This is a genomic window from Shigella sp. FJ200513 (assembly GCF_040495915.1).
Lineage (GTDB): Bacteria > Pseudomonadota > Gammaproteobacteria > Enterobacterales > Enterobacteriaceae > ECMA0423.
This window is the reverse complement of the sequence record NZ_JBDYCV010000010.1, coordinates 1-57,671: the sequence shown is the minus strand read 5'-3', so window position 1 is coordinate 57,671 and position 57,671 is coordinate 1. Positions and strand designations below refer to the sequence as shown.

The window sequence follows — 57,671 nt, the reverse complement described above, 5'->3', positions numbered from 1 at the left end:
ACCCGTCCTGGCGAATTTACCGTGCAGGCCAACAGCATTGAGATGATCCGCCGTCCGTTTGATTTCCCGGACAGTAAAGAAGGGCAGGTGCGTGCGCGTCTGACCTTTGATGGTGATCATCTGGCGACCATCGTCAATATGGAGAACAACCGTCAGTTCGGTTTCTTCCGTCTTGATCCGCGTCTGATCACCATGATCTCCTCGCCAAACGGTGAGCAGCGTTTGTTTGTGCCGCGCAGTGGTTTCCCTGATTTGCTGGTGGATACTTTGCTGGCGACAGAAGACCGTCATTTTTACGAGCATGATGGAATCAGTCTCTACTCCATTGGGCGTGCGGTGCTGGCAAACCTGACCGCAGGTCGCACGGTGCAGGGTGCGAGTACGCTGACGCAACAGCTGGTGAAAAACCTGTTCCTCTCCAGCGAGCGTTCTTACTGGCGTAAAGCGAACGAAGCTTACATGGCGCTGATCATGGACGCGCGTTACAGCAAAGACCGTATTCTTGAGCTGTATATGAACGAGGTGTATCTCGGTCAGAGCGGCGACAACGAAATCCGCGGCTTCCCGCTGGCAAGCTTGTATTACTTTGGTCGCCCGGTAGAAGAGCTAAGCCTCGACCAGCAGGCGCTGTTAGTCGGTATGGTGAAAGGGGCGTCCATCTACAACCCGTGGCGTAACCCGAAACTGGCGCTGGAGCGACGTAATCTGGTGCTGCGTCTGCTGCAACAGCAACAGATTATTGATCAAGAACTCTATGACATGTTGAGTGCCCGTCCGCTGGGGGTTCAGCCGCGTGGTGGGGTGATCTCTCCTCAGCCAGCCTTTATGCAGCTGGTGCGTCAGGAGTTGCAGGCAAAACTGGGCGATAAGGTAAAAGATCTCTCCGGCGTGAAGATCTTCACTACCTTTGACTCGGTGGCCCAGGACGCGGCAGAAAAAGCCGCCGTGGAAGGCATTCCGGCACTGAAGAAACAGCGTAAGTTGAGCGATCTTGAAACTGCGATTGTGGTCGTCGACCGCTTTAGTGGTGAAGTTCGTGCGATGGTCGGAGGTTCTGAGCCGCAGTTTGCGGGCTACAACCGTGCGATGCAGGCGCGTCGTTCGATTGGTTCCCTTGCAAAACCAGCGACTTATCTGACGGCTTTAAGCCAGCCGAAAATCTATCGCCTGAACACGTGGATTGCCGATGCGCCAATCGCGCTGCGTCAGCCGAATGGCCAGGTCTGGTCACCGCAGAACGATGACCGTCGTTATAGCGAAAGCGGCAGAGTGATGCTGGTGGATGCGTTGACACGTTCGATGAACGTGCCGACGGTAAATCTGGGGATGGCGCTGGGGCTGCCTGCGGTTACGGAGACCTGGATCAAACTGGGCGTACCGAAAGATCAGTTGCATCCGGTTCCGGCAATGCTGCTGGGGGCGTTGAACTTAACGCCAATCGAAGTGGCGCAGGCATTCCAGACCATCGCCAGCGGTGGTAACCGTGCACCGCTTTCTGCACTGCGTTCGGTAATCGCGGAAGATGGTAAGGTGCTGTATCAGAGCTTCCCGCAGGCAGAACGCGCTGTTCCGGCGCAGGCGGCGTATCTGACACTATGGACCATGCAGCAGGTGGTACAACGTGGTACGGGTCGTCAGCTTGGGGCGAAATACCCGAACCTGCATCTGGCAGGGAAAACAGGGACTACCAACAATAACGTAGATACCTGGTTTGCAGGCATTGACGGCAGCACGGTGACCATCACCTGGGTAGGCCGTGATAACAACCAGCCGACCAAACTGTATGGAGCCAGCGGGGCAATGTCGATTTATCAGCGTTATCTGGCTAACCAGACGCCAACGCCGCTGAATCTTGTTCCGCCAGAAGATATTGCAGATATGGGCGTGGACTACGACGGCAACTTTGTTTGCAGCGGTGGCATGCGTGTCTTGCCGGTCTGGACCAGCGATCCGCAATCGCTGTGCCAGCAGAGCGAGATGCAGCAGCAGCCGTCAGGCAATCCGTTTGATCAGTCTTCTCAGCCGCAGCAACAGCCGCAACAGCAACCTGCTCAGCAAGAGCAGAAAGACAGCGACGGTGTAGCCGGTTGGATCAAGGATATGTTTGGTAGTAATTAACATCTAAGCGTGAAATACCGGATGGCGAGTTGCCATCCGGTAAAATAACATCCCATCTAAGATATTAACCCTTTCTTTTCATCTGGTTGTTTATTAACCCTTCAGGAACGCTCAGATTGCGTACCGCTTGCGAACCCGCCAGCGTTTCGAATATTATCTTATCTTTATAATAATCATTCTCGTTTACGTTATTATTCACTTTACATCAGAGATATACCAATGGCGCGTTCCAAAACTGCTCAGCCAAAACACTCACTGCGTAAAATCGCAGTTGTAGTAGCCACAGCGGTTAGCGGCATGTCTGTTTATGCACAGGCAGCGGTTGAACCGAAAGAAGACACTATCACCGTTACCGCTGCACCTGCGCCGCAAGAAAGCGCATGGGGGCCTGCTGCAACTATTGCGGCGCGGCAGTCAGCTACCGGCACTAAAACCGATACGCCGATTCAAAAAGTGCCACAGTCTATTTCTGTTGTGACCGCCGAAGAGATGGCGCTGCATCAGCCGAAGTCGGTAAAAGAAGCGCTTAGCTACACGCCGGGTGTCTCTGTTGGTACGCGTGGCGCATCCAACACCTATGACCACCTGATCATTCGCGGTTTTGCGGCAGAAGGCCAAAGCCAAAATAACTATCTGAATGGCCTGAAGTTGCAGGGCAACTTCTATAACGATGCGGTCATTGACCCGTATATGCTGGAACGCGCTGAAATTATGCGTGGCCCGGTTTCCGTGCTTTACGGTAAAAGCAGTCCTGGCGGTCTGTTGAATATGGTCAGCAAGCGTCCGACCACCGAACCGCTGAAAGAAGTTCAGTTTAAAGCCGGTACTGACAGCCTGTTCCAGACTGGTTTTGACTTTAGCGATGCGTTGGATGATGACGGTGTTTACTCTTATCGCCTGACCGGTCTTGCGCGTTCTGCCAATGCCCAGCAGAAAGGGTCAGAAGAGCAGCGTTATGCTATTGCACCGGCGTTCACCTGGCGTCCGGATGATAAAACCAATTTCACCTTCCTTTCTTACTTCCAGAACGAGCCGGAAACCGGTTATTACGGCTGGTTGCCGAAAGAGGGAACCGTTGAGCCGCTGCCGAACGGTAAGCGTCTGCCGACAGACTTTAATGAAGGGGCGAAGAACAACACCTATTCTCGTAATGAGAAGATGGTCGGCTACAGCTTCGATCACGAATTTAACGACACCTTTACTGTGCGTCAGAACCTGCGCTTTGCTGAAAACAAAACCTCGCAAAACAGCGTTTATGGTTACGGCGTCTGCTCCGATCCGGCGAATGCTTACAGCAAACAGTGTGCGGCATTAGCGCCAGCGGATAAAGGCCATTATCTGGCACGTAAATACGTCGTTGATGATGAGAAGCTGCAAAACTTCTCCGTTGATACCCAGTTGCAGAGCAAGTTTGCCACTGGCGATATCGACCACACCCTGCTGACCGGTGTCGACTTTATGCGTATGCGTAATGACATCAACGCCTGGTTTGGTTACGACGACTCTGTGCCACTGTTCAATCTGTACAATCCGGTGAATCCCGATTTCGACTTCAATGCCAAAGATCCGGCAAACTCCGGCCCTTACCGCATTCTGAATAAACAGAAACAAACGGGCGTTTATGTTCAGGATCAGGCGCAGTGGGATAAAGTGCTGGTCACCCTAGGCGGTCGTTATGACTGGGCAGATCAAGAATCTCTTAACCGCGTTGCTGGGACGACCGATAAACGTGATGACAAACAGTTTACCTGGCGTGGTGGTGTTAACTACCTGTTTGATAATGGTGTAACACCTTACTTCAGCTATAGCGAATCGTTTGAACCTTCTTCGCAAGTTGGGAAGGATGGTAATATTTTCGCACCGTCTAAAGGTAAGCAGTATGAAGTCGGCGTGAAATATGTACCGGAAGATCGTCCGATTGTAGTTACTGGTGCCGTGTATAATCTCACTAAAACCAACAACCTGATGGCGGACCCTGAGGGTTCCTTCTTCTCGGTTGAAGGTGGCGAGATCCGCGCACGTGGCGTAGAAATCGAAGCGAAAGCGGCGCTGTCGGCGAGTGTTAACGTAGTCGGTTCTTATACTTACACCGATGCGGAATACACCACCGATACTACCTATAAAGGCAATACGCCTGCACAGGTGCCAAAACACATGGCTTCGCTGTGGGCTGACTATACCTTCTTTGACGGTCCGCTTTCAGGTCTGACGCTGGGCACCGGTGGTCGTTATACTGGCTCCAGCTATGGTGATCCGGCTAACTCCTTTAAAGTGGGAAGTTATACGGTCGTGGATGCGTTAGTGCGTTATGATCTGGCGCGAGTCGGCATGGCGGGCTCCAACGTGGCGCTGCATGTTAACAACCTGTTCGATCGTGAATACGTCGCCAGCTGCTTTAACACTTATGGCTGCTTCTGGGGCGCAGAACGTCAGGTCGTTGCAACCGCAACCTTTCGTTTCTAATTTCTCTTTTGGGGCACGGATTTCCGTGCCCATTTCACAAGTTGGCTGTTATGCAGGAATACACGAATCATTCCGATACCACTTTTGCACTGCGTAATATCTCCTTTCGTGTGCCCGGGCGCACGCTTTTGCATCCGCTGTCGTTAACCTTTCCTGCCGGGAAAGTGACCGGTCTGATTGGTCACAACGGTTCTGGTAAATCCACTCTGCTCAAAATGCTTGGTCGTCATCAGCCTCCGTCAGAAGGGGAGATTCTTCTTGATGCCCAGCCGCTGGAAAGCTGGAGCAGCAAAGCGTTTGCCCGCAAAGTGGCTTATTTGCCGCAGCAGCTTCCTCCGGCAGAAGGGATGACCGTGCGTGAACTGGTGGCGATTGGTCGTTACCCGTGGCATGGCGCGCTGGGGCGCTTTGGTGCGGCAGATCGCGAAAAGGTCGAGGAAGCTATCTCGCTGGTTGGCTTAAAACCGCTGGCGCATCGGCTGGTCGATAGTCTCTCTGGCGGCGAACGTCAGCGGGCGTGGATCGCCATGCTGGTGGCGCAGGATAGCCGTTGTCTGTTGCTCGACGAACCGACTTCAGCGCTGGATATCGCCCACCAGGTTGATGTGCTGGCGCTGGTGCACCGTTTAAGTCAGGAACGTGGCCTGACGGTCATTGCCGTGTTGCACGATATCAATATGGCGGCACGCTACTGTGATTATCTGGTCGCCCTGCGCAGTGGTGAAATGATTGCTCAGGGAACGCCTGCGGAAATTATGCGCGGCGAAACCCTCGAAATGATTTATGGCATCCCGATGGGTATTTTGCCGCATCCGGCGGGTGCTGCACCTGTGAGTTTTGTTTATTGATGAGCGGCTTACCTCTTATTTCGCGCCGTCGACTGTTAACGGCGATGGCGCTTTCTCCGTTGTTATGGCAGATGAATACCGCCCACGCGGCGGCTATTGACCCCAATCGTATTGTGGCGCTGGAGTGGTTGCCGGTGGAATTACTGCTGGCGCTCGGCATCGTGCCTTACGGCGTGGCGGATACCATCAACTATCGCCTGTGGGTCAGCGAACCACCATTGCCGGACTCAGTGATTGACGTCGGTTTGCGTACAGAACCTAACCTTGAACTGCTGACCGAAATGAAACCGTCGTTTATGGTCTGGTCGGCAGGATATGGCCCTTCATCAGAAATGCTGGCACGTATTGCGCCGGGTCGCGGATTTAACTTCAGTGACGGCAAACATCCGTTGGCGATGGCGCGTAAATCGCTGACGGAAATGGCAGATTTACTTAACCTGCAAAGCGCAGCGGAAACGCATTTAGCGCAATACGAAGACTTTATCCGCAGCATGAAACCCCGCTTTGTGAAGCGTGGTGCACGCCCGTTACTGCTGACGACGCTTATCGATCCGCGCCATATGCTGGTCTTCGGTCCAAACAGCTTGTTCCAGGAAATTCTCGATGAGTACGGCATCCCAAATGCCTGGCAAGGGGAAACCAACTTCTGGGGCAGTACCGCCGTCAGTATCGATCGTCTGGCAGCGTATAAAGACGTTGATGTGCTCTGTTTTGATCACGACAACAGCAAAGACATGGATGCGCTAATGGCAACCCCGCTGTGGCAGGCCATGCCGTTTGTCCGTACAGGGCGCTTTCAGCGCGTACCCGCAGTCTGGTTTTATGGTGCAACGCTTTCGGCAATGCACTTTGTGCGTGTTCTGGATAACGCCATCGGAGGTAAAGCGTGAGTAAACGAATTGCGCTTTTCCCGGCGTTATTGCTGGCGCTGTTAGTGATTGTCGCTACGGCGCTCACCTGGATGAACTTCTCACAGGCGCTGCCGCGCAGTCAGTGGGCGCAGGCCGCCTGGTCGCCGGATATTGACGTCATCGAGCAGATGATTTTTCACTACAGCTTGTTGCCGCGTCTGGCGATTTCGCTGCTGGTGGGCGCGGGCCTGGGGCTGGTGGGCGTGCTGTTTCAGCAAGTACTGCGTAACCCGCTGGCGGAACCGACGACGTTGGGCGTTGCAACAGGCGCGCAACTGGGGATTACCGTCACCACGCTCTGGGCGATCCCTAGCGCGATGGCGAGCCAGTTTGCTGCGCTGGCAGGGGCTTGCGTTGTTGGCTTAATTGTCTTTGGCGTCGCGTGGGGGAAACGGCTGTCGCCGGTAACGCTGATTTTCGCGGGGTTGGTAGTGAGCCTTTATTGCGGCGCAATCAATCAGTTACTGGTTATCTTCCATCATGACCAGTTGCAAAGCATGTTTCTGTGGAGCACTGGAACGCTGACGCAAACCGACTGGGGCGGTGTTGAGCGTTTATGGCCGCAGTTGCTGGGCGGTGTGATGCTGACGTTGCTGCTACTTCGTCCGTTAACCCTGATGGGGCTTGATGATGGCGTGGCGCGCAATCTCGGGCTGGCCTTGTCGCTTGCGCGTCTGGCGGCGCTGTCGCTGGCGATTGTCATCAGTGCGCTGCTGGTGAACGCTGTGGGGATTATCGGCTTTATCGGGTTGTTCGCGCCGCTGCTGGCAAAAATGCTGGGGGCGCGGCGTCTGCTGCCACGACTGATGCTGGCGTCGTTGATTGGTGCGCTGATCCTCTGGCTTTCCGATCAAATCATCCTCTGGCTGACTCGCGTGTGGATGGAAGTGTCCACCGGTTCGGTCACTGCGTTGATCGGTGCGCCGCTGCTACTGTGGCTGCTGCCGCGTTTACGCAGCATTAGCGCGCCGGATATGAAGGTTAACGATCGTGTCGCGACTGAACGCCAACATGTGCTGGCGTTTGCCCTCGCGGGCGGCGTGCTGTTGTTGATGGCTGTGGTGGTGGCGCTGTCGTTTGGTCGTGATGCGCACGGCTGGACGTGGGCGAGCGGGGCGTTGCTCGAGGATTTAATGCCCTGGCGCTGGCCGCGAATTATGGCGGCGCTGTTTGCGGGCGTCATGCTGGCGGTAGCGGGCTGTATTATTCAGCGACTGACCGGCAACCCGATGGCAAGCCCGGAAGTGCTGGGGATTAGCTCCGGCGCGGCGTTTGGTGTGGTGTTAATGCTGTTTCTGGTACCGGGTAATGCCTTTGGCTGGTTGTTACCCGCAGGCAGTCTCGGGGCGGCGGTGACGCTGTTGATCATTATGATCGCCGCCGGACGCGGTGGATTTTCCCCACACCGCATGTTACTGGCGGGGATGGCGTTAAGTACCGCGTTCACCATGCTTTTGATGATGTTGCAGGCAAGTGGTGACCCGCGAATGGCGCAAGTGCTGACCTGGATTTCCGGTTCGACCTACAACGCGACCGATGCTCAGGTCTGGCGCACCGGAATTGTGATGGTGATTTTGCTGGCGATTACTCCGCTGTGCCGCCGCTGGCTGACCATTTTACCGCTGGGTGGTGATACCGCGCGGGCGGTAGGGATGGCGCTGACGCCGACGCGAATTGCGCTGCTGCTGTTAGCGGCTTGCCTGACGGCGACCGCGACGATGACTATTGGACCGTTGAGTTTTGTTGGTTTAATGGCACCGCATATTGCGCGGATGATGGGCTTTCGACGGACGATGCCACACATCGTAATTTCGGCGCTGGTGGGTGGTTTACTGCTGGTGTTCGCTGACTGGTGTGGGCGGATGGTGCTGTTTCCATTCCAGATCCCGGCGGGGCTGCTGTCGACCTTTATCGGTGCGCCATATTTTATCTATTTGCTGAGAAAGCAGAGCCGTTAATAGAATGCCTCGCCCGGTGGGCGAGGCAAAATTATCACAACTTCGCGAACACCCGACGTGCAGCATCGATGGTGTTATTGATATCTTCCATGCTGTGCGCCACAGACATAAAGCCTGCTTCAAACGCTGACGGTGCCAGGTAAACACCTTCATCCAGCATCATATGGAAGAAACGCTTAAAACGCTCGACGTCACAGGCCATCACATCCTGATAGCACGTCACGGACTCGGCGTCGGTAAAGAAGATACCGAACATACCACCGACGTGGTTAACGACCAGCGGAATTCCCGCTTCTTCTGCCGCTTCCAGCAGACCTTCTGCCAGACGTGTTGTCAGCTCATCCAGCGTTTCGTGAATGCCCGGCTGCGCGACTTCATTCAGACAGGCGAAACCCGCTGCCATCGCAATCGGGTTACCGGAAAGCGTACCCGCCTGATAGACCGGACCTGTCGGGGCCAGCGCATCCATTACATCACGACGACCACCGAATGCGCCTACCGGCATTCCACCGCCGATGATTTTTCCGAGGCAGGTTAAATCTGGCACTACGGCGAAATAATCCTGTGCGCCAGCTAGCGCTACGCGGAAACCGGTCATCACTTCATCGATGATCAGCAACGCGCCAAATTCGTCGCACAGCGCACGCAGACCTGGCAGGAACTCTGGCAGCGGCGGAACACAGTTCATATTGCCTGCCACCGGCTCGACGATAATACAGGCAATCTCTTGCGGGTATTGCTCAAACGCGGCGCGTACAGAGGCCAGATCGTTATAAGTACAGGTTAAGGTATGTTTGGCGAAATCTGCCGGAACGCCCGGCGAGTTTGGCTGGCCTAACGTGAGTGCGCCAGAACCGGCTTTCACCAGCAGGCAGTCAGCGTGACCGTGGTAACAACCTTCAAATTTAATGATTTTGTCGCGACCGGTAAAACCACGGGCCAGGCGGATGGCGCTCATCGTCGCCTCGGTGCCGGAGTTCACCATGCGCACCATATCCATGGTCGGGACCAGTTCGGTCACCAGTTGCGCCATTTTCACTTCCATTTCGGTCGGTGCACCAAAGCTTAAACCACGCTCGGCGGCTTCAATCACGGCATTGCGGATCGCCGGATGGTTATGGCCCAGCACCATCGGCCCCCAGGAACCGACATAATCGATATAGGCTTTGCCATCAACATCGTACAGATAAGCGCCGTCCGCTTTTTCGATAAACAGTGGAGTGCCGCCCACGCCAGTAAAGGCGCGAACAGGGGAGTTCACACCGCCAGGGATCAGCTCGCGCGCTGCGCTGTAAAGATTTTCAGACTTACTCATGGAGGGTTCCTGATTCGTAGAAAAAGTGAATGGCTGCTATTCCATGTTATTCATAACAAGTTAAATACTCGTCAAACATCAGGCTGCTTGTACTGGTGCAATCCTGATTTCTTAGAGTATAAAAGTTTTGTGCATTTGAAACATTACGCTTTGCAAAGGATTTTCATGGAACGTGCGAGTAAAATGCCGTCATCTTATTTGTATGACCAATAAGTGATCATTGGATGAAAACTGATACTCCCTCTTTAGAAACACCGCAGGCCGCGCGCCTGCGACGCAGACAACTGATTCGCCAACTTCTTGAGCGCGATAAAACCCCGTTAGCCATTTTGTTTATGGCGGCAGTCGTCGGCACGCTTGTCGGGCTGGCTGCGGTTGCTTTTGACAAAGGTGTCGCCTGGTTGCAGAACCAACGTATGGGGGCGCTGGTACATACTGCTGATAATTATCCGCTACTGTTAACCGTCGCTTTTCTCTGTTCGGCGGTGCTGGCGATGTTCGGCTACTTTTTGGTGCGCAAATACGCGCCCGAAGCAGGGGGATCGGGGATCCCGGAAATTGAAGGGGCGCTGGAAGATCAACGTCCTGTTCGCTGGTGGCGTGTATTGCCGGTGAAATTCTTTGGCGGGCTGGGGACACTCGGCGGAGGCATGGGGCTAGGGCGCGAAGGACCAACCGTGCAGATCGGCGGCAATATCAGTCGCATGGTGCTTGATATTTTCCGCCTGAAAGGTGATGAAGCTCGCCATACGCTGCTGGCAACCGGTGCTGCTGCGGGGCTGGCTGCGGCCTTTAACGCGCCGCTGGCGGGTATTTTGTTTATTATCGAAGAGATGCGTCCGCAGTTTCGCTATACGTTAATTTCGATTAAAGCGGTATTTATTGGCGTCATTATGTCGACCATTATGTACCGGATTTTTAATCATGAAGTTGCGTTGATTGACGTCGGTAAACTTTCTGATGCGCCGCTTAATACGCTGTGGCTTTATCTGATCCTCGGTATTATTTTTGGCATTTTCGGCCCTATTTTTAATAAATGGGTGCTGGGGATGCAGGATTTGCTGCACCGTGTGCACGGCGGCAATATTACCAAATGGGTACTGATGGGGGGGGCGATTGGCGGTCTGTGTGGATTGCTGGGGTTTGTGGCACCAGCAACGTCGGGCGGCGGTTTTAACCTGATTCCTATCGCTACCGCGGGGAATTTCAGCATGGGAATGCTGGTGTTTATCTTCGTCGCTCGGGTCATTACCACCTTACTCTGCTTCTCTTCCGGCGCGCCGGGCGGTATTTTTGCCCCGATGCTGGCGCTGGGTACTGTGCTGGGAACCGCTTTCGGAATGGTTGCCGTTGAGCTGTTTCCGCAATATCACCTGGAGGCGGGGACGTTTGCTATTGCCGGAATGGGGGCATTACTGGCGGCATCTATTCGCGCGCCGTTAACGGGGATCATTCTGGTTCTGGAGATGACCGATAACTACCAGCTCATTTTGCCAATGATTATTACCGGTCTTGGCGCAACACTATTAGCGCAATTTACCGGCGGGAAACCTCTATACTCGGCGATTCTTGCGCGCACGCTGGCAAAACAGGAAGCTGAGCAACTGGCGCGAAGCAAGGCCGCATCAGCCAGCGAGAATACTTGAACGAAATACCAGGGTATTAGATAATGGCGATTATTATTGGGTTAGAATTTGCCCGATTGCCGATGTCGTTTGGAGCAAAATATGAGTGATGACGTAGCACTGCCGCTGGAGTTTACCGACGCAGCAGCCAACAAAGTTAAAAGCCTGATCGCTGACGAAGATAACCCGAATCTGAAATTACGCGTGTATATCACCGGTGGCGGTTGCAGCGGCTTCCAGTATGGTTTCACCTTTGATGATCAGGTGAACGAAGGCGATATGACCATCGAAAAACAGGGCGTTGGCCTGGTGGTTGATCCGATGAGCCTGCAATATCTGGTCGGCGGTTCCGTTGACTACACCGAAGGACTGGAAGGTTCTCGTTTCATCGTGACCAACCCGAACGCGAAAAGCACCTGCGGTTGCGGTTCTTCCTTTAGCATCTAATCTGTTGTTCATGTGCCGGATAAACTATCCGGCACATCTTCTCTCTTCAACGCCCATTCTCATCCAGCGCAAACGTCGGTAGCTTAAGATGCCAACGAATAGCCGCCAGCCGAATCAATAGCGTCACGACCATGCCCATCATACTGGCTGTTTCCAGTGGTACGGAAAATGTGTAATAAGCCGTAGCGTGGACAATACCGCCGATAATACAGGCAGTTGCGTAGATTTCTGTACGTAAAATCATGGGGATTTCGCGGACCAGTACATCACGAATGATCCCGCCGCCAACGCCAGTAATGACGCCCATACAAACCGCGATTAACGGACCGGCTTCCGCATTAAAGGCTTTATTCACGCTAATGCCGACAAACACCGCCAGACCAACGGCGTCCAGCACCGGCAACATCCATTTTGGTAAGCGTCTTGGCTGGCGCACCAGCACGATGGTCAGCATGCTGGTGACCATGGCAACGACCAGATCGGTGGGATCTTTCACCCAAAATACCGGGCCGTGATCCAGCGCCATGTCGCGAATTGTTCCGTCGCCTACTGCGGTAACCACGCCCAGTACCAGAACACCAAAAGGGTCCATACGCAATTTTCCGGCTAACAAAACGCCGTAGATGGCAAATACCGCTGTGCCGACTATATCCAGCCAATAGACGAGCATTGTTCAATCCCCACTGAGCACCTGAAAAGGTCAGGCACTAATCTACCTGTGAAAGCGCATTACAGAGCTGTTGTGCTGCGAGGATAATACGTGGGCTTGCACGTTCAAACCAGTCACTCGTGAGAGGAATAACGGGAATTTTGAGCTGTTCACCCCAGTATTGTTTGATTTTAGGAATTTGGTCCGGTCCGCCTGTAATGACAATAGCCTGTGGCGAGCGTGCTAACACCTGTTCGCGGCTAACTTGCGGCCAGGGAACCCGGCTGTCTTTAAAGATGTTTTCTCCGCCACAAACTTCGAGTACCTGGTTCTGAATCGACTCTTTTCCACTGGTAAATGGCGGATTAATGCCGAATTGCAGAAAAACACGTTTTTTAGGTTTATCAGCATATTGCGCTTTCAATTGCACGTACTGATCCAGCAGGGATTGCGCGGCTTGTTCGGCCTTGTCTGGTTGCGGACTCCAGGGGGCCAGTTGACGTAACGCATTGGCAATTTGTTCAATGCTTGTCGCATCGACCCACATCACTTTTATTCCCAGCGAAGCCAGCTGGTCAACCTGCCGCTCGGCATTACCTCCACGCCAGGCAATCACCAGATCGGGTTTCAGCGCGACAATGCGTTCCAGATTCATCCCCTGCCAGGTGGAAACCTGCTCAATCTTTTGCGCTTGTGGAGGATAGTCGGAATAGCTGCTGACCCCAACCGGCGTGATCCCGGCGGCAAAGGCAAGTTCAGTGTTGGCGGGAGAAAGCGTGATGACGCGCGGCGCGGCGTTGAGCCACAGTGGCGCGAGAAAAGACAGGGCGACCAGCGCCCTGAACAGTGATTTAGCCATGTGCCAGTTTCTGCACCAGTGACTCAACCATCAGGCTGGACTGTTTAGCGGCAACAGCCAGGAACTCATCGAAGCTAAGATGAGACTGTTGATCGGCCACGTCGGAGATGGCGCGTACGACAACAAACGGGACGTTGAAATTGTGGCAGACATGGGCGATTGCCGTCGCTTCCATCTCTACAGCAATGGCCTGTGGGAAGTTGTGGCGGATTTTCGCCAGACCAACAGAACCGTTGATGAAAGCGTCGCCGCTAACAATCAGGCCACGTACAGCGTTAAGATTCAGTTCGGCAATGCAGGCCTCAGCGGCAGCGATCAGTTTATCGTCAGCTTTAAAGCCTGCCGGACAGCCTGGTAACTGACCGTATTCATAACCAAATGCCGTGACATCCGCGTCGTGATAACGCGCTTCGTCCGAGACAACGATATCGCCCACTTTCAGCGTTGGTGCCAGGCCACCGGCAGAACCGGTGTTAATAATCACATCTGGCTTGCAGTGTTCCAACAGCAGAGTGGCACCCAGCGCCGCAGCGACTTTACCGATGCCCGATTTCAGAAGCGCAACCTCGGTTCCATTCAGTTGGCCGGTATAGATTTCGCAACCGCCGAGACTGATAGTTTGACGGTTTTCGATTTTGTCACGCAGCAGCGTAACTTCTTCTTCCATTGCACCAATGATGCCGATTTTCATAGATTTACTCGCGATAAGCCCGATTTGAAGGCATAGTTTACCATGCGCTTACGGGGAAGCGTATTTCTCACGCGGGAGAGGACATGGCACAGATTGATTTCCGAAAAAAAATAAACTGGCATCGTCGTTACCGTTCACCGCAGGGCGTTAAAACCGAACATGAGATCCTGCGGATCTTCGAGAGCGATCGCGGGCGTATCATCAACTCTCCGGCAATTCGTCGTCTGCAACAAAAGACCCAGGTTTTTCCACTGGAGCGCAATGCCGCCGTGCGCACGCGTCTTACCCACTCGATGGAAGTCCAGCAGGTGGGACGCTACATCGCCAAAGAAATTTTAAGCCGTCTGAAAGAGCTTAAATTGCTGGAAGCATACGGCCTGGATGAACTGACCGGCCCCTTTGAAAGCATTGTTGAGATGTCATGCCTGATGCACGATATCGGCAATCCGCCGTTTGGTCATTTTGGCGAAGCAGCGATAAATGACTGGTTTCGCCAACGTTTGCACCCGGAAGATGCCGAAAGCCAGCCTCTGACTGACGATCGCTGCAGCGTGGCGGCACTACGTTTACGGGACGGGGAAGAACCGCTTAACGAGCTGCGGCGCAAGATTCGTCAGGACTTATGTCATTTTGAGGGGAATGCACAAGGCATTCGTCTGGTGCATACATTGATGCGGATGAATCTCACTTGGGCACAGGTTGGCGGTATTTTAAAATATACCCGTCCGGCGTGGTGGCGTGGCGAAACGCCTGAGACACATCACTATTTAATGAAAAAGCCGGGTTATTATCTTTCTGAAGAAGCCTATATTGCCCGCTTGCGTAAAGAACTTAATTTGGCGCTTTACAGTCGTTTTCCATTAACGTGGATTATGGAAGCTGCCGACGACATCTCCTATTGTGTGGCAGACCTTGAAGATGCGGTAGAGAAAAGAATATTTACCGTTGAGCAGCTTTATCATCATTTGCACGAAGCGTGGGGCCAGCATGAGAAAGGTTCGCTCTTTTCGCTGGTGGTTGAAAATGCCTGGGAAAAATCACGCTCAAATAGTTTAAGCCGCAGTACGGAAGATCAGTTTTTTATGTATTTACGGGTAAACACCCTAAATAAACTGGTACCCTACGCGGCACAACGATTTATTGATAATCTGCCTGCGATTTTCGCCGGAACGTTTAATCATGCATTATTGGAAGATGCCAGCGAATGCAGCGATCTTCTTAAGCTATATAAAAATGTCGCTGTAAAACATGTGTTTAGCCATCCGGATGTCGAGCAGCTTGAATTGCAGGGCTATCGGGTCATTAGCGGATTATTAGAGATTTATCGTCCTTTATTAAGCCTGTCGTTATCAGACTTTACTGAACTGGTAGAAAAAGAACGGGTGAAACGTTTCCCTATTGAGTCGCGCTTATTCCACAAACTCTCGACGCGCCATCGGCTGGCCTATGTCGAGGCTGTCAGTAAATTACCGTCAGATTCTCCTGAGTTTCCGCTATGGGAATATTATTACCGTTGCCGCCTGCTGCAGGATTATATCAGCGGTATGACCGACCTCTATGCGTGGGATGAATACCGACGTCTGATGGCCGTAGAACAATAACCAGTCTTTTGTAAAGACGAACAATAAATTTTTACCTTTTGCAGAAACTTTAGTTCGGAACTTCGGGCTATAAAACGAATCTGAAGAACACAGCAATTTTGCGTTATCTGTTAATCGAGACTGAAATACATGAAAAAAAACACATTAGCACTGAGTGCACTGGCTCTGAGTTTAGGTTTGGCGTTATCTCCGCTCTCTGCAACGGCGGCTGAGACTTCTTCAGCAACGACAGCCCAGCAGATGCCAAGCCTTGCACCGATGCTCGAAAAGGTGATGCCTTCAGTGGTCAGCATTAACGTAGAAGGTAGCACAACCGTTAATACGCCGCGTATGCCGCGTAATTTCCAGCAGTTCTTCGGTGATGATTCTCCGTTCTGCCAGGAAGGTTCTCCGTTCCAGAGCTCTCCGTTCTGCCAGGGGGGCCAGGGCGGTAATGGCGGCGGCCAGCAACAGAAATTCATGGCGCTGGGTTCCGGCGTCATCATTGATGCCGATAAAGGCTATGTCGTCACCAACAACCACGTTGTTGATAACGCGACGGTGATTAAAGTCCAGCTGAGCGATGGTCGTAAGTTCGACGCGAAGATGGTTGGCAAAGATCCGCGCTCTGATATCGCGCTGATCCAAATCCAGAACCCGAAAAAACTGACCGCAATTAAGATGGCGGATTCTGATGCACTGCGCGTGGGTGATTACACCGTAGCGATTGGTAACCCGTTTGGTCTGGGCGAGACGGTAACTTCCGGGATTGTCTCTGCGCTGGGGCGTAGCGGCCTGAATGCTGAAAACTACGAAAACTTCATCCAGACCGATGCAGCGATCAACCGTGGTAACTCCGGTGGTGCGCTGGTTAACCTGAACGGCGAACTGATCGGTATCAACACCGCGATCCTCGCACCGGACGGCGGCAACATCGGTATCGGTTTTGCTATCCCGAGTAACATGGTGAAAAACCTGACCTCGCAGATGGTGGAATACGGCCAGGTGAAACGCGGTGAGCTGGGTATTATGGGGACTGAGCTGAATTCCGAACTGGCGAAAGCGATGAAAGTTGACGCCCAGCGCGGTGCTTTCGTAAGCCAGGTTCTGCCTAATTCCTCCGCTGCAAAAGCGGGCATTAAAGCGGGTGATGTGATCACCTCACTGAACGGTAAGCCGATCAGCAGCTTTGCCGCACTGCGTGCTCAGGTGGGTACTATGCCGGTGGGCAGCAAACTGACCCTGGGCTTACTGCGCGACGGTAAGCAGGTTAACGTGAACCTGGAACTGCAGCAGAGCAGCCAGAATCAGGTTGATTCCAGCTCCATCTTCAACGGCATTGAAGGCGCTGAGATGAGCAACAAAGGCAAAGATCAGGGCGTGGTAGTGAACAACGTGAAGACGGGCACTCCGGCTGCGCAGATCGGCCTGAAGAAAGGTGATGTGATTATTGGTGCGAACCAGCAGGCAGTGAAAAACATCGCTGAACTGCGTAAAGTTCTCGACAGCAAACCGTCTGTGCTGGCACTGAACATTCAGCGCGGCGACAGCACCATCTACCTGTTAATGCAGTAATCTCCCTCAACCCCTTCCTGAATACGGGAAGGGGTTCTCCTTACAATCTGTGAACTTCGCCACAACTCCATACATCTTCATCATCCTTTGGGCATTTGCACAATGCCGTACGTTACGTACTTCCTTATGCTAAGCCGTGCATAACGGAGGACTTATGGCTGGCTGGCATCTTGATACCAAAATGGCGCAGGATATCGTGGCACGTACCATGCGCATCATCGATACCAATATCAACGTAATGGATGCCCGCGGGCGAATTATCGGCAGCGGCGATCGTGAGCGTATTGGTGAATTGCACGAAGGTGCATTGCTGGTACTTTCACAGGGACGAGTCGTCGATATCGATGACGCGGTAGCACGTCATCTGCACGGTGTGCGGCAGGGGATTAATCTACCGTTACGGCTGGAAGGTGAAATTGTCGGCGTAATTGGCCTGACAGGTGAACCAGAGAATCTGCGTAAATATGGCGAACTGGTCTGCATGACGGCTGAAATGATGCTGGAACAGTCGCGGTTGATGCACTTGTTGGCGCAGGATAGCCGTTTGCGGGAAGAACTGGTGATGAACCTGATTCAGGCAGAGGAGAATACTCCCGCACTTCTGAATGGGCGCAACGGCTGGGGATCGATCTCAATCAACCGCGAGTGGTGGCTATTGTTGAGGTCGACAGCGGTCAGCTTGGCGTGGACAGCGCAATGGCGGAGTTACAACAACTGCAAAACGCGCTGACTACGCCCGAGCGTAATAATCTGGTGGCGATTGTCTCGCTAACCGAAATGGTGGTGTTGAAACCGGCGTTGAACTCTTTTGGGCGCTGGGATGCAGAAGATCATCGTAAGCGAGTTGAACAACTGATTACCCGCATGAAAGAGTACGGCCAGCTGCGTTTTCGCGTTTCACTGGGCAACTATTTTACCGGTCCTGGCAGTATTGCCCGATCCTATCGTACGGCGAAAACGACGATGGTGGTGGGTAAACAGCGGATGCCAGAAAGTCGCTGCTATTTTTATCAGGATCTGATGTTACCTGTGTTACTCGACAGTTTGCGTGGCGACTGGCAGGCCAACGAACTGGCGCGACCGCTGGCGCGGCTGAAAGCGATGGACAATAACGGCTTGCTGCGACGAACGCTGGCGGCGTGGTTTCGCCACAATGTGCAACCGCTGGCAACGTCAAAGGCGTTGTTTATTCATCGTAATACCCTGGAGTATCGGCTTAATCGTATATCGGAACTGACCGGGCTTGATTTGGGCAATTTTGATGACAGGTTGCTGCTGTATGTGGCGTTACAACTGGATGAAGAGCGGTAGATTATGCGTTAAGGTTGAGGCGGCGCTGGCTCATTCCCCTCAGCCCGAAGGGGAGAGGGGAATGCCCGAGTTAACCGTCAATTCGGGATTATTTACGCGTTAGTTTTTCCAGATCGGCTTCAATCTCGCTGATCTTATTGGTTACGACTGACTCCAGGTGACGTAAGTCGTCGAGGATCTTACGCTTAAGATCAACTTCGCTGCGGTCACGCTGACAGATTTGATCAAGCTCATCAATGATATACCGTAGATTCGGGCTGATTTCCTGGACTTCTTTATAACCCTGACCCACACCATCAGCGACGACCGTTTTACGCTGACGCGGATATTTAAACTTAACGCTCTTGGCGAAAAACTCGCCTTTGTCTTTCTGGAAATAGATTTTCAGAATATCGTTGTTGGCTTCCTGCCGGAGGCTGTAACGATCAATTTCTTCAGGATTGGTAATACCCAGACTTTTCAGATTGTCGTACATAGCGTTACCTCAAAATGAGTCAGTAAATTGTGCTTATTTTAGCATTTGGCTTGGCCCGCCCGGCTCGACTGTGATCGCAGAAAGCCTTTTTCTTCCAGACTTCTATCATGGCGTAAAAATCAAAAAATTACCTGCTTTATTGTGGCGATATTCCATGGGATGGATTAGCACATTTATCTTCGTTTTGCGAATTACATGACAGTCCGAAACAAGATGAAAAAGTATTTAAAAAAGGGGGAGGAAGAATGAGTAGGACGAATTATTCTGAGCCAGAAAGCATACGGGCAGCATCATGCTGCCCGTATATGTACTCTTAATCGATGGTACGCAGCAGTTCGTTAATGCCGACTTTGCCGCGAGTTTTCGCGTCAACTTTCTTAACGATAACCGCACAGTAGAGGCTGTATTTGCCATCTTTTGACGGCAGATTACCTGAAACAACCACAGACCCCGCCGGAACGCGACCGTAGTGGATTTCGCCGGTTTCACGGTCGTAAATACGGGTGCTCTGACCAATGTATACGCCCATAGAGATGACGGAACCTTCTTCGACAATCACCCCTTCAACCACTTCAGAGCGTGCGCCAATGAAGCAGTTATCTTCAATAATGGTCGGGTTAGCCTGCAGCGGCTCCAGCACGCCGCCGATGCCCACGCCACCGGAAAGGTGGACGTTTTTACCAATCTGCGCACAAGAACCGACGGTCGCCCAGGTATCAACCATGGTGCCTTCATCAACATATGCGCCGATGTTAACGTAAGACGGCATCAGCACGGTGTTACGGGCAATAAACGCACCCTGACGTACCGCCGCTGGTGGCACAACGCGGAAGCCTTCTTTCTGGAAACGTGCTTCGTCGTAGTCGGCGAATTTCATCGGCACTTTGTCGAAGTAGCGGCTTTCTGCCCCTTCGATCACCTGATTATCATTAATACGGAAAGAGAGCAGCACCGCTTTTTTCAACCACTGATGCGTCACCCACTGACCGTCAATTTTTTCCGCTACACGCAGTGCGCCGGAATCCAGCAGGGCGATCACCTGATTTACCGCTTCGCGGGTAACGGTGTCTGCATTGGCTGGCGTGATCTCGGCACGGCGTTCAAAAGCGGTTTCAATAATGTTCTGTAACTGCTGCATTGTTAAACTCTTTTCATATCAGTAAACACATCACCCTTTATCGTTTGGATTGAGGGCCTCTGTCAACCGCTGATGCACTTCCTGCTGCAACTCGTTATTAAGCGCACGCCGGTCAGCGGTGGCAATTATGAATAAATCTTCTACTCGCTCGCCAATGGTTGTAATTCGGGCACCATGAAGCGAAATTCCCAGATCGGCAAAAATTTTCCCGACTCGCGCCAGCAGTCCAGGTTGGTCGAGGGCGATCAGTTCGAGGAACGATTTGCGGTCGGTATGGGTCGGCAAAAACGTTACTTCGGTTTCAACAGTAAAATGGCGTAATTTGGCGGGTTGGCGACGGGGCTGCGGTGGCTGCCAGCTACTTTGCGTCAGCACCTGCTCCAGACCAAACCGAATAACCTCATGGCGATCTGCGGACAGCGGGCTGCCATCGGGTTCCAGCACGATAAAGGTATCCATCGCCATACCGTCGCGAGTGGTGAAAATTTGTGCGTCGTGAACACTTAAATTGCGGCGGTCTAATTCGGCACAGACGGCGGCAAACAGATAGGGGCGGTCCGGGCTCCAGATAAAAATCTCGGTGCCTCCACGCGTAGCCTGCGGGCTAAGCAATACCAGCGGTTTGCTTAAATCATGCTGTAATAAATGGCGGGCATGCCAGGCCAGTTGATTTGGGCTATGGCGGACAAAATAGTTAGCACGACAGCGTGACCAAATTTGGTGCAGCGCCTCTTCGTCGATGTTATCCATGCGCAGTAGTGCCAGTGCCTGGAGTTGGTGATGGCGAACCCGTTCGCGCATATCCGGCGTGTTTTGCATTCCGCGTCGTAGCTGCTTTTCGGTGGCAAAATAGAGTTCGCGCAACAGACTTTGCTTCCAGCTATTCCACAGTGTTTCGTTGGTGGCGCAAATGTCAGCCACTGTCAGGCATACCAGATAGCGCAGACGATTTTCCGTTTGAACTTCTTCGGCAAACTGCTTGATGACTTCAGGGTCCTGAATATCGCGGCGTTGTGCTGTCACCGACATCAGCAAGTGCTGGCGAACCAGCCAGGCAACCAGCTGTGTTTCGCGTGAGTTCAGCCCGTGGAGTTCTGCAAAATGCACTACATCCTGAGCACCGAGAATGGAGTGGTCGCCGCCGCGTCCTTTGGCGATATCGTGAAACAGCGCGGCGATGAAAATCAGCTCAGTTGACGGCAGGCGCGGCCAGACGTCCACACACAACGGATGGCGCTGGCGCGTTTCTTCACTGGCAAAACTCTCCAGTTTCAGCATCACGCGGATAGTATGTTCATCCACCGTGTAGGCGTGGAACAGATCAAACTGCATCTGCCCGACGATATGCGACCATTGCGGCATATACGCGCCGAGCACGCTATGGCGATGCATTGGCAATAGTCCGCGCCGCACCGCTCCGGGGTGACGCAGAATGCTCAAAAACAGTTTTCGTGCTTGCGGAATATTACACAGCGGTTGTTGCAGATGGCGACGGGCATGGCGTAACTGGCGCAGCGTGGTGGAGTAAATGCCGGTGATCGCACTGTTGCGCACCATGGTGTAGAACATACGCAAGATGGCTTCCGGCTGGCGCATAAATAGTGTTTCATCACGCAGGTCGATTAGCGTACCGCGTAGCTGAAACTCATCGTCGAGTGGACGTGGTTTTTCGTCGGCGGGAAGGGCGAGGATGGCTTCATCGAACAGTTGCAGCAGCATCTGGTTGAGTTCACTGACGCGGCGTGTAACGCGGAAGTAATCCTTCATCATCCGCTCGACCGGTTCGTTGCCTTCACCACTGTAATTCAGACGCTGAGCGACGCTAAGTTGGCGATCGAATAACAGACGATTATCGTAACGGCTGACGACCAGATGCAGGGCAAAGCGAATACGCCACAGTATATGCAGACATTCGTTTAATTCCGCCCGCTCCGCTGAGGTTAAGAAGCCAAACCCGACCATTTCATCCAGCGATGTTGCGCCAAAATGACGGCGGGCCACCCATTGCAGAGTGTGAATATCGCGCAAGCCGCCAGGGCTACTTTTGATGTCTGGTTCAAGGTTGTAGCTGGTGCCATGGTAACGCTGATGGCGCTGGTTCTGTTCTTCAACTTTCGCTGCGTAGAACTTGTCGGAAGGCCAGAATCCTTCGCTAAAAATATGTTTTTGCAGTTCGAGGAAGAGCGCAACATCGCCAATTAATAAGCGGGATTCGATTAAATTGGTGGCGACGGTTAAATCCGATAACCCTTCCAACATGCACTCTTCAAGCGTGCGCACACTATGACCGACTTCCAGCTTTACATCCCAGAGCAGCGTTAACAGCTCGCCCACTTTTTGCGCCTGATCGTCCGGGAGCTTTTTACGGCTTAAAATCAGTAAATCGATGTCAGAAAGTGGATGCAGCTCGCCACGACCGTAGCCACCGACGGCAACCAATGCCAGGTCGGCAATCTGGCTGAATCCCGCTTCAATCCATAATCGTTGCAGGAGCTGGTCTATGAACTCGGTACGTGCCTCAATCAACTGTTCTGCAGAGATCCCATTGTCAAAGGCATCACCCAGCCAACGCTGGAAAGTATCGATATGGGCTTTTATCCCACAGACGGTTAATTCATCACGGGGCCAGGCGCATGGATTTTGCGGTTGACCGGGCAGGGTGGAGAGAGCGGTGTTTGCGTACTGTTCTGGAAGGGTATTCATTGTGCGCCACCCATAAGATTAAATTATCGCATTAAAAAAGCCGGCATTCGCCGGCTTCATCTTATTCGTCGTGCGAGATTATCGCCGGGATGGTGTCATCCTTGCGTAGCGTCAAAATTTCGCAGCCGTTATCAGTCACCACAATAGTATGCTCATATTGTGCAGACAAGCTGCGATCTTTGGTTTTTACCGTCCAGCCATCTTTCATGGTGCGGATCTCTTTTTTACCCGCGTTGACCATTGGCTCAATGGTGAACGTCATCCCCGGTTTCAGCACGACGTTGGTTTCACGGGAGTCATAGTGCAGCACCTGCGGTTCTTCATGGAAGCCGCGACCAATACCGTGTCCGCAATATTCACGAACGACGGAGAAGCCTTCTGCTTCGACAAATTTCTGAATCGCCGCACCGATTTCGCGCAGATTAATGCCTGGTTTTACCATGCGTAGCGCCAGGTACAGGCTTTCTTGCGTGATGCGGCACAGGCGTTCGCCCATGATGGTCGGCTTACCGACGATAAACATTTTCGAGGTATCGCCGTGGAAACCATCTTTGATTACGGTGACATCAATGTTAACGATATCGCCATCTTTCAGCAGCTTAGCATCGTCCGGGATACCGTGGCACACCACTTCATTAATAGAGATGCAAACGGATTTCGGATAGCCGTGATAGCCGAGGCAGGCAGAAACCGCGTGTTGTTCATTAACAATGTAATCATTACAGATGCGATCCAGCTCGCCGGTGCTGACGCCCGGTTTAACATACGGTTCGATCATCTCCAGCACTTCGGCAGCCAGTCGGCCAGCGACGCGCATTTTTTCGATATCTTCTGGGGTCTTGATTGAGATAGCCATTAATTCTGTCCATCAGCGTCGGTGATACCGACAATATATATGTAAGTGCCGTCAATGGTATCACACCCGGGCAAATTGAGAATCATTCTGAATTTCGCCAAACGTGCCACTGAAGGTTTTCTATAATAGAAAATTCGACGTCTGATGCTGTACACAGCGCCAACAATTATTGGTGTCCACGACGTATTTGTGGTATAAAGCGCGCCGGACTTCCGATCCATTTCGTATACACAGACTGGACGGAAGCGACAATCTCACTTTGTGTAACAACACACACGTATCGGCACATATTCCGGGGTGCCCTTTGGGGTCGGTAATATGGGATACGTGGAGGCATAACCCCAACTTTTATATAGAGGTTTTAATCATGGCAACTGTTTCCATGCGCGACATGCTCAAGGCTGGTGTTCACTTCGGTCACCAGACCCGTTACTGGAACCCGAAAATGAAGCCGTTCATCTTCGGTGCGCGTAACAAAGTTCACATCATCAACCTTGAGAAAACTGTACCGATGTTCAACGAAGCTCTGGCTGAACTGAACAAGATTGTTTCTCGCAAAGGTAAAATCCTTTTCGTTGGTACTAAACGCGCTGCAAGCGAAGCGGTGAAAGACGCTGCTCTGAGCTGCGACCAGTTCTTCGTGAACCATCGCTGGCTGGGCGGTATGCTGACTAACTGGAAAACCGTTCGTCAGTCCATCAAACGTCTGAAAGACCTGGAAACTCAGTCTCAGGACGGTACTTTCGACAAGCTGACCAAGAAAGAAGCGCTGATGCGCACTCGTGAGCTGGAGAAACTGGAAAACAGCCTGGGCGGTATCAAAGACATGGGCGGTCTGCCGGACGCTCTGTTTGTAATCGATGCTGACCACGAACACATTGCTATCAAAGAAGCAAACAACTTGGGTATTCCGGTATTTGCTATCGTTGATACCAACTCTGATCCGGACGGTGTTGACTTCGTTATCCCGGGTAACGACGACGCAATCCGTGCTGTGACCCTGTACCTGGGCGCTGTTGCTGCAACCGTACGTGAAGGCCGTTCTCAGGATCTGGCTTCCCAGGCGGAAGAAAGCTTCGTAGAAGCTGAGTAATAAGGCTTGATAACTCCCCCAAAATAGTTCGAGTTGCAGAAAGGCGGCAAGCTCGAGAATTCCCGGGAGCTTACATCAGTAAGTGACCGGGATGAGCGAGCGAAGACAACGCATCTGCGGCGCGAAATATGAAGGGGGAGAGCCCTTATAGACCAGGTAGTACACGTTTGGTTAGGGGGCCTGCATATGGCCCCCTTTTTCACTTTTATATCTGTGCGGTTTAATGCCGGGCAGATCACATCTCCGAGGATTTTAGAATGGCTGAAATTACCGCATCCCTGGTAAAAGAGCTGCGTGAGCGTACTGGCGCAGGCATGATGGATTGCAAAAAAGCACTGACTGAAGCTAACGGCGACATCGAGCTGGCAATCGAAAACATGCGTAAGTCCGGTGCTATTAAAGCAGCGAAAAAAGCAGGCAACGTTGCTGCTGACGGCGTGATCAAAACCAAAATCGACGGCAACTACGGCATCATTCTGGAAGTTAACTGCCAGACTGACTTCGTTGCAAAAGACGCTGGTTTCCAGGCGTTCGCAGACAAAGTTCTGGACGCAGCTGTTGCTGGCAAAATCACTGACGTTGAAGTTCTGAAAGCACAGTTCGAAGAAGAACGTGTTGCGCTGGTAGCGAAAATTGGTGAAAACATCAACATTCGCCGCGTTGCTGCGCTGGAAGGCGACGTTCTGGGTTCTTATCAGCACGGTGCGCGTATCGGCGTTCTGGTTGCTGCTAAAGGCGCTGACGAAGAGCTGGTTAAACACATCGCTATGCACGTTGCTGCAAGCAAGCCAGAATTCATCAAACCAGAAGACGTATCCGCTGAAGTGGTAGAAAAAGAATACCAGGTACAGCTGGATATCGCGATGCAGTCTGGTAAGCCGAAAGAAATCGCAGAGAAAATGGTTGAAGGCCGCATGAAGAAATTCACCGGCGAAGTTTCTCTGACCGGTCAGCCGTTCGTTATGGAACCAAGCAAAACTGTTGGTCAGCTGCTGAAAGAGCATAACGCTGAAGTGACTGGCTTCATCCGTTTCGAAGTGGGTGAAGGCATCGAGAAAGTTGAGACTGACTTTGCAGCAGAAGTTGCTGCGATGTCCAAGCAGTCTTAATTATCAAAAAGGAGCCGCCTGAGGGCGGCTTCTTTTTGTGCCCATCTTGTAAATTCAGCTAACCCTTGTGGGGCTGCGCTGAAAAGCGACGTACAATGTCGCTAGTATTAATTCATTTCAATCGTTGACAGTCTCAGGAAAGAAACATGGCTACCAATGCAAAACCCGTCTATAAACGCATTCTGCTTAAGTTGAGTGGCGAAGCTCTGCAGGGCACTGAAGGCTTCGGTATTGATGCAAGCATACTGGATCGTATGGCTCAGGAAATCAAAGAACTGGTTGAACTGGGTATTCAGGTTGGTGTGGTGATTGGTGGGGGTAACCTGTTCCGTGGCGCTGGTCTGGCGAAAGCGGGTATGAACCGCGTTGTGGGCGACCACATGGGGATGCTGGCGACCGTAATGAACGGCTTGGCAATGCGTGATGCACTGCACCGCGCCTATGTGAACGCTCGTCTGATGTCCGCTATTCCATTGAATGGCGTGTGCGACAGCTACAGCTGGGCAGAAGCTATCAGCCTGTTGCGCAACAACCGTGTGGTGATCCTCTCCGCCGGTACAGGTAACCCGTTCTTTACCACCGACTCAGCAGCTTGCCTGCGTGGTATCGAAATTGAAGCCGATGTGGTGCTGAAAGCAACCAAAGTTGACGGCGTGTTTACCGCTGATCCGGCGAAAGATCCAACCGCAACCATGTACGAGCAACTGACTTACAGCGAAGTGCTGGAAAAAGAGCTGAAAGTCATGGACCTGGCGGCCTTCACGCTGGCTCGTGACCATAAATTACCGATTCGTGTTTTCAATATGAACAAACCGGGTGCGCTGCGCCGTGTGGTAATGGGTGAAAAAGAAGGGACTTTAATCACGGAATAATTCCCGTGATGGATAAATAAGGGTAAGATTCCGCGTAAGTATCGCGGGGGCGTAAGTCTGGTTATAAGGCGTTATTGTTGCAGGCAGTTTGGTCACGGCCAGCGCGCAGCAACCGGAGCGTACAAAAGTACGTGAGGATGGCGAGCACTGCTCGGGGCCAAAATGGCAAATAAAATAGCCTAATAATCCAGACGATTACCCGTAATATGTTTAATCAGGGCTATACTTAGCACACTTCCACTGTGTGTGACTGTCTGGTCTGACTGAGACAAGTTTTCAAGGATTCGTAACGTGATTAGCGATATCAGAAAAGATGCTGAAGTACGCATGGACAAATGCGTAGAAGCGTTCAAAACCCAAATCAGCAAAATACGCACGGGTCGTGCTTCTCCCAGCCTGCTGGATGGCATTGTCGTGGAATATTACGGCACGCCGACGCCGCTGCGTCAGCTGGCAAGCGTAACGGTAGAAGATTCCCGTACTCTGAAAATCAACGTGTTTGATCGTTCAATGTCTCCGGCCGTTGAAAAAGCGATTATGGCCTCCGATCTCGGCCTGAACCCGAACTCTGCGGGTAGCGACATCCGTGTTCCGCTGCCGCCGCTGACGGAAGAACGTCGTAAAGATCTGACCAAAATCGTTCGTGGTGAAGCAGAACAAGCGCGTGTTGCAGTACGTAATGTGCGTCGTGACGCGAACGACAAAGTGAAAGCACTGTTGAAAGATAAAGAGATCAGCGAAGACGACGATCGCCGTTCTCAGGACGATGTACAGAAACTGACTGATGCTGCAATCAAGAAAATTGAAGCGGCGCTGGCAGACAAAGAAGCAGAACTGATGCAGTTCTGATTTCTTGAACGACAAAAACGCCGCTCAGTAGATCCTTGCGGATCGGCTGGCGGCGTTTTGCTTTTTATTCTGTCTCAACTCTGGATGTTTCATGAAGCAACTCACCATTCTGGGCTCGACCGGCTCGATTGGTTGCAGCACGCTGGACGTGGTGCGCCATAATCCCGAACACTTCCGCGTAGTTGCGCTGGTGGCAGGCAAAAATGTCACTCGCATGGTAGAACAGTGCCTGGAATTCTCTCCCCGCTATGCCGTAATGGACGATGAAGCGAGTGCGAAACTTCTTAAAACGATGCTACAGCAACAGGGGAGCCGCACCGAAGTCTTAAGTGGGCAACAAGCCGCTTGCGATATGGCAGCGCTTGAGGAGGTTGATCAGGTGATGGCAGCCATTGTTGGTGCTGCTGGGCTGTTACCTACGCTTGCTGCGATCCGCGCGGGTAAAACCATTTTGCTGGCCAATAAAGAATCACTGGTTACCTGCGGACGTCTGTTTATGGACGCCGTAAAGCAGAGCAAAGCGCAATTGTTACCGGTCGATAGCGAACATAACGCTATTTTTCAGAGTTTACCGCAACCTATCCAGCATAATCTGGGATACGCTGACCTTGAGCAAAATGGCGTGGTGTCCATTTTACTTACCGGGTCTGGTGGCCCTTTCCGTGAGACGCCATTGCGCGATTTGGCAACAATGACGCCCGATCAAGCTTGCCGTCATCCGAACTGGTCGATGGGACGTAAAATTTCTGTCGATTCGGCTACCATGATGAACAAAGGTCTGGAATACATTGAAGCGCGTTGGCTGTTTAACGCCAGCGCCAGCCAGATGGAAGTGCTGATTCACCCGCAGTCAGTGATTCACTCAATGGTGCGCTATCAGGACGGCAGTGTTCTGGCGCAGCTGGGGGAACCGGATATGCGTACGCCAATTGCCCACACCATGGCATGGCCGAATCGCGTGAACTCTGGCGTGAAGCCGCTCGATTTTTGCAAACTAAGTGCGTTGACATTTGCCGCACCGGATTATGAGCGTTATCCATGCCTGAAACTGGCGATGGAGGCGTTCGAACAAGGCCAGGCAGCGACGACAGCATTGAATGCCGCAAACGAAATCACCGTTGCTGCTTTTCTTGCGCAACAAATCCGCTTTACGGATATCGCTGCGTTGAATTTATCCGTACTGGAAAAAATGGATATGCGCGAACCACAATGTGTGGACGATGTGTTATCTGTTGATGCGAACGCGAGTGAAGTCGCCAGAAAAGAGGTGATGCGTCTCGCAAGCTGAGGATAATCCGGCTACAGAGAGTCGCGCTATTTGTTAGCGTAGGGCTTCAGTGATATAGTCTGCGCCATCTGATCGTAAGTAGTTGGCTTTATAAGGTCAGGTATGCCGTGGTTTTACACGGCTTTTTTTTGTATAGGCTTCAGTATTCCTGAGTACCGTAAACCCTGTCAGGGAATAAAAAACGCGTGATGTTGTCTGCTACTCAACCACTTAGCGAAAAATTGCCAGCGCATGGCTGCCGTCATGTTGCGATCATTATGGACGGCAATGGTCGCTGGGCAAAAAAGCAAGGGAAGATTCGTGCCTTTGGGCATAAAGCCGGGGCAAAATCCGTCCGCCGGGCTGTCTCTTTTGCGGCCAACAACGGTATTGAGGCGTTAACGCTGTATGCCTTTAGTAGTGAAAACTGGAACCGACCAGCGCAGGAAGTCAGTGCGTTAATGGAACTGTTTGTGTGGGCGCTCGATAGCGAAGTAAAAAGTCTGCACCGACATAACGTGCGTCTGCGTATTATTGGCGATACCAGTCGTTTTAACTCGCGTTTGCAAGAACGTATTCGTAAATCTGAAGCGCTAACAGCCGGAAATACCGGTCTGACGCTGAATATTGCGGCGAACTACGGTGGACGTTGGGATATAGTCCAGGGAGTCAGGCAACTGGCTGAAAAGGTGCAGCAAGGAAACCTGCAACCAGATCAGATAGATGAAGAGATGTTAAACCAGCATGTCTGTATGCATGAACTGGCCCCTGTAGATTTAGTAATTAGGACTGGGGGAGAGCATCGCATTAGTAACTTTTTGCTTTGGCAAATTGCCTATGCCGAACTTTACTTTACAGATGTTCTCTGGCCCGATTTCGATGAACAAGACTTTGAAGGGGCGTTAAATGCCTTTGCTAATCGAGAGCGTCGTTTCGGCGGCACCGAGCCCGGTGATGAAACAGCCTGATGGGGGTCGCTTTTGCTGAAGTATCGCCTGATATCTGCTTTTGTGTTAATACCCGTCGTCATCGCGGCGTTGTTTCTGTTGCCGCCGGTGGGGTTCGCCATTGTAACGCTGGTGGTCTGCATGCTGGCAGCGTGGGAATGGGGACAGCTTAGCGGTTTTACCACTCGTTCGCAGCGAGTATGGTTGGCGGTGTTATGCGGGTTATTGTTGGCGCTGATGCTTTTTCTGTTGCCGGAATATCACCGAAATATTCATCAACCGCTGGTTGAAATCTCACTTTGGGCTTCGTTGGGTTGGTGGATTGTCGCGCTATTGCTGGTGCTGTTTTACCCAGGTTCCGCAGCAATCTGGCGTAACTCTAAAACATTGCGCCTTATTTTTGGCGTGCTAACCATTGTTCCCTTCTTCTGGGGCATGCTGGCGTTACGGGCCTGGCACTATGACGAGAATCATTACAGTGGCGCAATATGGCTGCTCTATGTCATGATCCTGGTATGGGGCGCTGACTCCGGCGCATATATGTTTGGCAAATTGTTTGGTAAACATAAGCTGGCACCGAAGGTTTCTCCGGGTAAAACCTGGCAAGGCTTTATAGGTGGACTCGCTACTGCAGCGGTAATCTCATGGGGTTATGGCATGTGGGCGAATCTCGACGTCGCTCCCGTCACCTTACTCATTTGCTCTATTGTCGCAGCGTTAGCCTCAGTGCTCGGCGATCTGACCGAGAGTATGTTTAAGCGTGAAGCAGGAATTAAGGACAGCGGTCATTTAATTCCAGGACACGGTGGTATTTTAGATCGTATTGATAGCCTGACGGCTGCGGTACCGGTCTTTGCTTGCTTGTTGTTACTGGTATTCAGGACGCTTTAACGGAAGGTAATATGCTGAGTTTTCTCTGGGATTTGGCTTCGTTCATCGTTGCACTGGGTGTACTTATCACCGTGCATGAATTTGGTCATTTCTGGGTTGCCCGGCGTTGTGGTGTTCGCGTTGAGCGTTTCTCAATAGGGTTTGGTAAGGCGCTCTGGCGGCGAACTGATAAGCTCGGCACCGAATATGTTATCGCCCTGATCCCGTTGGGCGGTTATGTCAAAATGCTGGATGAGCGCGCAGAACCGGTCGTTCCGGAACTCCGCCACCATGCCTTCAATAATAAATCTGTCGGCCAACGAGCGGCGATTATTGCCGCAGGTCCGGTTGCAAACTTCATTTTTGCTATCTTTGCCTACTGGCTGGTTTTTATTATTGGTGTGCCTGGCGTACGTCCGGTGGTTGGCGAAATAGCAGCCAATTCGATAGCTGCGGAAGCACAAATTGCACCAGGTACGGAACTAAAAGCCGTAGATGGTATCGAAACGCCTGATTGGGATGCCGTGCGTTTGCAGTTGGTCGATAAAATTGGCGATGAAAGCACCACCATTACAGTAGCGCCATTTGACAGCGACCAACGGCGGGATGTAAAGCTCGATTTACGTCACTGGGCGTTTGAGCCTGATAAAGAAGATCCGGTATCTTCGCTGGGGATTCGTCCTCGTGGGCCGCAAATTGAACCTGTACTGGAAAATGTGCAGCCAAACTCGGCGGCAAGCAAGGCAGGTTTGCAAGCAGGCGACAGGATCGTTAAAGTCGATGGTCAGCCCTTAACGCAGTGGGTGACCTTTGTGATGCTTGTCCGGGATAACCCGGGTAAATCCTTAGCGTTAGAAATCGAAAGGCAGGGGAGTCCCTTGTCTTTGACATTAATCCCGGAGAGTAAACCGGGTAATGGTAAAGCGATTGGTTTTGTCGGTATTGAGCCGAAAGTCATTCCTTTGCCAGATGAGTATAAAGTTGTACGCCAGTATGGGCCGTTCAACGCCATCGTCGAAGCCACGGACAAAACGTGGCAGCTGATGAAGCTGACGGTCAGTATGCTGGGAAAATTGATCACCGGTGATGTGAAACTGAACAACCTCAGTGGGCCGATCTCTATCGCCAAGGGGGCTGGGATGACAGCGGAACTCGGGGTAGTTTATTACCTGCCGTTTCTTGCGCTTATTAGCGTGAACTTAGGGATAATTAACCTGTTTCCGTTGCCCGTACTTGACGGGGGGCATCTGCTGTTCCTTGCGATCGAAAAGATCAAGGGCGGACCGGTATCCGAGCGGGTTCAAGACTTTTGTTATCGCATTGGCTCGATTCTGCTGGTGCTGTTAATGGGGCTTGCACTTTTCAATGATTTCTCTCGGTTATGAGAGTTAGTTAGGAAGAACGCATAATAACGATGGCGATGAAAAAGTTGCTCATAGCGTCGCTGCTGTTTAGCAGCGCCACCGTATACGGTGCTGAAGGGTTCGTAGTGAAAGATATTCATTTCGAAGGCCTTCAGCGTGTCGCCGTTGGTGCGGCCCTCCTCAGTATGCCGGTGCGTACAGGCGACACGGTTAATGATGAAGATATCAGTAATACCATTCGCGCTCTGTTTGCTACCGGCAACTTTGAGGATGTTCGCGTCCTTCGTGATGGTGATACCCTTCTGGTTCAGGTAAAAGAACGTCCGACCATTGCCAGCATTACTTTCTCCGGTAACAAATCGGTGAAAGATGACATGCTGAAGCAAAACCTCGAGGCTTCTGGTGTGCGTGTGGGCGAATCCCTCGATCGCACCACCATTGCCGATATCGAGAAAGGTCTGGAAGACTTCTACTACAGCGTCGGTAAATATAGCGCCAGCGTTAAAGCTGTCGTGACCCCGCTGCCGCGCAACCGTGTTGACCTAAAACTGGTGTTCCAGGAAGGTGTGTCAGCTGAAATCCAGCAAATTAACATTGTTGGTAACCATGCTTTCACCACCGACGAACTGATCTCTCATTTCCAACTGCGTGACGAAGTGCCGTGGTGGAATGTGGTAGGCGATCGTAAATACCAGAAACAGAAACTGGCGGGCGATCTTGAAACCCTGCGCAGCTACTATCTGGACCGCGGTTATGCCCGTTTCAACATCGACTCTACCCAGGTCAGTCTGACGCCAGATAAAAAAGGTATTTACGTCACGGTGAACATCACCGAAGGCGATCAGTACAAGCTTTCTGGCGTTGAAGTGAGCGGCAACCTTGCCGGGCACTCCGCTGAAATTGAGCAACTGACTAAGATCGAGCCGGGCGAGCTGTATAACGGCACTAAAGTGACCAAAATGGAAGATGACATTAAAAAGCTTCTCGGTCGCTATGGTTATGCCTATCCGCGCGTACAGTCGATGCCTGAAATTAACGATGCCGACAAAACCGTTAAATTACGCGTGAACGTTGATGCGGGTAACCGTTTCTACGTGCGTAAGATCCGTTTTGAAGGTAACGATACCTCGAAAGATGCCGTCCTGCGTCGCGAAATGCGTCAGATGGAAGGTGCATGGTTGGGGAGCGATCTGGTCGATCAGGGTAAGGAGCGTCTGAATCGTCTGGGCTTCTTTGAAACTGTCGATACCGATACCCAACGTGTTCCGGGTAGCCCGGACCAGGTTGATGTAGTCTACAAGGTGAAAGAACGTAACACTGGTAGCTTCAACTTCGGGATTGGTTACGGTACTGAAAGTGGCGTGAGCTTCCAGGCTGGCGTGCAACAGGATAACTGGTTAGGTACAGGTTATGCTGTTGGTATCAACGGGACCAAAAACGATTACCAGACCTATGCTGAACTGTCGGTAACCAACCCGTACTTCACCGTAGATGGCGTAAGCCTCGGTGGTCGTCTCTTCTATAATGACTTCCAGGCAGATGACGCCGACCTGTCCGACTATACCAACAAGAGTTATGGTACAGACGTGACGTTGGGCTTCCCGATTAACGAATATAACTCGCTGCGTGCAGGTCTGGGTTATGTACATAACTCCCTGTCCAACATGCAGCCTCAGGTTGCGATGTGGCGTTATCTGTACTCTATGGGTGAACATCCGAGCACCTCTGATCAGGATAACAGCTTCAAAACGGACGACTTCACGTTCAACTATGGTTGGACCTATAACAAGCTTGACCGTGGTTACTTCCCGACAGATGGTTCACGTGTCAACCTGACCGGTAAAGTGACCATTCCTGGATCGGATAACGAATACTACAAAGTGACGTTAGACACGGCGACTTATGTGCCGATCGATGACGATCACAAATGGGTTGTTCTGGGTCGTACCCGCTGGGGTTATGGTGATGGTTTAGGCGGCAAAGAGATGCCGTTCTACGAGAACTTCTATGCCGGTGGTTCCAGCACCGTGCGTGGCTTCCAGTCCAATACCATTGGTCCGAAAGCAGTTTACTTCCCGCATCAGGCCAGTAATTATGATCCGGACTATGATTACGAATGTGCGACTCAGGACGGCGCGAAAGACCTGTGTAAATCGGATGATGCTGTAGGCGGTAACGCCATGGCGGTTGCCAGCCTCGAGTTCATCACCCCGACGCCGTTTATTAGCGATAAGTATGCTAACTCGGTTCGTACTTCATTCTTCTGGGATATGGGTACCGTTTGGGATACAAACTGGGATTCCAGCCAATATTCTGGATATCCGGACTATAGTGATCCAAGCAATATCCGTATGTCTGCGGGTATCGCATTACAATGGATGTCCCCATTGGGGCCGTTGGTGTTCTCCTACGCCCAGCCGTTCAAAAAGTACGATGGAGACAAGGCAGAACAGTTCCAGTTTAACATCGGTAAAACCTGGTAAGTGTTCTCCACAAAGGAATGTAGTGGTAGTGTAGCGATGACTTTAGGCGATCAATATAAGATCGCCGGGCCACGCAAAGAACTGCACCCTCCGGTGCAAATGGGATGGTAAGGAGTTTATTGTGAAAAAGTGGTTATTAGCTGCAGGTCTTGGTTTAGCACTGGCAACTTCTGCTCAGGCGGCTGACAAAATTGCAATCGTCAATATGGGCAGCCTGTTCCAGCAGGTAGCGCAGAAAACCGGTGTTTCTAACACGCTGGAAAATGAGTTCAAAGGCCGTGCCAGCGAACTGCAGCGTATGGAAACCGATCTGCAGGCTAAAATGAAAAAACTGCAGTCCATGAAAGCGGGCAGCGATCGCACCAAACTGGAAAAAGACGTGATGGCTCAGCGCCAGACTTTTGCTCAGAAAGCGCAGGCTTTTGAGCAGGATCGCGCACGTCGTTCCAACGAAGAACGCGGCAAACTGGTTACTCGTATCCAGACTGCTGTGAAATCCGTTGCCAACAGCCAGGATATCGATCTGGTTGTTGATGCAAACGCCGTTGCTTACAACAGCAGCGATGTAAAAGACATCACTGCCGACGTACTGAAACAGGTTAAATAAGTAATGCCTTCAATTCGACTGGCTGATTTAGCGCAGCAGTTGGATGCAGAACTACACGGTGATGGCGATATCGTCATCACCGGCGTTGCGTCCATGCAATCTGCACAAACAGGTCACATTACGTTCATGGTTAACCCAAAATACCGTGAGCATTTAGGCTTGTGCCAGGCGTCCGCGGTTGTCATGACCCAGGACGATCTTCCTTTCGCGAAAAGTGCCGCGCTGGTAGTGAAGAATCCCTACCTGACTTACGCGCGCATGGCGCAAATTTTAGATACCACGCCGCAGCCCGCGCAGAACATTGCACCCAGTGCGGTGATCGACGCGACGGCGAAGCTGGGTAACAACGTATCGATTGGCGCTAACGCGGTGATTGAGTCCGGCGTTGAACTGGGCGATAACGTGATTATCGGTGCCGGTTGCTTCGTAGGTAAAAACAGCAAAATCGGTGCAGGTTCGCGTCTCTGGGCGAACGTAACCATTTACCATGAGATCCAGATCGGTCAGAATTGCCTGATCCAGTCCGGAACAGTGGTAGGCGCAGACGGCTTTGGTTATGCCAACGATCGTGGTAACTGGGTGAAGATCCCACAGATTGGTCGCGTAATTATTGGCGATCGCGTGGAGATCGGTGCCTGCACAACCATCGATCGCGGCGCGCTGGATGACACTGTTATTGGCAATGGCGTGATCATTGATAACCAGTGCCAGATTGCACATAACGTCGTGATTGGCGACAATACGGCGGTTGCCGGTGGCGTCATTATGGCGGGCAGCCTGAAAATTGGTCGTTACTGCATGATCGGCGGAGCCAGCGTAATCAACGGGCATATGGAAATATGCGACAAAGTGACGGTTACGGGCATGGGTATGGTGATGCGTCCCATCACTGAACCAGGCGTCTATTCCTCAGGCATTCCGCTGCAACCCAACAAAGTCTGGCGCAAAACCGCTGCACTGGTGATGAACATTGATGACATGAGCAAGCGTCTGAAATCGCTTGAGCGCAAGGTTAATCAACAAGACTAACGTTCCATCTTTTGTTCGCCAAACTTTACGGCCTGTCTCATTCTTACGATTGCGGCAGGCCGTGTTATTATTGTCGTTTCTTATATTTTGACAGGAAGAGTATCTTGACTACTAACACTCATACTCTGCAGATTGAAGAGATTTTAGAACTTCTGCCGCACCGTTTCCCGTTCTTACTGGTGGATCGCGTGCTGGATTTTGAAGAAGGTCGTTTTCTGCGCGCAGTAAAAAATGTCTCTGTCAATGAGCCATTCTTCCAGGGCCATTTCCCTGGAAAACCGATTTTCCCGGGTGTGCTGATTCTGGAAGCAATGGCACAGGCAACAGGTATTCTGGCGTTTAAAAGCGTAGGAAAACTGGAACCGGGTGAGCTGTACTACTTCGCTGGTATTGACGAAGCGCGCTTCAAGCGCCCGGTCGTGCCTGGCGATCAAATGATCATGGAAGTCACTTTCGAAAAAACGCGCCGCGGCCTGACCCGTTTTAAAGGGGTTGCTCTGGTCGATGGTAAAGTAGTTTGCGAAGCAACGATGATGTGTGCTCGTAGCCGGGAGGCCTGATACGTGATTGATAAATCCGCCTTTGTGCATCCAACCGCCATTGTGGAAGAGGGCGCGTCAATTGGCGCGAACGCACACATTGGTCCTTTTTGTATCGTTGGACCCCATGTCGAAATTGGTGAGGGTACCGTACTGAAATCTCACGTTGTCGTGAATGGTCATACTAAAATTGGCCGCGATAATGAGATTTATCAGTTTGCCTCCATCGGCGAAGTTAACCAGGATTTGAAATATGCTGGCGAACCGACCCGTGTGGAAATCGGCGATCGTAACCGCATTCGCGAAAGCGTCACCATTCATCGTGGCACAGTCCAGGGCGGTGGATTGACGAAGGTGGGCAGCGACAACTTACTGATGATCAACGCGCACATTGCGCACGATTGTACGGTAGGTAACCGCTGTATTCTCGCCAACAACGCAACGCTGGCGGGTCACGTATCGGTTGACGACTTCGCGATCATCGGCGGCATGACCGCAGTCCATCAGTTCTGCATCATTGGTGCGCATGTGATGGTTGGCGGCTGCTCCGGTGTGGCGCAGGACGTCCCTCCTTATGTTATTGCGCAGGGTAACCACGCAACGCCGTTCGGTGTCAATATCGAAGGGCTGAAGCGCCGCGGATTCAGCCGTGAGGCGATTACCGCTATCCGCAATGCGTATAAGCTAATTTATCGTAGCGGTAAAACGCTCGATGAAGTGAAACCGGAAATTGCTGAACTGGCGGAAACATATCCGGAAGTGAAAGCCTTTACCGATTTCTTTGCACGCTCAACGCGCGGTCTGATTCGTTAATGACTGACCAGCGTCCATTAACGATTGCCCTGGTCGCCGGAGAAACCTCCGGCGATATCCTGGGGGCCGGTTTAATCCGCGCTCTGAAAGAACGTGTGCCCAACGCCCGCTTTGTTGGTGTTGCCGGGCCACGAATGCAGGCTGAAGGCTGCGAAGCCTGGTACGAAATGGAAGAACTGGCGGTGATGGGCATTGTTGAAGTGCTCGGTCGTCTGCGTCGCTTACTGCATATTCGTGCCGATCTGACAAAGCGTTTTGGCGAACTGAAGCCAGATGTTTTTGTTGGTATTGATGCGCCCGACTTCAATATTACTCTTGAAGGTAACCTCAAAAAGCAGGGTATCAAAACCATTCATTACGTCAGTCCATCCGTCTGGGCGTGGCGACAGAAACGCGTTTTCAAAATAGGCAGAGCCACCGATCTGGTGCTCGCATTTCTGCCTTTCGAAAAAGCGTTTTATGACAAATACAATGTACCGTGCCGCTTTATCGGTCATACCATGGCTGATGCCATGCCGTTAGATCCAGATAAAAATGGTGCCCGTGATGTGCTGGGGATCCCTTACGATGCCCACTGTCTGGCATTGTTGCCGGGCAGCCGTGGTGCAGAAGTCGAAATGCTTAGTGCCGATTTCTTGAAAACTGCCCAGCTTTTGCGCCAGACATATCCGGATCTCGAAATCGTGGTGCCGCTGGTGAATGCCAAACGCCGCGAGCAGTTTGAACGCATCAAAGCTGAAGTCGCGCCAGACCTGTCGGTTCATTTGCTGGATGGAATGGGCCGTGAGGCGATGGTCGCCAGCGATGCGGCACTACTGGCGTCGGGGACGGCAGCCCTGGAGTGTATGCTGGCGAAATGCCCGATGGTGGTGGGATATCGCATGAAGCCTTTTACCTTCTGGTTGGCGAAGCGGCTGGTGAAAACTGATTATGTCTCGCTGCCAAATCTGCTGGCGGGCAGAGAGTTAGTCAAAGAGTTATTGCAGGAAGAGTGTGAGCCGCAAAAACTGGCTGCGGCGCTGTTACCGCTGTTGGCGAACGGGAAAACCAGCCACGCGATGCACGATACCTTCCGTGAACTGCATCAGCAGATCCGCTGCAATGCCGATGAGCAGGCGGCACAAGCCGTTCTGGAGTTAGCACAATGATCGAATTTGTTTATCCGCACACGCAGCTGGTTGCGGGTGTGGATGAAGTCGGACGCGGGCCGTTAGTTGGCGCGGTCGTCACCGCTGCGGTGATCCTTGACCCGGCGCGCCCGATTGCCGGGCTGAATGATTCCAAAAAGCTGAGCGAAAAACGCCGTCTGGCGCTCTATGAAGAGATCAAAGAGAAAGCGTTGAGCTGGAGTCTGGGCCGCGCGGAACCCCACGAAATCGACGAGCTGAACATTCTTCATGCGACCATGCTGGCGATGCAGCGTGCCGTCGCTGGGCTGCATATTGCGCCGGAATATGTGTTGATTGATGGTAACCGCTGCCCGAAATTACCGATGCCTGCGATGGCTGTGGTGAAAGGGGATAGCCGCGTACCAGAAATCAGTGCCGCGTCTATCCTGGCGAAAGTGACGCGTGACGCCGAAATGGCGGCGCTGGATATTGTTTTCCCGCAATATGGTTTTGCCCAACATAAAGGGTATCCAACCGCTTTTCATCTGGAAAAACTGGCTGAATATGGCGCGACTGAACATCATCGTCGCAGCTTTGGGCCTGTCAAACGCGCACTGGGACTTGCGTCCTGATTCTTGTGTCGAGATTAAGTAAACCGGAATCTGAAGATGTCTGAACCACGTTTCGTACACCTGCGGGTGCACAGCGACTACTCGATGATCGATGGCTTGGCCAAAACCGCACCGCTGGTAAAAAAGGCGGCGGCGTTGGGTATGCCAGCACTGGCGATCACCGATTTCACCAACCTTTGCGGTCTGGTGAAGTTCTACGGAGCGGGACATGGCGCAGGGATTAAGCCTATCGTCGGGGCAGATTTTAATGTCCAGTGCGACCTGCTGGGTGATGAGTTAACCCACCTGACGGTACTGGCGGCGAACAATACCGGCTATCAGAATCTGGCGTTGCTGATCTCAAAAGCGTATCAGCGCGGGTACGGTGCCGCCGGGCCGATCATCGATCGCGACTGGCTTATCGAATTAAACGAAGGGTTGATCCTTCTTTCCGGCGGGCGCATGGGCGACGTCGGACGCAGTCTTTTGCGTGGTAACAGCGCGCTGGTAGATGAGTGTGTCGCGTTTTATGAAGAACACTTCCCGGATCGCTATTTTCTCGAGCTGATCCGCACCGGCAGGCCGGATGAAGAAAGCTATCTGCACGCGGCGGTGGAACTGGCGGAAGCGCGCGGTTTGCCCGTCGTGGCGACTAACGATGTGCGCTTTATCGACAGCAGCGACTTTGACGCACACGAAATCCGCGTCGCGATCCACGACGGCTTTACCCTCGACGATCCTAAACGCCCGCGTAACTATTCGCCGCAGCAATATATGCGTAGCGAAGAGGAGATGTGTGAGCTGTTTGCCGACATCCCAGAAGCCCTTGCCAACACCGTTGAGATCGCCAAACGCTGTAACGTAACTGTGCGTCTTGGTGAATACTTCCTGCCGCAGTTCCCGACCGGGGACATGAGCACCGAAGATTATCTGGTCAAGCGTGCAAAAGAAGGCCTGGAAGAGCGTCTGGCATTTTTATTCCCTGACGAGGAAGAACGTCTTAAACGCCGCCCGGAATATGACGAACGTCTGGAGACTGAACTTCAGGTTATCAACCAGATGGGCTTCCCGGGCTACTTCCTCATCGTTATGGAATTTATCCAGTGGTCGAAAGATAACGGCGTACCGGTAGGGCCAGGCCGTGGCTCCGGTGCGGGTTCACTGGTGGCCTACGCGCTGAAAATCACCGACCTCGATCCGCTGGAATTTGACCTGCTGTTCGAACGTTTCCTTAACCCGGAACGTGTCTCCATGCCTGACTTCGACGTTGACTTCTGTATGGAGAAACGCGATCAGGTTATCGAACACGTGGCGGACATGTACGGTCGTGATGCGGTATCGCAGATTATCACCTTCGGTACGATGGCGGCGAAAGCGGTGATCCGCGACGTAGGCCGCGTGCTGGGGCATCCGTACGGCTTTGTCGACCGTATCTCGAAACTGATCCCGCCCGATCCGGGGATGACGCTGGCGAAAGCGTTTGAAGCCGAGCCGCAGCTGCCGGAAATCTACGAAGCGGATGAAGAAGTTAAGGCGCTGATCGACATGGCGCGCAAACTGGAAGGGGTCACCCGTAACGCCGGTAAGCACGCCGGTGGGGTGGTTATCGCGCCGACCAAAATTACCGATTTTGCGCCGCTTTATTGCGATGAAGAGGGCAAACATCCGGTCACCCAGTTTGATAAAAGCGACGTTGAATACGCCGGACTGGTGAAGTTCGACTTCCTTGGTTTGCGTACGCTCACCATCATCAACTGGGCGCTGGAGATGATCAACAAGCGGCGGGCGAAGAATGGCGAGCCACCGCTGGATATCGCCGCGATCCCGCTGGATGACAAGAAAAGCTTCGACATGCTGCAACGCTCGGAAACCACGGCGGTATTCCAGCTTGAATCGCGCGGCATGAAGGACCTGATCAAGCGTCTGCAACCTGACTGCTTCGAAGATATGATCGCACTGGTGGCACTGTTCCGCCCTGGTCCGTTGCAGTCAGGGATGGTGGATAACTTTATCGACCGTAAACATGGTCGTGAAGAGATCTCCTATCCGGACGTGCAGTGGCAGCATGAAAGCCTGAAATCGGTACTGGAGCCAACCTACGGCATTATCTTGTATCAGGAACAGGTCATGCAGATTGCCCAGGTGCTTTCTGGTTATACCCTCGGTGGCGCGGATATGCTGCGCCGTGCGATGGGTAAGAAAAAGCCGGAAGAGATGGCTAAGCAGCGTTCTGTATTTGCTGAAGGTGCAGAAAAGAACGGAATCAACGCCGAACTGGCGATGAAAATCTTCGACCTGGTGGAGAAATTCGCGGGTTACGGATTTAACAAATCGCACTCTGCGGCCTATGCTTTGGTGTCATATCAAACGTTATGGCTGAAAGCGCACTATCCGGCGGAGTTTATGGCGGCGGTAATGACCGCCGATATGGACAACACCGAGAAGGTGGTGGGCCTGGTGGATGAGTGCTGGCGGATGGGGCTGAAAATCCTGCCACCAGATATAAACTCCGGTCTTTACCATTTCCACGTCAACGACGATGGCGAAATCGTGTATGGTATTGGCGCCATCAAAGGGGTAGGTGAAGGTCCGATTGAGGCCATCATCGAAGCCCGTAATAAAGGCGGCTACTTCCGCGAACTGTTTGATCTCTGCGCCCGTACCGACACCAAAAAGTTAAACCGGCGGGTGCTGGAAAAACTGATCATGTCCGGGGCGTTTGACCGTCTTGGGCCACACCGCGCGGCGCTGATGAACTCGCTGGGTGATGCGTTAAAAGCGGCAGATCAACACGCGAAAGCGGAAGCTATCGGTCAGGCCGATATGTTCGGCGTGCTGGCCGAAGAGCCGGAACAAATTGAACAATCCTACGCCAGCTGCCAACCGTGGCCGGAGCAGGTGGTATTAGATGGGGAACGTGAAACGTTAGGCCTGTACCTGACCGGACACCCTATCAACCAGTATTTAAAAGAGATTGAGCGTTATGTCGGAGGCGTAAGGCTGAAAGACATGCACCCGACAGAACGTGGTAAAGTCATCACGGCTGCGGGGCTCGTTGTTGCCGCGCGGGTTATGGTCACCAAGCGCGGCAATCGTATCGGTATCTGCACGCTGGATGACCGTTCCGGGCGGCTGGAAGTGATGTTGTTTACTGACGCCCTGGATAAATACCAGCAATTGCTGGAAAAAGACCGCATACTTATCGTCAGCGGACAGGTCAGCTTTGATGACTTCAGCGGTGGGCTTAAAATGACCGCTCGCGAAGTGATGGATATTGACGAAGCCCGGGAAAAATATGCTCGCGGGCTTGCTATCTCGCTGACGGACAGGCAAATTGATGACCAGCTTTTAAACCGACTCCGTCAGTCTCTGGAACCCCACCGCTCTGGGACAATTCCAGTACATCTCTACTATCAGAGGGCGGATGCACGCGCGCGGTTGCGTTTTGGCGCGACGTGGCGTGTCTCTCCGAGCGATCGTTTATTAAACGATCTCCGTGGCCTCATTGGTTCGGAGCAGGTGGAACTGGAGTTTGACTAATACAGGAATACTATGAGTCTGAATTTCCTTGATTTTGAACAGCCGATTGCAGAGCTGGAAGCGAAAATCGATTCTCTGACTGCGGTTAGCCGTCAGGATGAGAAACTGGATATTAACATCGATGAAGAAGTGCATCGTCTGCGTGAAAAAAGCGTAGAACTGACGCGTAAAATCTTCGCCGATCTCGGTGCATGGCAGATTGCGCAACTGGCACGCCATCCGCAGCGTCCTTATACCCTGGATTACGTTCGCCTGGCATTTGATGAATTTGACGAACTGGCTGGCGACCGTGCGTATGCAGACGATAAAGCTATCGTCGGTGGTATCGCCCGTCTCGATGGTCGTCCGGTGATGATCATTGGTCATCAAAAAGGTCGTGAAACCAAAGAAAAAATTCGCCGTAACTTTGGTATGCCAGCGCCAGAAGGTTACCGCAAAGCACTGCGTCTGATGCAAATGGCTGAACGCTTTAAGATGCCTATCATCACCTTTATCGACACCCCGGGGGCTTATCCTGGCGTGGGCGCAGAAGAGCGTGGTCAGTCTGAAGCCATTGCACGCAACCTGCGTGAAATGTCTCGCCTTGGCGTACCGGTAGTTTGTACGGTTATCGGTGAAGGTGGTTCTGGCGGTGCGCTGGCGATTGGCGTGGGCGATAAAGTGAATATGCTGCAATACAGCACCTATTCCGTTATCTCGCCGGAAGGTTGTGCGTCCATTCTGTGGAAGAGCGCCGACAAAGCGCCGCTGGCGGCTGAAGCGATGGGTATCATCGCTCCGCGTCTGAAAGAGCTGAAACTGATCGACTCCATCATCCCGGAACCGCTGGGCGGCGCTCACCGTAACCCGGAAGCGATGGCGGCATCGTTGAAAGCGCAACTGCTGGCGGATCTGGCCGATCTCGATGTGTTAAGCACTGAAGATTTAAAAAATCGTCGTTATCAGCGCCTGATGAGCTACGGTTACGCGTAATTCGCAAAAGTTCTGAAAAAGGGTCACTTCGGTGGCCCTTTTTTATCGCCACGGTTTGAGCAGGCTATGATTAAGGAAGGATTTTCCAGGAGGAACACATGAACATCATTGCCATTATGGGACCGCATGGCGTCTTTTATAAAGATGAGCCCATCAAAGAACTGGAGTCGGCGCTGGTGGCGCAAGGCTTTCAGATTATCTGGCCACAAAACAGCGTTGATTTGCTGAAATTTATCGAACATAACCCTCGAATTTGCGGCGTGATTTTTGACTGGGATGAGTACAGTCTCGATTTATGCAGCGATATCAATCAACTTAATGAATATCTCCCGCTTTATGCCTTCATCAACACCCACTCGACGATGGATGTCAGCGTGCAGGATATGCGGATGGCGCTCTGGTTTTTTGAATATGCGCTGGGGCAGGCGGAAGATATCGCCATTCGTATGCGTCAGTACACCAACGAATATCTTGATAACATTACGCCGCCGTTCACGAAAGCCTTGTTTACCTACGTCAAAGAGCGGAAGTACACCTTTTGTACGCCGGGGCATATGGGCGGCACCGCATATCAAAAAAGCCCGGTTGGCTGTCTGTTTTATGATTTTTTCGGCGGGAATACCCTTAAGGCTGATGTCTCTATTTCGGTCACCGAGCTTGGTTCGTTGCTTGACCACACCGGGCCACACCTGGAAGCGGAAGAGTACATCGCGCGGACTTTTGGCGCGGAACAGAGTTATATCGTTACCAACGGAATATCGACGTCGAACAAAATTGTGGGTATGTACGCCGCGCCATCCGGCAGTACGCTGTTGATCGACCGCAACTGCCATAAATCACTGGCGCATCTGTTGATGATGAACGATGTAGTGCCAGTCTGGCTGAAACCGACGCGTAATGCGTTGGGGATTCTGGGGGGGATCCCGCGCCGTGAATTTACTCGCGACAGCATCGAAGAGAAAGTCGCTGCCACTACGCAAGCACAATGGCCGGTTCATGCGGTGATCACCAACTCCACCTATGATGGTTTGCTCTACAACACCGACTGGATCAAACAGACGCTGGATGTCCCGTCGATCCACTTCGATTCCGCCTGGGTGCCGTATACTCATTTTCATCCAATCTACCAGGGTAAAAGTGGTATGAGCGGCGAGCGTGTTGCGGGAAAAGTTTTCTTCGAAACGCAATCGACCCACAAAATGCTGGCGGCGTTATCGCAGGCTTCACTGATCCACATTAAAGGCGAGTATGACGAAGAGGCGTTTAACGAAGCCTTTATGATGCATACCACCACCTCGCCCAGTTATCCCATTGTTGCTTCGGTTAAGACGGCGGCGGCGATGCTGCGTGGTAATCCGGGCAAACGGCTGATTAACCGTTCGGTGGAGCGGGCGCTGCATTTTCGCAAAGAGGTCCAGCGGCTGCGGGAAGAGTCTGACGGTTGGTTTTTCGATATCTGGCAACCGCCGCAGGTGGATGAAGCCGAATGCAGGCCCGTTGCGCCTGGCGAACAATGGCACGGCTTTAACGATGCGGATGCCGATCATATGTTTCTCGATCCGGTTAAAGTCACTATTTTGACACCGGGGATGGACGAACAGGGCAATATGAGTGAGGAGGGGATCCCGGCGGCGCTGGTAGCAAAATTCCTCGACGAACGTGGGATCGTAGTAGAGAAAACCGGCCCTTATAACCTGCTGTTTCTCTTTAGTATTGGCATCGATAAAACCAAAGCAATGGGATTATTGCGTGGGTTGACGGAATTTAAGCGCTCTTACGATCTCAACCTGCGGATCAAAAATATGCTGCCCGATCTCTATGCTGAAGATCCCGATTTCTACCGCAATATGCGTATTCAGGATCTGGCGCAAGGGATCCATAAGCTGATTCGTAAACACGATCTTTCCGGTTTGATGTTGCGGGCATTCGATACTTTGCCGGAAATGATCATGACGCCACATCAGGCATGGCAGAGACAGATTAAAGGTGAAGTAGAAACCATTGCGCTGGAACAACTGGTCGGTAGAGTATCGGCAAATATGATCCTGCCTTATCCACCGGGCGTACCGCTGTTGATGCCAGGAGAAATGCTGACCAAAGAGAGCCGCACGGTACTCGATTTTCTACTGATGCTTTGTTCCGTAGGGCAACATTACCCCGGTTTTGAAACGGATATTCACGGCGCGAAACAGGACGAAGACGGCGTTTACCGCGTACGAGTCCTAAAAATGGCGGGATAACTTGCCAGAGCGGCTTCCGGGCGAGTAACGTGCTGTTAACAAATAAAGGAGACGTTATGCTGGGTTTAAAACAGGTTCACCATATTGCGATTATTGCGACGGATTATGCGGTGAGCAAAGCTTTCTACTGCGATATTCTTGGTTTCACGCTGCAAAGCGAAGTCTATCGCGAAGCGCGCGACTCGTGGAAAGGGGATTTGGCGCTTAATGGGCAATATGTGATTGAGCTTTTCTCTTTTCCGTTCCCGCCGGAGCGCCCCAGCCGACCGGAAGCTTGCGGCCTGCGTCATCTGGCTTTTAGCGTTGATGACATCGATGCGGCAGTGGCGCACCTTGAAAGCCATAACGTGAAGTGTGAAGCCATCCGTGTCGATCCATACACGCAAAAACGCTTCACCTTCTTTAACGATCCGGACGGGCTGCCGTTGGAACTGTATGAGCAGTAAGGCTTGTCATCGCCGCATTTGCCCGGTAACGTGCCGGGCATTGCTACTGTAAAATCGCACCATCATGACACTCACGCTCAATAGACAACTTCTCACCTCACGCCAGATTCTGGTGGCCTTTAGCGGCGGGCTTGACTCCACCGTTCTGCTGCATCAGTTGGTGCAGTGGCGGACGGAAAATCCGGGCGTCACTCTGCGCGCTATTCATGTGCATCACGGTTTAAGTGCCAATGCCGATGCCTGGGTTACGCATTGCGAAAACGTCTGCCAACAGTGGCAGGTGCCGCTGGTGGTCGAACGCGTACAACTTGCGCAAGAGGGGCTGGGGATTGAGGCCCAGGCGCGGCAGGCACGTTATCAGGCATTTGCCCGTACCCTATTGCCCGGCGAAGTGCTGGTCACCGCGCAACATCTCGACGATCAATGTGAAACCTTTCTGCTGGCGCTAAAACGCGGTAGCGGCCCTGCCGGGCTTTCGGCTATGGCGGAAGTTTCGGAGTTTGCTGGAACACGGCTTATCCGCCCGTTGCTTGCCCGCACGCGGGGGGAACTGGAGCAGTGGGCATTGGCGCATGGTTTACGCTGGATTGAAGACGAAAGTAATCAGGACGACTCATACGATCGTAACTTTCTGCGCCTGCGCGTAGTGCCGTTATTGCAGCAGCGTTGGCCGCATTTTGCGGAAGCAACGGCCCGCAGCGCCACACTTTGTGCTGAACAAGAGAGTCTGTTGGATGAACTGCTGGCGGATGATTTAGCACACTGCCAAACGTCGCAGGGGACGCTGCAGATTGCGCCAATGCTGGCGATGAGTGATGCCCGTCGCGCGGCGATTATTCGCCGCTGGCTGGCAGGGCAGAATGCACCGATGCCTTCCCGCGACGCGCTGGTGCGCATCTGGCAGGAAGTGGCGCTGGCGCGGGAAGATGCTTCCCCCTGTTTACGTTTGGGCGCCTTTGAAATCCGCCGCTATCAGTCGCAACTGTGGTGGATTAAATCCGTCACCGGGCAAAGCGAAACCATTGTGCTGTGGCAGACGTGGCTACAACCGCTGGAATTACCGGCGGGGCTGGGAACCGTACAGCTTACTGCGGGAGGCGATATTCGCCCTCCGCGTGCAGACGAAGCGGTCAGCGTGCGTTTCAAAGCGCCAGGATTGCTGCATATTGTCGGGCGCAACGGCGGACGTAAGCTGAAGAAAATCTGGCAAGAGTTAGGCGTGCCGCCGTGGCTACGTGACACCACGCCACTGCTGTTTTATGGAGAAACGCTGATTGCGGCGGCAGGGGTATTTGTGACGCAAGAAGGTGTGGCTGAAGGTGAGAATGGCGTAAGTTTTGTCTGGCAGAAAACGCTTAGTTAAGTGAAAGCCGGATAAGACGCATCAAACGTCGCATCCGGCGAAAGTCAATCAGGATTCGCTTACCACCACCGTACCGATTTCAGGGTGGCTAAAGCTGGTAATTTTATCCAGACGCAGCTCGCGGGTTTCGCCAGCGGCCTCGACGACCAGATACTCCACATTTTTGCGGGAGACTAAATCACTGGCTTTTGCCTGCAATTTTTCGCCATCTTTCAGCTCAAGTGTCAGCATTAAATGATGCTGGCAGGCGAGCTCAAGATTATCGTAATCATCACAATTAATTGGTTGATACGTATCATTCATTGACATAATCGCTCACCAGTAAGTTTGCCGCAGCGTATGCTGCTTTTTCCCTGACAGCCTCAGAAAGGGCGTCGTCGGCAGCCATTTCATTCAGCACTTTCAAAACGCAGCCCAGCGCGTCCGGAACGTATCCTAAGTCTCCGCTGGCGATTTCCGCGTACCGCTTGCGTATTAACTCACAATATTTTTCCACATGCCCTCCTGTCAGCACTCTGACTTAACCGTGGATGCAAGTCTAAGCCTACGAAGATAAACTCTGTTTCGCAAGGTGACTATACCACACTCATTTCTGCAATATCAGCGCCGCAACTGCACGTATTCCGTTACAATGGCCTCCTGATTCGAAAGGAGTTTTCTTATGGCGCTTAAAGCGACAATTTATAAAGCGACGGTTAATGTGGCCGATCTCGACCGCAACCAGTTTCTCGATGCCTCTCTGACGCTGGCGCGCCACCCTTCAGAAACCCAGGAGCGTATGATGCTGCGCTTGCTGGCGTGGCTGAAATATGCTGATGAACGTCTGCAATTTACCCGTGGTTTGTGTGCCGATGATGAGCCGGAAGCGTGGCTGCGTAACGATCACCTGGGCATTGATTTGTGGATTGAGCTGGGGCTGCCGGATGAGCGACGAATTAAGAAAGCCTGCACCCAGGCCGCAGAAGTGGCGCTGTTTACCTATAATAGTCGGGCGGCGCAAATCTGGTGGCAGCAAAATCAGAGCAAATGTGTGCAGTTTGCCAATCTTTCCGTCTGGTATCTGGACGATGAACAACTGGCGAAAGTAAGCGCCTTTGCCGATCGTACCATGACGCTGCAGGCAACGATTCAGGATGGTGTTATCTGGTTATCGGATGATAAGAATAATCTGGAAGTTAACTTAACCGCCTGGCAACAACCTTCATGATTGTGATTTCCCGACATGTTGCTATTCCCGATGGTGAGCTTGAGATCACCGCCATTCGTGCGCAGGGCGCTGGCGGGCAGCATGTTAATAAGACCTCAACGGCTATTCATCTGCGTTTTGACATTCGGGCGTCCAGCCTGCCAGAGTATTACAAAGAGCGTCTGCTCGCCGCCAGCCATCATTTGATCAGCAGTGATGGCGTGATTGTCATTAAGGCACAGGAATACCGCAGTCAGGAACTGAACCGCGAAGCCGCTCTGGCCCGGCTGGTGGCAGTGATTAAAGATTTAACAAAAGAACAAAAAGCCCGACGACCCACGCGGCCCACCCGTGCATCGAAAGAGCGCAGGCTGGCATCGAAAGCACAAAAATCAAGCGTGAAGGCGATGCGCGGCAAAGTACGCAGCGGTCGGGAATAAAAAGAAGGAATGGATGGTGAAAAAAGCGATAGTGACAGCGATGGCTGTAATCAGCCTCTTTACTCTGATGGGATGTAATAATCGGGCCGAAGTCGATACGCTTTCTCCGGCGCAGGCTGCCGAACTGAAACCGATGCCGCAAAGTTGGCGCGGCGTGCTACCGTGTGCCGATTGCGAAGGAATCGAAATCTCTCTGTTCCTCGAAAAAGACGGAACATGGGTGATGAATGAGCGTTATCTCGGTGCTCGTGAAGAACCTTCCTCCTTCGCTTCCTACGGTACATGGGCGCGAACCGCTGACAAGCTGGTATTAACCGACAGCAAAGGTGAAAAGTCATATTATCGGGCGAAAGGCGATGCGCTGGAGATGCTCGATCGTGAAGGCAATCCAATTGAATCGCAGTTCAACTATACGCTGGAACCGGCACAATCCAGTTTACCTATGACGCCGATGACCCTGCGAGGCATGTATTTTTATATGGCTGATGCGGCGACCTTCACTGATTGCGCGACCGGAAAACGTTTCATGGTAGCGAATAACGCAGAGCTGGAGCGTAGCTACCTGGCTGCGCGCGGTCACAGTGAAAAACCGGTGTTACTGTCAGTAGAAGGTCACTTTACGCTTGAGGCTAATCCGGATACTGGTGCGCCAACCAAAGTATTAGCGCCCGATACGGCGGGTAAATTTTACCCGAATAAGGATTGCAGTAGTTTGGGGCAGTAAACCTGCTTAAGGCAGAAACAAACGCAAAATTGCCTGATGCGCTGCGCTTATCAGGCCTACAGCATATAATGCAACATTTTGAATTAGCACGATTTTGTAGGCCGGATAAGGCGTTTACGCCGCATCCGGCATTTTGTGCACGAGGCTGGCTTTATCACTGAGTCAGCCCAACAAAGCGACCCGCCTTGATATAAATCCCAGGCTTCAGGTGCCCAACATACTGTAACTGCGTTTCTGGCTTAAACGCAGAGACATCACCAATACGCATATGCATCAGATCGGCAGGGCTAATCCAGCCCGATTGCGCCAGTGTAAGTGGATGCCCGGATTTGGCAAATGCATCAGTGACAAATTCCGAACAAAACCACGACTTTTTGTCTCCTTCGCACACACTGCTTAACTGCGCTTTCGCCAGGTCGCTGACGCACTGTTGGCGAAAATCCTCGGAGAACGGATTCAGTGAGCACATCTGGCGAGTCACCATAAAGGGAATAAATTCGACAATGCCGCGATAGTTATAACCGCTATCTTTGATTTTATTGGCAAACGCGGTGATATCTGTGGCTTGTTGCGGGGTAAGATCCGGGACTCGTAAGACGAAAAGCTTATCACTATGCTTCATCGCTTTTTTAAGGGAAACAATCTGGACGCCAGCGCCTGTCGCTTCTGCAACGTTATTATCACCCAGAAAGATTGCAACGTGACTCACAGAGGAAGTGCTGAAGACGCGGATTCCAAATGAGGTTACCCCAAGGCTTGAGGAGAACAGCAAATCGCCGGGTTTGAGATCAGGTGCCGTTATTTCTTTTATTGATTGTTCGGTGAAAGAGCTTTGATGCTGGAATTTGACAGCCCATGTTTTTGCCTCGGCATCTACTGCTGTGGCTGATGGGTCTGGCTGGCTGATATCAACGGTACAAGCCGAAAGTAAAAGAAAGCTGGGGAGAAGCAGGCGGCAGTACGCCTTTGGTTTATCCATTTTATACAATCCATGTAAAAAAGGGCCCTGAAATTCAGGACCCTTTCTGGCATCAGCCTTTAATCTGTTTCACCAGATATTCGACGATGTCACCAGTCTTAATTAACTGTTTCTCGCCGTTGCGACGATATTTATATTCGATATCGTCGTTGTCGAGGTTACGGTCGCCCAGCACAATAGTGTGCGGAATACCGATCAGTTCCATATCAGCAAACATCACGCCCGGACGCTCTTTGCGGTCATCCAGCAGCACTTCGATACCTTGTGCACGCAGTTCGCTGTACAGTTTCTCAGCAAGCTCTTGTACGCGGAAGGATTTGTGCATGTTCATCGGCAGAATCGCCACCTGGAACGGCGCGATAGCGTCAGGCCATACGATGCCGCGTTCGTCGTAGTTCTGCTCAATCGCCGCAGCTACCACACGCGTTACCCCGATACCGTAGCAACCCATCGTCAGGATTTGGTTACGGCCATCTTCACCCTGTACGGAGGCTTTCAGTGCTTCGGAGTACTTGGTACCCAGCTGGAAGATGTGACCAACTTCGATACCACGTTTGATCAGCAGCGTACCCTGGCCATCCGGGCTTGGATCGCCAGCCACCACGTTACGGATATCTGCAACTTCCGGGGTAGCGACATCGCGATCCCAGTTGATACCGAAGTAGTGTTTACCATCGATGTTAGCACCAGCAGCGAAATCACTCATCGCCGCAACGGTACGGTCAATCACCACCGGAATCGGCATGTTTACCGGACCCAGTGAACCCGGACCGGCTTTAACCACAGCACGAATTTCTTCTTCGGTCGCGAAAGTCAGCGGGCTTGCAACCTGCGGCAGTTTTTCTGCTTTAACTTCGTTCAGCTCGTGATCACCGCGCACCAGCAGCGCAACCAGCGGGAAGCTACTGCCTTCAACCGCTTTAACCAGCAGAGTCTTAACCGTTTTCTCAATCGGCAGATTGAACTGTTCAACCAGTTCCGCGATGGTTTTCGCGTTCGGCGTATCAACCAGCGTCATTTCCTGGGTAGCAGCAGCGCGCGGTTCTTTCGGCGCGATAGCTTCTGCCAGTTCAATGTTCGCTGCATAGTCAGAGGTGTCGGAGAAGACCACATCGTCTTCACCGCTCTGCGCCAGCACCTGGAATTCGTGAGAGGCGCTGCCGCCGATAGAACCGGTGTCGGCCTGTACGGCGCGGAAATCCAGCCCCATGCGGCTGAAGATTTTGCTGTAGGCCGCATACATTGCATCGTAGGTTTCCTGCAGGGATTCCTGAGAAGTATGGAAAGAGTAAGCATCTTTCATCAGGAATTCGCGGGAACGCATGACGCCGAAACGCGGACGCACTTCGTCGCGGAACTTGGTCTGGATCTGATAGAAGTTCAGCGGCAGCTGTTTGTAAGAGCTAAGCTCGTTACGAATCAGGTCAGTGATAACTTCTTCATGAGTTGGGCCGAGTACGAACGGACGCTCGCCACGGTCAACAAAACGCAGCAGTTCCGGACCGTACTGTTCCCAACGACCACTCTCTTGCCACAAATCGGCTGGCTGAACCACCGGCATCGACACCTCGATCGCACCGGCGTTGTTCATCTCTTCACGCACGATGTTTTCGACTTTTTTCAGAACGCGCACGCCGGTCGGCAGCCAGGTATATAACCCGGAGGCCAGCTTGCGGATCATCCCGGCGCGCAGCATCAGCTGATGGCTGATCACCTCGGCGTCGGCAGGTGTCTCCTTGAGAGTGGAGAGCAGGTATTGGCTAGTACGCATGTTGTTACGGTTCCAGTTGGAAGGTAGAACAGGCTCAAGGCGAGCCTGGGACAAAAAAAGTGATTTAGTTTACCAGTGCAAAAGAAATGTCAAAAGAGAAGGGCGTGAATTTAACGCGGTTCCAGCGCAAAGACTTCAAAACCTGCGTCGGTGACGCGCCAGCGAACGTTAAAATCATGTAGCCAGACGGCATAGGTTTTGCCCGTTTCCTCACCTTTACGATAGGCCGGGCGCGGGTCCTGCGCCAGTACTTCGCGGATAAACAGCGTTAACTGCGGATAACGCTTCTCCAGCGTCAAAAGCTGCTTTTCGACCTCTGCGGTAAAACTCACCGCCATCTCTGCAGCTGGCGCACTTTGCGCATAGCTGGCACTGGCATCGGGAAGCGATTCGGCAAAGGGGAGATACGGTTTGATATCCACTACCGGCGTACCATCGACCAGATCCAGACTGCCGAGCTTCAGAATCACGCTGCCTTTATGGCAAACAACCTCTTTCAGCTCTACCAGCGACATGCCAATTGGGTTAGGGCGGAAAGTAGAGCGTGTTGCGAAAACCCCCATTCTGGCGTTACCGCCGAGGCGCGGTGGACGCACAGTCGGACGCCAGCCGCCTTCCATCGTTTGATGAAAGACGAAAAGGATCCATAAATGGCTGAATGCTTCCAGGCCGCGAACGGCGTCGGCCTGGTTGTAGGAAGCTATGAGATGCAGTTCGCCGTTGGCGCTTTTTACCAGACCTGGCTGGCGCGGAACGGCGAATTTTTCTTTATAGGGCGAGCGAATAACGCCTATTTGCTCGAACTGGAAACTGCTCATTTCGCCGTAATGTTAAGCGCAGAGCCGATACATACAGCCTGACGATAGCAGCCCGGCGTACCGCTGGTGACTTCGCAGCTATGCAGTAATACAGCATTGGCTTTCATTTTAGAGGCATTGATTTGCATCTGCTTACGTGCGGTTGGAATGCTCGGCGGAGAGTCCTGATTAGAGGCCTGGCAAGAGTCGCCACTGACTTCACCGAGATCGCGGAACGGTTTGCCGACTAATTCTTCTGCATTGGTATAAATTCGGACCGGCGTGGCGCGCGGCGCTTTCGGTTTTGCAGGCTCCGCTTTCGGCTGGGGTGCAGTGCTTTGAACGGGTTCGACAGGGGATCTGCTTAACATGGAACAGCCGCTTAGCATGAGTGCTACTAAACAGATCGGTAAAGCACGCATAGTATTTCCTCAATGTATGATCAAAACGTCAATATTGAATCAGGAGCTTGTAAAAATGACAAGACGGGCAAGCGCCCGTCCTGAATGATATTACAAATTGTGGAAACAGCCTAAAAATTACCAGCCTTTAACAGCGCCGCCGTTAAACACTTTGTTTGCTGCTTCGTAAACTTCATCAGACTGATAAGCCTGGACGAATTTCTTCACGTTCTCGGCGTCTTTGTTATCTTCACGCGTTACGATCAGGTTTACGTATGGGGAGTCTTTATCTTCGACAAAGATACCGTCTTTCGCCGGAGTCAGGCCAATCTGGCTGGCATAGGTGGTATTGATAACTGCCAGAGCGATTTGCGCGTCGTCCAGAGAACGCGGCAGTTGCGGTGCTTCCAGTTCAACAATTTTCAGATTTTTTGGGTTCTCAACAACATCAAGAACGGTCGGCAGCAGGCCAACGCCATCTTTCAGTTTGATCAAGCCCACTTTTTGCAGCAGCAGCAGTGAACGACCAAGATTAGTTGGATCGTTTGGCACGGCAACCTGCGAACCATCCTGCAGTTCATCCAGTGATTTGATTTTCTTGGAGTAACCAGCAATCGGATAAACAAAAGTGTTGCCTACTGCGACCAGTTTGTAGCCACGATCTTTCAGTTGCTGATCAAGGTACGGTTTATGCTGGAAGGCGTTGGCGTCGATATCGCCTTTGCTCAATGCTTCGTTTGGCAGAACATAGTCGTTGAAGGTTACCAGCTCAACGTCCAGGCCATATTTGTCTTTCGCAACTTTCTGCGCGACTTCTGCTACCTGCTGTTCGGCACCAACAATCACGCCGACTTTAATGTGGTTTGGATCTTTTTCATCCTGACCGCAGCCTACCAGTGCCAGTGATCCAATCAGGGCTCCCACTGCCGCAAAGGTTTTGAATTTGAACGCCATACCTTATTCCTTCTTCAATTATTTATGTTGTGTTGAACGTTACTTGCGAGTGACAGCCCGGACGATGCGGTCGCCTGCAAACTGAATTAAATAAACCAGAATGACCAGCAATACCAGTACCGTATTCATCACCGTCGCGTTGTAGCCGATGTAGCCATACTGATAGCCAATCTGACCTAAACCACCGGCACCGACTGCACCACCCATCGCGGAATAACCGACCAGGGTAATCAGGGTGATAGTTGCCGCATTCACCAGACCCGGCAACGCTTCCGGTAACAGCACTTTACAGACGATCTGCATTGGCGTGGCACCCATTGCGCGGGAAGCTTCAATTAACCCGGTTGGGATCTCCAGCAGAGCGTTCTCGACCATACGGGCAATAAACGGTGCTGCACCAACGGTTAACGGAACAATTGCTGCCTGCAAACCAATCGATGTACCGACAATAACGCGGGTAAACGGAATCATCCATACCAGCAAGATAATGAACGGGATGGAACGGAAAATGTTCACAATCGCAGAAACGGTACGATACAGCTTCGCGTTAGCAATAATTTGCCCCGGACGCGTGACATAAAGCAGAACGCCAACCGGCAGACCAATCACAAACCCAAAAAATCCGGATACGAAGGTCATTGCCAGCGTTTCCCATACGCCACGAACCAGCAGCCACATCATCGGCTCAGACATAACCCAGTACCTCTACTTTTACATGGTGTTCCTGCAGCCAGGCAATGGCGGCTTGCGTATCTTGTTGTGTGCCGTGCATTTCAGTCAGCATGATGCCGAATTTAACGCCACCGGCGTAGTCCATCTGCGCGCTAATAATGTTGTTGTTGACGTTGAAACGACGCGCGGTTTCAGAAAGCAGTGGGGCATCGACCGATTGACCGGTAAACTCCAGACGCAGCATCGGCACGCAGTCAGTAAATGGCTCCGTTTGCAGACGTTCCTGGTAATCTTCCGGGATATCCAGATGCAGGGTCGACTGAATAAACTTCTGCGCCAGCGGCGTTTTCGGATGCGAGAACACTTCACTTACCGTGTCCTGCTCGATCAGTTCGCCATTGCTGATGACCGCCACGCAATCACAAATACGCTTCACAACGTCCATTTCGTGGGTGATCAACAGAATCGTCAAACCCAGACGGCGGTTAATGTCTTTCAGCAGTTCGAGAATAGAACGTGTCGTTGCCGGGTCCAGCGCGCTGGTGGCTTCATCACACAGCAATACTTTGGGATTGCTGGCTAATGCACGGGCAATCGCCACACGTTGTTTCTGCCCACCGGAAAGATTCGACGGGTAGCTATCATGCTTATCGCCAAGACCAACCAATGACAGCAATTCCGTCACGCGACGTTTGATCTCGTCTTTCGGTGTGTTGTCCAGCTCCAGCGGCAGAGCCACGTTGCCAAAAACAGTACGCGAAGAGAGCAGGTTAAAATGCTGGAAAATCATACCAATCTGGCGGCGAGCTTTGGTCAACTCGGATTCTGACAGCGTGGTCAATTCCTGGCCATCGACCAGCACGCTACCCTCGGTTGGGCGCTCCAGCAAGTTTACACAACGTATAAGCGTACTCTTACCCGCGCCTGAGGCACCGATAACGCCATAAATTTGTCCAGCTGGCACATGCAGGCTGACGTTGTTCAACGCCTGGATGGTGCGGGTGCCCTGGTGGAACACTTTGGTGATATTCGAAAGTTTTATCATTGATTATTTATTATCGTCATTAAGTTAGTCGTAGCATCTCGAATGCCTGAAACGGGCAACGCCGTCAATGAAATGGATGTTAAGGCATCCAGACGTCTAAATCAATCAGGTTTATGCGAAGAGCACTTTCTTGCAGGTCGAAACATGCGATACTAGCGTCCCATGCCTTATTAAGGAGCTATAAAAGGTGGCGAAGAGCGTACCCGCAATTTTTCTTGACCGTGATGGCACCATTAATGTCGATCACGGCTATGTCCATGAGATCGACAACTTTGAATTTATCGACGGTGTTATTGACGCCATGCGCGAGCTAAAAAAAATGGGCTTTGCGCTGGTGGTAGTAACCAACCAGTCTGGCATTGCTCGCGGTAAATTTACCGAAGCACAGTTTGAAACGCTGACCGAGTGGATGGACTGGTCGCTGGCGGACCGAGATGTCGATCTGGATGGTATCTATTATTGCCCGCATCATCCGCAGGGGAGTGTTGAAGAGTTTCGCCAGGTCTGCGATTGCCGCAAACCACATCCGGGGATGCTTTTGTCAGCACGCGATTATTTGCATATTGATATGGCCGCTTCTTATATGGTGGGCGATAAATTAGAAGATATGCAGGCAGCGGTTGCGGCGAACGTGGGAACAAAAGTGCTGGTGCGTACGGGTAAACCTATTACACCTGAAGCAGAAAACGCGGCAGATTGGGTGTTAAATAGCCTGGCAGACCTGCCGCAAGCGATAAAAAAGCAGCAAAAACCGGCGCAATGATTAAAAGATGAACGGTTGAAATAAAAATGCATTTTTCCGCTTGTCTTCCTGAGCCGACTCCCTATAATGCGCCTCCATCGACACGGCGGATGTGAATCACTTCACACAAACAGCCGGTTCGGTTGAAGAGAAAAAATCCTGAAATTCAGGGTTGACTCTGAAATAGGAAAGTGTGATATACGCCACCTCGCGACAGTGAGCTGAAAGCTGCGTCGCAACTGCTCTTTAACAATTTATCAGACAATCTGTGTGGGCACTCGAAGATACGGATTCTTAACGTCGCAAGACGATAAA

Annotated in this window: 52 protein-coding genes and 1 pseudogene (1 of these 53 running past the window's edge); 36 read left to right on the top strand and 17 right to left on the bottom strand. The window is 52.2% G+C overall.

The features are described from left to right. From mrcB to fhuB, 5 genes are all read left to right on the top strand, one after another. On the top strand, positions 1-2,118 hold the 3' portion of the coding sequence (gene mrcB / locus ABZJ92_RS04020; protein ID WP_000918166.1) for a bifunctional glycosyl transferase/transpeptidase. It extends 417 nt beyond the left edge of the window; the window shows 2,118 of its 2,535 coding nt (coding positions 418-2,535); its start codon lies beyond the left edge, outside the window; its stop codon occupies positions 2,116-2,118. A gap of 219 nt (positions 2,119-2,337) precedes the next feature. After that, positions 2,338-4,581: a ferrichrome porin FhuA gene (gene fhuA, locus ABZJ92_RS04015; RefSeq protein ID WP_000124415.1), complete on the top strand. Its 2,244-nt coding sequence runs from the start codon at positions 2,338-2,340 to the stop codon at positions 4,579-4,581. Positions 4,582-4,631: 50 nt separating this feature from the next. Continuing rightward, entirely contained in the window at positions 4,632-5,429 is a 798-nt protein-coding gene (fhuC, locus tag ABZJ92_RS04010) for a Fe3+-hydroxamate ABC transporter ATP-binding protein FhuC (RefSeq protein ID WP_001158930.1), read from the top strand. Beyond that, positions 5,429-6,319 (top strand): Fe(3+)-hydroxamate ABC transporter substrate-binding protein FhuD, encoded by an 891-nt coding sequence (gene fhuD, locus ABZJ92_RS04005; RefSeq protein ID WP_000015992.1) that lies wholly within the window; start codon positions 5,429-5,431, stop codon positions 6,317-6,319. Before fhuC ends, fhuD begins: the two co-directional genes overlap by 1 nt. After that, complete coding sequence (gene fhuB / locus ABZJ92_RS04000) at positions 6,316-8,298, top strand: Fe(3+)-hydroxamate ABC transporter permease FhuB (protein WP_000044073.1); 1,983 nt, start codon at positions 6,316-6,318, stop codon at positions 8,296-8,298. Before fhuD ends, fhuB begins: the two co-directional genes overlap by 4 nt. A 34-nt stretch (positions 8,299-8,332) precedes the next feature. Here the strand turns inward: fhuB and hemL are convergent, their stop codons facing one another. Next, complete coding sequence (hemL, locus tag ABZJ92_RS03995; RefSeq protein ID WP_000045281.1) at positions 8,333-9,613, bottom strand: glutamate-1-semialdehyde 2,1-aminomutase; 1,281 nt, start codon at positions 9,611-9,613, stop codon at positions 8,333-8,335. 165 nt (positions 9,614-9,778) lie between these two features. Here hemL and yadX point away from each other — a divergent pair, with 165 nt between their 5' ends. Genes yadX through erpA form a run of 4 tightly spaced genes read left to right on the top strand, consistent with a single transcriptional unit; the run spans position 9,779 to position 11,685 of the window. Then, entirely contained in the window at positions 9,779-9,826 is a 48-nt protein-coding gene (gene yadX, locus ABZJ92_RS03990) for a protein YadX (protein ID WP_211180485.1), read from the top strand. A gap of 11 nt (positions 9,827-9,837) precedes the next feature. Continuing rightward, positions 9,838-11,259 carry a H(+)/Cl(-) exchange transporter ClcA gene (gene clcA / locus ABZJ92_RS03985; RefSeq protein ID WP_000845386.1) on the top strand — a complete coding sequence of 474 codons (1,422 nt, stop codon included), beginning with the start codon at positions 9,838-9,840 and terminating at the stop codon, positions 11,257-11,259. A gap of 23 nt (positions 11,260-11,282) precedes the next feature. Further along, positions 11,283-11,348, top strand: coding sequence for a small protein YadW (yadW, locus tag ABZJ92_RS03980; protein ID WP_128567298.1), 66 nt, complete (start codon positions 11,283-11,285; stop codon positions 11,346-11,348). Next, the gene (gene erpA, locus ABZJ92_RS03975) at positions 11,341-11,685 is read left to right on the top strand and encodes an iron-sulfur cluster insertion protein ErpA (RefSeq protein WP_001295564.1); all 345 of its coding nucleotides are present in this window, start codon (positions 11,341-11,343) and stop codon (positions 11,683-11,685) included. The genes yadW and erpA overlap by 8 nt, the downstream gene beginning before the upstream one ends. A gap of 46 nt (positions 11,686-11,731) precedes the next feature. On the opposite strand, the gene ABZJ92_RS03970 is transcribed toward erpA, so the two are convergent. From ABZJ92_RS03970 to mtnN, 3 genes are read right to left on the bottom strand one after another with little or no spacing between them, the layout of a single operon-like run. Continuing rightward, positions 11,732-12,355, bottom strand: coding sequence for a TRIC cation channel family protein (locus ABZJ92_RS03970; RefSeq protein ID WP_000964241.1), 624 nt, complete (start codon positions 12,353-12,355; stop codon positions 11,732-11,734). A gap of 37 nt (positions 12,356-12,392) precedes the next feature. After that, positions 12,393-13,193 (bottom strand): vitamin B12 ABC transporter substrate-binding protein BtuF, encoded by an 801-nt coding sequence (gene btuF, locus ABZJ92_RS03965; RefSeq protein WP_005053399.1) that lies wholly within the window; start codon positions 13,191-13,193, stop codon positions 12,393-12,395. Next, a complete protein-coding gene (mtnN, locus tag ABZJ92_RS03960) occupies positions 13,186-13,884 on the bottom strand; it encodes a 5'-methylthioadenosine/S-adenosylhomocysteine nucleosidase (protein WP_000689844.1) in 699 nt (232 codons plus the stop codon). Before mtnN ends, btuF begins: the two co-directional genes overlap by 8 nt. Before the next feature lie 83 nt (positions 13,885-13,967). Here mtnN and dgt point away from each other — a divergent pair, with 83 nt between their 5' ends. From dgt to cdaR, 3 genes and pseudogenes are all read left to right on the top strand, one after another. Next, the gene (dgt, locus tag ABZJ92_RS03955) at positions 13,968-15,485 is read left to right on the top strand and encodes a dGTPase (protein WP_000057067.1); all 1,518 of its coding nucleotides are present in this window, start codon (positions 13,968-13,970) and stop codon (positions 15,483-15,485) included. 129 nt (positions 15,486-15,614) lie between these two features. Continuing rightward, positions 15,615-17,039, top strand: a complete 1,425-nt coding sequence (gene degP, locus ABZJ92_RS03950) for a serine endoprotease DegP (RefSeq protein WP_000742443.1) — start codon at positions 15,615-15,617, stop codon at positions 17,037-17,039. Between the two features lie 154 nt (positions 17,040-17,193). Further along, positions 17,194-18,350: pseudogene (cdaR, locus tag ABZJ92_RS03945) on the top strand (DNA-binding transcriptional regulator CdaR). Positions 18,351-18,438: 88 nt separating this feature from the next. Here the strand turns inward: cdaR and ABZJ92_RS03940 are convergent. The 4 genes from ABZJ92_RS03940 to map all read right to left on the bottom strand — a co-directional run bounded on the left by ABZJ92_RS03940 (position 18,439) and on the right by map (position 23,522). Beyond that, on the bottom strand, positions 18,439-18,825 hold the full coding sequence (locus ABZJ92_RS03940) for a DUF3461 family protein (protein WP_000272188.1): 387 nt from the start codon (positions 18,823-18,825) through the stop codon (positions 18,439-18,441). Positions 18,826-19,138: 313 nt separating this feature from the next. After that, positions 19,139-19,963 (bottom strand): 2,3,4,5-tetrahydropyridine-2,6-dicarboxylate N-succinyltransferase, encoded by an 825-nt coding sequence (gene dapD, locus ABZJ92_RS03935; protein ID WP_001186650.1) that lies wholly within the window; start codon positions 19,961-19,963, stop codon positions 19,139-19,141. 30 nt (positions 19,964-19,993) lie between these two features. Next, a complete protein-coding gene (gene glnD / locus ABZJ92_RS03930; protein ID WP_001094600.1) occupies positions 19,994-22,666 on the bottom strand; it encodes a bifunctional uridylyltransferase/uridylyl-removing protein GlnD in 2,673 nt (890 codons plus the stop codon). Positions 22,667-22,727: 61 nt separating this feature from the next. Beyond that, on the bottom strand, positions 22,728-23,522 hold the full coding sequence (map, locus tag ABZJ92_RS03925) for a type I methionyl aminopeptidase (RefSeq protein WP_001018194.1): 795 nt from the start codon (positions 23,520-23,522) through the stop codon (positions 22,728-22,730). A 367-nt stretch (positions 23,523-23,889) separates the two neighbouring features. On the opposite strand from map, the gene rpsB reads away from it, so the two are divergent. The 20 genes from rpsB to tilS all read left to right on the top strand — a co-directional run bounded on the left by rpsB (position 23,890) and on the right by tilS (position 47,645). Next, positions 23,890-24,615 (top strand): 30S ribosomal protein S2, encoded by a 726-nt coding sequence (rpsB, locus tag ABZJ92_RS03920; protein WP_000246888.1) that lies wholly within the window; start codon positions 23,890-23,892, stop codon positions 24,613-24,615. A gap of 257 nt (positions 24,616-24,872) precedes the next feature. After that, complete coding sequence (gene tsf, locus ABZJ92_RS03915) at positions 24,873-25,724, top strand: translation elongation factor Ts (protein WP_000818114.1); 852 nt, start codon at positions 24,873-24,875, stop codon at positions 25,722-25,724. 146 nt (positions 25,725-25,870) lie between these two features. After that, positions 25,871-26,596 (top strand): UMP kinase, encoded by a 726-nt coding sequence (gene pyrH / locus ABZJ92_RS03910; RefSeq protein ID WP_000224573.1) that lies wholly within the window; start codon positions 25,871-25,873, stop codon positions 26,594-26,596. Positions 26,597-26,887: 291 nt separating this feature from the next. After that, positions 26,888-27,445, top strand: coding sequence for a ribosome recycling factor (frr, locus tag ABZJ92_RS03905; protein WP_000622418.1), 558 nt, complete (start codon positions 26,888-26,890; stop codon positions 27,443-27,445). 91 nt (positions 27,446-27,536) lie between these two features. Then, on the top strand, positions 27,537-28,733 hold the full coding sequence (ispC, locus tag ABZJ92_RS03900; protein ID WP_000811938.1) for a 1-deoxy-D-xylulose-5-phosphate reductoisomerase: 1,197 nt from the start codon (positions 27,537-27,539) through the stop codon (positions 28,731-28,733). Between the two features lie 188 nt (positions 28,734-28,921). Beyond that, positions 28,922-29,680: a (2E,6E)-farnesyl-diphosphate-specific ditrans,polycis-undecaprenyl-diphosphate synthase gene (gene ispU / locus ABZJ92_RS03895; protein ID WP_001295562.1), complete on the top strand. Its 759-nt coding sequence runs from the start codon at positions 28,922-28,924 to the stop codon at positions 29,678-29,680. 12 nt (positions 29,681-29,692) lie between these two features. Further along, entirely contained in the window at positions 29,693-30,550 is an 858-nt protein-coding gene (cdsA, locus tag ABZJ92_RS03890) for a phosphatidate cytidylyltransferase (RefSeq protein ID WP_000922446.1), read from the top strand. A gap of 11 nt (positions 30,551-30,561) precedes the next feature. Continuing rightward, positions 30,562-31,914 carry a sigma E protease regulator RseP gene (gene rseP / locus ABZJ92_RS03885; protein ID WP_005053372.1) on the top strand — a complete coding sequence of 451 codons (1,353 nt, stop codon included), beginning with the start codon at positions 30,562-30,564 and terminating at the stop codon, positions 31,912-31,914. A gap of 29 nt (positions 31,915-31,943) precedes the next feature. After that, on the top strand, positions 31,944-34,376 hold the full coding sequence (gene bamA, locus ABZJ92_RS03880) for an outer membrane protein assembly factor BamA (RefSeq protein ID WP_001240896.1): 2,433 nt from the start codon (positions 31,944-31,946) through the stop codon (positions 34,374-34,376). 121 nt (positions 34,377-34,497) lie between these two features. Next, positions 34,498-34,983 (top strand): molecular chaperone Skp, encoded by a 486-nt coding sequence (gene skp, locus ABZJ92_RS03875; RefSeq protein ID WP_000758956.1) that lies wholly within the window; start codon positions 34,498-34,500, stop codon positions 34,981-34,983. A 3-nt stretch (positions 34,984-34,986) separates the two neighbouring features. Further along, positions 34,987-36,012, top strand: a complete 1,026-nt coding sequence (gene lpxD, locus ABZJ92_RS03870; RefSeq protein ID WP_001139282.1) for a UDP-3-O-(3-hydroxymyristoyl)glucosamine N-acyltransferase — start codon at positions 34,987-34,989, stop codon at positions 36,010-36,012. A gap of 104 nt (positions 36,013-36,116) precedes the next feature. Next, the gene (gene fabZ, locus ABZJ92_RS03865) at positions 36,117-36,572 is read left to right on the top strand and encodes a 3-hydroxyacyl-ACP dehydratase FabZ (protein ID WP_000210739.1); all 456 of its coding nucleotides are present in this window, start codon (positions 36,117-36,119) and stop codon (positions 36,570-36,572) included. Positions 36,573-36,575: 3 nt separating this feature from the next. Then, positions 36,576-37,364 (top strand): acyl-ACP--UDP-N-acetylglucosamine O-acyltransferase, encoded by a 789-nt coding sequence (gene lpxA / locus ABZJ92_RS03860; RefSeq protein WP_000565966.1) that lies wholly within the window; start codon positions 36,576-36,578, stop codon positions 37,362-37,364. Next, positions 37,364-38,512 carry a lipid-A-disaccharide synthase gene (gene lpxB, locus ABZJ92_RS03855; protein ID WP_000132065.1) on the top strand — a complete coding sequence of 383 codons (1,149 nt, stop codon included), beginning with the start codon at positions 37,364-37,366 and terminating at the stop codon, positions 38,510-38,512. The genes lpxA and lpxB overlap by 1 nt, the downstream gene beginning before the upstream one ends. Beyond that, positions 38,509-39,105 (top strand): ribonuclease HII, encoded by a 597-nt coding sequence (rnhB, locus tag ABZJ92_RS03850; protein ID WP_000569431.1) that lies wholly within the window; start codon positions 38,509-38,511, stop codon positions 39,103-39,105. Before lpxB ends, rnhB begins: the two co-directional genes overlap by 4 nt. A 36-nt stretch (positions 39,106-39,141) precedes the next feature. Continuing rightward, positions 39,142-42,624 carry a DNA polymerase III subunit alpha gene (dnaE, locus tag ABZJ92_RS03845; protein WP_001294740.1) on the top strand — a complete coding sequence of 1,161 codons (3,483 nt, stop codon included), beginning with the start codon at positions 39,142-39,144 and terminating at the stop codon, positions 42,622-42,624. 12 nt (positions 42,625-42,636) lie between these two features. Beyond that, positions 42,637-43,596, top strand: a complete 960-nt coding sequence (gene accA, locus ABZJ92_RS03840; RefSeq protein ID WP_000055741.1) for an acetyl-CoA carboxylase carboxyl transferase subunit alpha — start codon at positions 42,637-42,639, stop codon at positions 43,594-43,596. Positions 43,597-43,694: 98 nt separating this feature from the next. Beyond that, positions 43,695-45,836, top strand: a complete 2,142-nt coding sequence (gene ldcC / locus ABZJ92_RS03835; protein WP_001020991.1) for a lysine decarboxylase LdcC — start codon at positions 43,695-43,697, stop codon at positions 45,834-45,836. Between the two features lie 56 nt (positions 45,837-45,892). Continuing rightward, on the top strand, positions 45,893-46,282 hold the full coding sequence (locus ABZJ92_RS03830) for a VOC family protein (protein ID WP_000901098.1): 390 nt from the start codon (positions 45,893-45,895) through the stop codon (positions 46,280-46,282). Positions 46,283-46,346: 64 nt separating this feature from the next. After that, a complete protein-coding gene (tilS, locus tag ABZJ92_RS03825) occupies positions 46,347-47,645 on the top strand; it encodes a tRNA lysidine(34) synthetase TilS (RefSeq protein WP_000176576.1) in 1,299 nt (432 codons plus the stop codon). A 48-nt stretch (positions 47,646-47,693) separates the two neighbouring features. On the opposite strand, the gene rof is transcribed toward tilS, so the two are convergent. Both rof and ABZJ92_RS03815 read right to left on the bottom strand, forming a co-directional pair. After that, a complete protein-coding gene (gene rof, locus ABZJ92_RS03820) occupies positions 47,694-47,954 on the bottom strand; it encodes a Rho-binding antiterminator (RefSeq protein ID WP_000062312.1) in 261 nt (86 codons plus the stop codon). Next, positions 47,941-48,141: a YaeP family protein gene (locus ABZJ92_RS03815; RefSeq protein ID WP_000417058.1), complete on the bottom strand. Its 201-nt coding sequence runs from the start codon at positions 48,139-48,141 to the stop codon at positions 47,941-47,943. The genes rof and ABZJ92_RS03815 overlap by 14 nt, the downstream gene beginning before the upstream one ends. A gap of 165 nt (positions 48,142-48,306) precedes the next feature. Between ABZJ92_RS03815 and ABZJ92_RS03810 the strand changes: the two genes are divergently transcribed. The 3 genes from ABZJ92_RS03810 to nlpE are packed head-to-tail and all read left to right on the top strand — an operon-like array spanning position 48,307 to position 49,995. Beyond that, the gene (locus tag ABZJ92_RS03810; protein WP_001185290.1) at positions 48,307-48,852 is read left to right on the top strand and encodes a YaeQ family protein; all 546 of its coding nucleotides are present in this window, start codon (positions 48,307-48,309) and stop codon (positions 48,850-48,852) included. After that, positions 48,849-49,271 carry an alternative ribosome rescue aminoacyl-tRNA hydrolase ArfB gene (gene arfB / locus ABZJ92_RS03805; RefSeq protein ID WP_000635538.1) on the top strand — a complete coding sequence of 141 codons (423 nt, stop codon included), beginning with the start codon at positions 48,849-48,851 and terminating at the stop codon, positions 49,269-49,271. Before ABZJ92_RS03810 ends, arfB begins: the two co-directional genes overlap by 4 nt. Before the next feature lie 13 nt (positions 49,272-49,284). After that, the gene (gene nlpE, locus ABZJ92_RS03800) at positions 49,285-49,995 is read left to right on the top strand and encodes an envelope stress response activation lipoprotein NlpE (RefSeq protein ID WP_000239155.1); all 711 of its coding nucleotides are present in this window, start codon (positions 49,285-49,287) and stop codon (positions 49,993-49,995) included. A gap of 154 nt (positions 49,996-50,149) precedes the next feature. Here the strand turns inward: nlpE and ABZJ92_RS03795 are convergent, their stop codons facing one another. The 7 genes from ABZJ92_RS03795 to metN all read right to left on the bottom strand — a co-directional run bounded on the left by ABZJ92_RS03795 (position 50,150) and on the right by metN (position 56,614). Further along, positions 50,150-50,974 carry a YaeF family permuted papain-like enzyme gene (locus tag ABZJ92_RS03795; protein WP_005053355.1) on the bottom strand — a complete coding sequence of 275 codons (825 nt, stop codon included), beginning with the start codon at positions 50,972-50,974 and terminating at the stop codon, positions 50,150-50,152. A 52-nt stretch (positions 50,975-51,026) separates the two neighbouring features. Then, positions 51,027-52,745 carry a proline--tRNA ligase gene (proS, locus tag ABZJ92_RS03790; RefSeq protein WP_001260712.1) on the bottom strand — a complete coding sequence of 573 codons (1,719 nt, stop codon included), beginning with the start codon at positions 52,743-52,745 and terminating at the stop codon, positions 51,027-51,029. Positions 52,746-52,855: 110 nt separating this feature from the next. Further along, on the bottom strand, positions 52,856-53,563 hold the full coding sequence (gene tsaA / locus ABZJ92_RS03785; protein ID WP_000094030.1) for a tRNA (N6-threonylcarbamoyladenosine(37)-N6)-methyltransferase TrmO: 708 nt from the start codon (positions 53,561-53,563) through the stop codon (positions 52,856-52,858). Then, a complete protein-coding gene (rcsF, locus tag ABZJ92_RS03780; RefSeq protein WP_001202325.1) occupies positions 53,560-53,964 on the bottom strand; it encodes an Rcs stress response system protein RcsF in 405 nt (134 codons plus the stop codon). Before rcsF ends, tsaA begins: the two co-directional genes overlap by 4 nt. 117 nt (positions 53,965-54,081) lie before the next feature. Then, positions 54,082-54,897, bottom strand: a complete 816-nt coding sequence (gene metQ / locus ABZJ92_RS03775) for a methionine ABC transporter substrate-binding lipoprotein MetQ (RefSeq protein ID WP_000874224.1) — start codon at positions 54,895-54,897, stop codon at positions 54,082-54,084. Between the two features lie 39 nt (positions 54,898-54,936). After that, the gene (locus ABZJ92_RS03770; protein WP_001294596.1) at positions 54,937-55,590 is read right to left on the bottom strand and encodes a methionine ABC transporter permease MetI; all 654 of its coding nucleotides are present in this window, start codon (positions 55,588-55,590) and stop codon (positions 54,937-54,939) included. Next, positions 55,583-56,614, bottom strand: a complete 1,032-nt coding sequence (gene metN, locus ABZJ92_RS03765) for a methionine ABC transporter ATP-binding protein MetN (RefSeq protein ID WP_000593997.1) — start codon at positions 56,612-56,614, stop codon at positions 55,583-55,585. Before metN ends, ABZJ92_RS03770 begins: the two co-directional genes overlap by 8 nt. A 187-nt stretch (positions 56,615-56,801) precedes the next feature. Here metN and gmhB point away from each other — a divergent pair, with 187 nt between their 5' ends. Then, entirely contained in the window at positions 56,802-57,377 is a 576-nt protein-coding gene (gene gmhB / locus ABZJ92_RS03760; RefSeq protein ID WP_001140187.1) for a D-glycero-beta-D-manno-heptose 1,7-bisphosphate 7-phosphatase, read from the top strand. Positions 57,378-57,671 lie beyond the last annotated feature (294 nt).

Bases quoted from the DNA above. Each gene is read 5' to 3' on its own strand.
- rpsB (WP_000246888.1), top strand. From the start codon at position 23,890: ATGGCAACTGTTTCCATGCGCGACATGCTCAAGGCTGGTGTTCACTTC.
- ldcC (WP_001020991.1), top strand. From the start codon at position 43,695: ATGAACATCATTGCCATTATGGGACCGCATGGCGTCTTTTATAAAGAT.
- fhuC (WP_001158930.1), top strand. From the start codon at position 4,632: ATGCAGGAATACACGAATCATTCCGATACCACTTTTGCACTGCGTAAT.
- tsf (WP_000818114.1), top strand. From the start codon at position 24,873: ATGGCTGAAATTACCGCATCCCTGGTAAAAGAGCTGCGTGAGCGTACT.
- tsaA (WP_000094030.1), bottom strand. From the start codon at position 53,563: ATGAGCAGTTTCCAGTTCGAGCAAATAGGCGTTATTCGCTCGCCCTAT.
- dgt (WP_000057067.1), top strand. From the start codon at position 13,968: ATGGCACAGATTGATTTCCGAAAAAAAATAAACTGGCATCGTCGTTAC.
- ABZJ92_RS03940 (WP_000272188.1), bottom strand. From the start codon at position 18,825: ATGTACGACAATCTGAAAAGTCTGGGTATTACCAATCCTGAAGAAATT.
- nlpE (WP_000239155.1), top strand. From the start codon at position 49,285: ATGGTGAAAAAAGCGATAGTGACAGCGATGGCTGTAATCAGCCTCTTT.
- arfB (WP_000635538.1), top strand. From the start codon at position 48,849: ATGATTGTGATTTCCCGACATGTTGCTATTCCCGATGGTGAGCTTGAG.
- rof (WP_000062312.1), bottom strand. From the start codon at position 47,954: ATGTCAATGAATGATACGTATCAACCAATTAATTGTGATGATTACGAT.
- fhuA (WP_000124415.1), top strand. From the start codon at position 2,338: ATGGCGCGTTCCAAAACTGCTCAGCCAAAACACTCACTGCGTAAAATC.
- ABZJ92_RS03830 (WP_000901098.1), top strand. From the start codon at position 45,893: ATGCTGGGTTTAAAACAGGTTCACCATATTGCGATTATTGCGACGGAT.
- metQ (WP_000874224.1), bottom strand. From the start codon at position 54,897: ATGGCGTTCAAATTCAAAACCTTTGCGGCAGTGGGAGCCCTGATTGGA.
- ispU (WP_001295562.1), top strand. From the start codon at position 28,922: ATGTTGTCTGCTACTCAACCACTTAGCGAAAAATTGCCAGCGCATGGC.
- pyrH (WP_000224573.1), top strand. From the start codon at position 25,871: ATGGCTACCAATGCAAAACCCGTCTATAAACGCATTCTGCTTAAGTTG.
- fhuD (WP_000015992.1), top strand. From the start codon at position 5,429: ATGAGCGGCTTACCTCTTATTTCGCGCCGTCGACTGTTAACGGCGATG.
- lpxD (WP_001139282.1), top strand. From the start codon at position 34,987: ATGCCTTCAATTCGACTGGCTGATTTAGCGCAGCAGTTGGATGCAGAA.
- bamA (WP_001240896.1), top strand. From the start codon at position 31,944: ATGGCGATGAAAAAGTTGCTCATAGCGTCGCTGCTGTTTAGCAGCGCC.
- metN (WP_000593997.1), bottom strand. From the start codon at position 56,614: ATGATAAAACTTTCGAATATCACCAAAGTGTTCCACCAGGGCACCCGC.
- rseP (WP_005053372.1), top strand. From the start codon at position 30,562: ATGCTGAGTTTTCTCTGGGATTTGGCTTCGTTCATCGTTGCACTGGGT.
- rcsF (WP_001202325.1), bottom strand. From the start codon at position 53,964: ATGCGTGCTTTACCGATCTGTTTAGTAGCACTCATGCTAAGCGGCTGT.
- ABZJ92_RS03795 (WP_005053355.1), bottom strand. From the start codon at position 50,974: ATGGATAAACCAAAGGCGTACTGCCGCCTGCTTCTCCCCAGCTTTCTT.
- proS (WP_001260712.1), bottom strand. From the start codon at position 52,745: ATGCGTACTAGCCAATACCTGCTCTCCACTCTCAAGGAGACACCTGCC.
- ABZJ92_RS03770 (WP_001294596.1), bottom strand. From the start codon at position 55,590: ATGTCTGAGCCGATGATGTGGCTGCTGGTTCGTGGCGTATGGGAAACG.
- lpxB (WP_000132065.1), top strand. From the start codon at position 37,364: ATGACTGACCAGCGTCCATTAACGATTGCCCTGGTCGCCGGAGAAACC.
- degP (WP_000742443.1), top strand. From the start codon at position 15,615: ATGAAAAAAAACACATTAGCACTGAGTGCACTGGCTCTGAGTTTAGGT.
- glnD (WP_001094600.1), bottom strand. From the start codon at position 22,666: ATGAATACCCTTCCAGAACAGTACGCAAACACCGCTCTCTCCACCCTG.
- erpA (WP_001295564.1), top strand. From the start codon at position 11,341: ATGAGTGATGACGTAGCACTGCCGCTGGAGTTTACCGACGCAGCAGCC.
- map (WP_001018194.1), bottom strand. From the start codon at position 23,522: ATGGCTATCTCAATCAAGACCCCAGAAGATATCGAAAAAATGCGCGTC.
- hemL (WP_000045281.1), bottom strand. From the start codon at position 9,613: ATGAGTAAGTCTGAAAATCTTTACAGCGCAGCGCGCGAGCTGATCCCT.
- tilS (WP_000176576.1), top strand. From the start codon at position 46,347: ATGACACTCACGCTCAATAGACAACTTCTCACCTCACGCCAGATTCTG.
- ABZJ92_RS03970 (WP_000964241.1), bottom strand. From the start codon at position 12,355: ATGCTCGTCTATTGGCTGGATATAGTCGGCACAGCGGTATTTGCCATC.
- ABZJ92_RS03810 (WP_001185290.1), top strand. From the start codon at position 48,307: ATGGCGCTTAAAGCGACAATTTATAAAGCGACGGTTAATGTGGCCGAT.
- ispC (WP_000811938.1), top strand. From the start codon at position 27,537: ATGAAGCAACTCACCATTCTGGGCTCGACCGGCTCGATTGGTTGCAGC.
- clcA (WP_000845386.1), top strand. From the start codon at position 9,838: ATGAAAACTGATACTCCCTCTTTAGAAACACCGCAGGCCGCGCGCCTG.
- rnhB (WP_000569431.1), top strand. From the start codon at position 38,509: ATGATCGAATTTGTTTATCCGCACACGCAGCTGGTTGCGGGTGTGGAT.
- dapD (WP_001186650.1), bottom strand. From the start codon at position 19,963: ATGCAGCAGTTACAGAACATTATTGAAACCGCTTTTGAACGCCGTGCC.
- btuF (WP_005053399.1), bottom strand. From the start codon at position 13,193: ATGGCTAAATCACTGTTCAGGGCGCTGGTCGCCCTGTCTTTTCTCGCG.
- mtnN (WP_000689844.1), bottom strand. From the start codon at position 13,884: ATGAAAATCGGCATCATTGGTGCAATGGAAGAAGAAGTTACGCTGCTG.
- dnaE (WP_001294740.1), top strand. From the start codon at position 39,142: ATGTCTGAACCACGTTTCGTACACCTGCGGGTGCACAGCGACTACTCG.
- accA (WP_000055741.1), top strand. From the start codon at position 42,637: ATGAGTCTGAATTTCCTTGATTTTGAACAGCCGATTGCAGAGCTGGAA.